Source organism: Ensifer sp. ENS07, assembly GCF_014852185.1.
GTDB lineage: Bacteria > Pseudomonadota > Alphaproteobacteria > Rhizobiales > Rhizobiaceae > Ensifer > Ensifer adhaerens.
In genome coordinates this window covers 287,185-338,000 of record NZ_JACVBE010000008.1, presented here as the reverse complement: position 1 = coordinate 338,000, position 50,816 = coordinate 287,185, and the positions used below count along the sequence as shown (strand labels likewise).

The following is a 50,816-nucleotide window of genomic DNA, read 5'->3' as shown; positions in this document are numbered from 1 at the left end:
TCGACATCCGCTCCGGCGAGCTGATCGCGCTGCTCGGCCCCTCCGGCTCCGGCAAGACCACACTTCTGCGTCTCGTTGCCGGGCTCGAAAGCCCGACCGAAGGCACGATCTTCTTCGGCGACGAGGACGCCTCGCAAAAGACCGTGCAGGAGCGCAACATCGGCTTCGTCTTCCAGCACTATGCCCTGTTCCGCCACATGACCGTGCTCGACAACGTCGCCTTCGGGCTGAAGGTGCGGCCCTCCAACCGCAGACCGCCGTCGGCCGAGATCCGCAAGCGCGCCCTCGATCTGCTCGACCTCGTGCAGCTCTCCGGCCTCGACAAGCGCTATCCGGCGCAGCTGTCGGGCGGCCAGCGCCAGCGTGTGGCGCTCGCCCGCGCCATGGCGGTGGAACCGAACGTGCTTCTGCTCGATGAGCCCTTCGGCGCGCTCGACGCGCAGGTCCGGAAAGAACTGCGCAAGTGGCTGCGCGACATTCACGACCGCACCGGCCACACGACGATCTTCGTCACCCATGACCAGGACGAGGCGCTGGAGCTCGCCGACCGCGTCGTCGTCATGAGCAAGGGTGTGATCGAACAGGTCGGCACCCCCGACGAGATCTACGACCATCCGGTCTCGCCCTTCGTCTACGGCTTCATCGGCCAGTCGAACTGCCTCAATGTTACGCTGCAGAACGGCGAGATCTGGTTCGAGGATCGGCCGATCGGGCTGCGCGCCCCGTCCGAGCCCGACGGCCCCGCGAAACTGCACTTCCGCCCGCACGACATCGAGCTGATCGACGGCTGCGGCGGTTGCCTTGCCGGCCTCGTTGCCGCCAGCCGCCGCGTTGCCGGCACCCGCCATCTCGAACTCGACCTTGGCCGCAACCATCCGCATGTCGAGATCGAACTCTCGCCCGAACGCGCCGCTGCCGGCGACCACAGCCGCATCGCCTTCCGACCGACAAAGTGGAAGATCTTCAGGGAGGAGCAGGCGAATGCGGCCCCAACGCCGGAGCCGCCGGCCGAAGTGGAGACCGCCGAACCGTTTGAACTGGCACGCACCGGCAGCTGACCGGTCGCGCTCCTAGCCCAGTTTCGCCCGTCTCGTCATGCTTAGCGTGCAAGCGCGCCGACAACGACGGGCTGAGAGTCGCCGTGCGGATATCGGTTTGCTTCGCGATGCGCTAAGCAGGGACGCCCGCTGCCGACAATGGCTGCGGAACCAGGAGAAGCGCATGACGATCGTCGACGACCTGAAACAAGCCCTCGGCGACATCGTGCTCACCGGCACGCAAATCGGCGAACGCCACCGGAGCGACGCCAGCCTGACCGGCCGGGAGCTGCCCAGAGCCGTGATCCGCCCGACAAGCAGTGGCGAGATCGCCACGGCCCTCCGGCTCTGCAACGAGAACGGCCAAACGGTCGTCGTCCAGGGCGGCCTCACCGGACTTGCCGGCGGCGCCAATGCCGGCAACGACGCGGTGGTGATCTCGCTCGAGCGTTACACCGGCATCGAAGAAATCGACCCACAGGCAGGCACCATGACCGTGCGGGCCGGAACGCCGCTCGAAGTGGCGCAACGCGCCGCCGAAGACGCCGGTTTCCTGCTGCCAATCGATCTCGGCGCCCGCGGTTCCTGCCAGATCGGCGGCAACCTCGCCACCAATGCCGGCGGCATCCGGGTGCTTCGCTACGGCGTGACGCGCGACAACGTGCTCGGTCTCGAAGCGGTGCTCGCCGACGGCACGATCATCTCGTCGCTCAACAAGATGATCAAGAACAACACCGGCTACGACCTCCGGCAATTCTTCATCGGCTCCGAAGGAACGCTCGGCGTGATCACCCGCGCGGTCCTGCGCCTGCGGCCCTTGCCCGCCGGCCGGCTGACGGCGCTCTGCGCTCTCGAAAGCTACGACGACGTGGTCGCCTTCCTCACGCGCTGCCAACGCCGCCTGCCCGGCCTCTCGGCCTTCGAGGCGATGTGGGAAAACTACTTCCGCTTCAACGCCGAGGCGGAGAAGCTGAAGTTCTTTGACGAAATCCCGCCCTTCGCGGTGATCGTCGAGCAGGATCTGCTCGGTGATGCCAGCGAGCGTGACGGCTTCGAGGCCTTTCTCGGTGAGGCGCTTGAAGATGGGATCATTGCCGATGCGCTGATCGCCCAGTCGGAGAAAGAAAGCCGTTCGTTCTGGAGCGTGCGCGAAGGCCACGCGATGGACAGCCAGCTGCCGGCGCTCGTCAACCTCGACGTCAGCCTGCCGATCGGCGATATCGGCCGCTTCGCCACGGAATGTGGAGCGGCTCTATTTCAACGGTTCCCGGCCGCCCATGTCTCCTTCTTCGGCCACGTCGCCGACAGCAACCTGCATATCGCCTTTTCGGAGCCTGACAGCGACGCGGACACGCCGCATATCGTCGACGGCATCGTCTACGAAATCGTGCGGCGCTACAAAGGCTCGATCTCGGCCGAACATGGCATCGGCACGCTGAAGCGGGATTTCCTCGACCATTCGCGCAGCCCGGCCGAACTCGAACTCATGCACCGGATCAAACGGGCGCTCGACCCGAACGGCATCCTCAATCCGGGCAAGGTGATCTGAGGCAGCCTCATCGCCACGCAAACGGCTCAAATTCAGAGCCAGGACGCCGGCGTTTTCGGCAGGCGCCCTTCGGGATCGATAACCTTCAGTTCGGCACCCTCGCCCGTGTTCCAGTGCCACAGCGCGACGCAGGTGCCGCCGGGCGACATGAAGGACGGATAGATCAGGCCATCGAAGCCTCGGTCGCTCAACGCCAGTTGCAGGCGGTGCGTCTCCGGCACCAGACCACGATCGAGCGCATCACGCCATTCGCATCGGTGGATTTCTTCGGTGAGACCAAGGTCGGAAAGGATCTCCGGCGCCGTCAGATCGGCAAGACGGGCAAAGCGGAGTTCAAGCTGGGCGATCAGCGCCGGGTGTTGGACGAAACCCTGATTGTATTCGGCCCAGGCGGTCGAGAGCTCGCGGGCGGCATAGATCGTCGGCGTTCCCACGGGATTCCACCTCCCACCGTACCGCCCTGCCCCTTCGCCCGGGAGCGGCGCATGCGCCCAGCGCGGCACATAGGCGCGCCAGAGGCGCACCGGCTCACCAACCGCCATCAGGCGTAGACACCGGAACGCACGGCTTCGAGATAGGCGAGCACCTTGTCGGCCTTGCCCTCGCCGACGAGGTCATAGGCGGTCTTGCCGGCCCAGCCGGGGATCGGCTGGTGCTTGAACCAGATGACGGCGCGGCTGTCGTCGCCCGCCATTTCGCCGGCCATGGCAAGGATACGGACGACGCTGCTCAACGCCGCATCGACCTTTCGGGCACTGGACTTCGCCGTCAGCGTGTTGCGCGCGACACCGATCAGCTTCGCGAGTTCGGCAAGCGTCACGCCAAGGCGATCGGCAACCAGCCGAGCGGACAGGAAAGACGACTGGCTCTCGCCGTAGTGGGCGGTGGAGATGTTGAGACCGACAGCAGCCATGACAGGATCCGCACTTGTTTTGATCATCGTGTTGTCAAAGTAAGATCAAAACATGCCCAAATCAAGGACACCTATCGCCGCCAGGCGGGCTCGCGCTTGTCGAAGAACGCGCCGACACCCTCACGCGCCTCATCGGATTCCCAGCAATCGGCAAGCTGTTCGATGGTCGCGGCAATGGTCTCTTCGGTGATTGGAGCCCCAAGCGAGCGAGCCAGTCGCTTGGCCCGGCCGGTGGCCTCCGGCGCGACCGCCAGATAGGGCTCGATCTCCGCTTCGATCGCCACATCCAGCGCGTCGGCGGCGACAACGGTGGTGGCGAGCCCCAAGGCGCGCGCCTCCTCCGCACCAAACAGGCGGGCGGACATGAACAGCGGCCGCGCCTTACCCTCGCCGATGCGGGCGACGACATAGGGGCTGATGGTCGCCGGGATCAGGCCGAGACGTGTTTCGGTCAGGCCGAACTTGGCGTCGGTCGAGGCAACCGCCGCGTCACAGATGCTCATGAGGCCAACCCCTCCGCCAAAGGCATTGCCATGCAGGCGGCCGATCACGGGCTTCGAGATCTCGTTCAGCGCCTTGAACATCATCGCCAATCGCGTCGCCTCAGCAATGCGAGTCGCCCTGTCTGCATCGAACTGCTCGCGCATCCAGCCGAGGTCGCCGCCGGCGCAGAAGCTGCGGCCCTCGCCCTCAAGGATAACGACGCGGACAGAACGATCAGCCGAAAGCTGCTCTGCCGCCTCGGTCAGTTCGCCGATCATCCGCGCCGAAAGCGCGTTGTGCTTCTGCGGCAGTGCCAAGGTCAGCCGCGTGACACCGCGCGCATCGGTTTCGATCCGGATCGTTTCGAAGGTCATGATCCCGTCCTTAAGGTCCGCGCAAATGCGGCGGCCTGTTCGAGCTTCGCTAGGTCGAGCCCCGTCGAAAAACTCTTGGCCGTTACGAAGGCGTTGACGGCGAGCGTGTCGACATTGCCGGCAGCACCCGGCGCATAGGGGCAGCCACCGAGACCGCCGGCCGAAGCGTCGAAGACCCTAAGGCCGCGGTCGAGCGAAACGGCAATGTTGTCGAGCGCGCGGCCGGAGGTGTCGTGGAAATGCCCGGCGAGCCTGTTGGCCGGAATGCGCTCCAGCACCGCGGCCAGCATCGCGTCCACCGCCTCCGGAGTGCCGCGGCCGATCGTGTCGCCGAGACTGATCTCGTAGCAACCGAGATCGTCGAGCAGGCCGGCGACGCTTGCGGGGCTCGCTGGGGCGATCGCACCCTCATAAGGGCATTCGACAACGCAACTCACATAGCCGCGCAGCAGAATTCCTTTTTCCCGGCACAGTTCGGCAACCGGTACGAACCGCTCGATGCTCTCGGCGATCGAACAATTGATGTTCTTTTGCGAGAAGGTTTCGGAAGCCGAGGCGAAGATCGCCACCTCGTCGGCGCCGGCTTCGAGCGCGGCTTCAAGACCGCGCATGTTGGGCGTCAGCACCGCGTAGCGCGTCCCGGGCCGCCTCCGGATGCCGACCATCACTTCGGCGGCGTCGGCCATCTGCGGCACCCATTTCGGGCTGACGAAGCTCGTCACCTCGATCCGCCCGTAGCCGCAATCAGAGAGCATATCGACGAGACGTATCTTCTCAGTCGTTGGGACGAGCGCGCTTTCATTCTGCAGCCCGTCGCGCGGCGCCATCTCGACGATCGTCACATGCCCAGGCGCCGCTCCGCTCATTCCGCGCTCTCCGGCTGGAGCATCACCAGCACGGCGCCGGCTGTCACCTGCTCGCCTTCGCTGACCTGCACGCTCTCGACCACACCGGCGCGCGAGGCCGACAAGGTGAGTTCCATCTTCATCGCTTCCATGACGGCAAGCGCCTGGCCCTTCTCGACGGCATCACCGGGGCGGACCCGGATGAGCTTGACGATACCGGGCATCGGCGCCGAGACCGCGTCGTCGGCGACCTCGCTTGAGTGACCGGCACCAAGCGCGTCCGGCAAGCGAAGTCCGTAGGTCTCACCGTTCAGGAACAGCGTGATCTGCTCGCCTTCGCGCAGGAAACGGAACTCCTGCTGCGCGCCGGCGATTTCCGCCCGGGCGCCATCGGCAGAGCGATTGAGGATAACGACCGGCAGCGCCGCCGTCCCGGTGTGGACGGCGAACTGATCCCGGCCACGGGCCGCCAGCGCCACGGTCGTCCGTCCACCCAGGTGCTCGATCGCGATGTTGCGGTTTGCGTCACCCCAAATCTGCCAATGGCCGAGCGAAGACCAGGGATCGGCCGATCCGTCCGGCTGCAAGGCTCCGGTCGAAATGATGGCCGCAAGCGCGAGGGCCGCATCGTTCGGCACCGGCGACGCCGATAGCCGATCGATCGAACGATCGATCAGGCCGGTATCGGGGTGCCCGGCGCGAAAATCCGGTTCGGCCGCAAGGCGGGCCAGAAAATCGAGATTGGTGACCGTGCCACCGATGCGGCAGGCCCTAAGCGCGATCTCGAGCCTGGCCAGCGCCGTCGACCGGTTGGACCCGTGCACGATCAGCTTGGCGATCAGCGGGTCATAGAACGGCGTGATCCTGTCTCCCTGCCGGACACCGGCATCGACACGGACGCCCTCCTCCGGAAAGCTCAAGGTCGTGAGTTGCCCGGTCGCCGGCAGGAAGCCGCGCGACGGGTCTTCCGCATAGATGCGGGCCTCGAAGGCCCAGCCGTCGATGGAGATCTCGCTCTGGCGTTTCGGCAGCGCTTCACCGGCTGCAGCCCGCAACTGCCACTCGACGAGATCGATGCCGGTGATCGCCTCGGTGACAGGATGCTCCACCTGCAGCCGGGTGTTCATTTCCATGAAGTAGAACTGATCCGGCCAGAGCCCGTCGGTCACGTCGGCGATGAACTCGACAGTGCCCGCGCCGACATAGCCGATCGCCTGCGCCGCACGAACGGCGGCTTCACCCATGGCGCGCCGCACTTCCGCGGTCATGCCCGGCGCCGGCGCTTCCTCGATCACCTTCTGGTGGCGTCGTTGCAGCGAGCAGTCGCGCTCGTAAAGATGCAGGATGTTGCCGTGCCGGTCGCCGAAGACCTGCACCTCGATATGCCGCGGCTTTGTCAGATATTTCTCGATCAGGACCGCGCCGTCGCCGAAGGCCGCTTCCGCCTCGCGGCGCGCCGCCTCCAGCGCAGCCGGAAAGTCGGCGGCGCTGTCGACCCGCCGCATGCCCTTGCCGCCGCCGCCGGCGCGCGCCTTGATCAGCACGGGATAGCCGATGTTCACCGCTTCCCCGGCAAGGAAGTCCGGCTCCTGTGTCTCGCCGTGATAGCCCGGAACCACCGGCACGCCGGATTGCTCCATCAGCGCCTTGGCGGCATCCTTCAGCCCCATGGCGCGAATGGCCGACGCCGACGGTCCGACGAAGGTGATGCCGGCCGCCTCGACGGCTTCGGCAAAGTCGGCATTCTCCGACAGGAAGCCGTAGCCGGGATGAATGGCGTCTGCGCCGACGGAGTGCGCCGCCGCGATGATGCGTTCGGCCACAAGGTAGCTGTCGAGCGCCGGCGCCGGGCCGATGCGGATCGCCTCGTCGGCCAGCGCCACATGCAGCGCGCCGACATCGGCATCGGAATAGACGGCGACCGTGCGGATGCCGAGGCGCTTGGCTGTGCGGATCACCCGGCAGGCGATCTCACCGCGATTGGCAATCAGGAGTTTGGAAAACATCGGCATCTCCTGGCCCTATTGCGCTGCGATCACATCGATTTCGAGCAACCATCCGGCATCGAAGATGCCGGCGATCGCGACCGTCATGGCGGGTGCTAGCGCACCGAGATATTCGGCGCGGGCCGCGCGGTTGGCCATGGCGTGTTGCCGATCGGCAAGCAGCACCGTCACCTTGACGATATCGGCCTTGGTCATGCCCGCCGCGGTCAATTGCGCGTCGATGTTGGCCCAGACCTGGCGCGCCTGCGCCTCGAAACCCTCCGGCAGCGCGTCTTCAGGCGTCAGCGGCCCCTGCCCGCTGACGAAGAGCAGACGCTCGAAGTTCTCCAGGCGAACGGCCTGCGAGTAGCCTCCACGCGGCTGCGGTGCGTTCGGGGCATTGATGTTTTCGCGTTTCATGGCGGTGTCCCTACATCCTGAAGAGGCCGAAGCGCGTGTCTTCGATCGGCGCATTGAGCGCCGCCGACAGCGACAGGCCGAGCACGTCGCGCGTCTTGCGCGGATCGACGACGCCGTCGTCCCAAAGTCTGGCCGAGGCATAGAGCGGATGGCTCTGGCGTTCGAAGAGATCAAGGATGGGCTGGCGGAAACGCGCCTCCTCCTCCTCGCTCCAGGGCGTTCCCGCCCGCTTCAGGGCCTCGCTGCGCACGGTCGTCAGGACGCCGGCCGCCTGCTCACCACCCATGACGGAGATGCGGCTGTTCGGCCAGGTCCACAGGAACCGCGGCGAAAACGCCCGACCGCACATGCCGTAGTTGCCAGCGCCGAAGGAACCGCCGACCAGCATCGTCACCTTCGGCACACGTGCCGTCGCCACCGCCGTCACCAGTTTGGCGCCGTGCTTGGCGATGCCTTCCGTCTCATATTTCCGCCCGACCATGAAGCCGGTGATGTTCTGCAGGAAGACGAGCGGGATCTTGCGCTGGGCGCAGAGCTCGACGAAATGCGCGCCCTTCAGGGCGGATTCCGAAAACAGCACGCCGTTGTTGGCGATGATGCCGACCGGGATGCCGTGCACATGGGCAAAGCCGCAGACGAGCGTGGTGCCGTAGCGCGCCTTGAATTCGTCGAAACGGGAACCGTCCACGGTGCGGGCGATGACCTCGCGGATGTCGTAGGGCGTGCGCAGATCCGAGGGCACGATGCCGGCGATCTCGTGCGGGTCGTAGAGCGGCGGCTCAGGCGTCACCAGCTCGACCGTCAACGGCTTCAGCCGATTGAGTGCCGAAACGGCCCGGCGGGCGAGCGCCAGTGCATGAGCGTCATCGCGCGCCAGATGGTCGGCCACGCCGGAGAGCCGCGTGTGCACATCGGCGCCGCCGAGATCCTCCGCCGAGACGACCTCGCCGGTCGCGGCGCGCACGAGCGGGGGGCCGGCGAGAAAGATCGTGCCCTGGCCTTCGACGATGATCGTCTCGTCGGACATGGCCGGCACATAGGCGCCACCCGCGGTGCAGGAACCCATCACCACGGCGATCTGCGGGATGCCGGCGGCCGACATATTGGCTTGGTTATAGAAGATCCGACCGAAGTGATCGCGGTCCGGAAAAACCTCGTCCTGGTTCGGCAGGTTGGCGCCGCCGGAATCGACCAGATAGATGCAGGGCAGATTGTTTTCCGCGGCGATCTCCTGCGCGCGCAGGTGCTTCTTGACTGTAAGCGGATAGTAGGTGCCGCCTTTGACCGTCGGGTCGTTGCAAACGATCATGCACTCACGGCCAGACACCCGGCCGATGCCGGTGATCAGCCCGGCCGCCGGCGCATCGCCGTTATACATGCCGTGCGCCGCCGTCATGCCGACTTCGAGGAAGGGTGTTGCCGGATCGATGAGGTTGGCCACCCGGTCGCGCGGCAAGAGTTTGCCGCGGCTGACATGGCGTTCGCGCGCGGTATCACCGCCGCCGGCGGCCGCCACCTTCACCGCGTCTTCGACAGTCGCGATCGCCTCCGCCATGGCCGCCTGGTTTGCCTTGAACGTATCGGAGGACGGAGAAATGTGAGATTTCAGAACGGTCATCAAGTCCTCTTTCGATCGAGTTCGGCCGCTTCAGTTGCCGGCGGCTACCGCGTCTCGGTAAACAGCTCCCGCCCGATCAGCATGCGGCGGATCTCGCTGGTGCCGGCGCCGATCTCGTAGAGCTTGGCGTCGCGCAGCAGGCGACCCGCCGGGTAGTCGTTGGTGTAGCCGTTGCCGCCGAGCGCCTGGATCGCCTCGAGCGCCAGCGCCGTCGCCTTCTCAGCCGCATAGAGAATGCAACCGGCCGCATCCTTGCGCGTGGTCTCGCCGCGATCGCAGGCCGCCGCCACGGCATAGACATAGGCGCGCGCCGCATTCGCCGTCACATACATGTCGGCGAGCTTGCCCTGCATCAGCTGGAACTCGCCGATCGCCTGGCCGAACTGCTTGCGCTCATGCAGATAGGGGACGACCACATCGAGGCAAGCGGCCATGATGCCGAGCGGCCCGGCCGAAAGCACGACACGCTCATAGTCGAGCCCCGACATCAGCACGCGCACGCCACCGCCGATGGTGCCGAGCACGTTTTCTTCCGGCACTTCGCAGTCCTTGAAGATCAGCTCGCAGGTGTTGGAGCCGCGCATGCCGAGCTTGTCGAGCTTCTCGCCGGTCGAAAAGCCGGCATAGCCCTTCTCGACGAGGAAGGCGGTGATGCCGCGCGGGCCGGCGGTCGGATCGGTCTTGGCATAGACGACGAGCACGTCGGCGTCCGGACCGTTGGTGATCCACATCTTGTTGCCGTTGAGCACATAACGGTCGCCGCGCTTGTCGGCTCTGAGCGTCATCGAAACGACGTCGGAACCGGCGCCGGGCTCCGACATCGCCAGCGCACCGACATTCTCGCCGGAAATCAGCTTCGGCAGGTAACGCGCCTTCTGGTCGTCGTTGCCGTTGCGGTTGATCTGGTTGACGCAGAGATTGGAATGGGCGCCGTAGCTAAGGCCGATCGAGGCCGATGCGCGGCTTATCTCCTCCATCGCCACGCAATGGGCGAGATAGCCCATAGCGGCCCCGCCATGCTCCTCGCCGGCGGTAATCCCGAGCAAACCAAGCTCGCCCATCTCGCGCCAGAGCGGCATCGGAAATGCGTTGCTGCGATCGGTCTCGTCCGCCAAAGGCGCGATACGGTCCGTTGCGAAGCGCCGCACGCTCTCGCGCAACGCGTCGATGTCCTCGCCAAGCGCGAAGCTCAATCCGCCCTGAAACATGTCTATCCTCCCATCGTGCCGGCCAGTGCGGTCTCCTCCCACAGCGGCCGGACGATAACGCTCCATCCTCTACGCGGATCGCAGCGAATGCAATGAGATCAACGCCGCGACATGGCCGGACGATAGCACCGCGTTTCGCTAATTTCCTTCCAAAGAGGGGCAAAGCCAAGCACGATATGCAAATCCGGAACCGCCTGCCGATTGCATCCTGTGCGCGAACGAGTTGGCGGGCCCTCGCGCCGAGTCCGGCGGCAAGCGTTCCACTCCTGGTACGGCAACAGGTGTCGCCGTGACATCGCGGGATCGACGATCAGTTCTTGTTCGGCCAGATTTCCTGGCTGGCCTCGACGGCCGCAAGGCCCTGCATCGCGTCTCTATTGCCGGTGGCGGCAAGCGCCTCGAAGATGCGTCGCGCTTCCGCGTGGTACTTGAGGTTCATGTAGGCGTAGCCGCGCAGCACCATCAGGTCCTGGCGGCGGGTCGAGATCTGCCCGAGCTGATCGAGAAAAAGGATGGCCTCGCGGTAGCGATTGGCATTGAAGGCGGCAATGGCACGGTCGGCGAGGATCGCCGTCTGCAGCTCGTCGACCCGCCCCCGGCTCTGCGTCGACTTGGTCGCTGACACCGCGGCCTTGTTGGTGAGACCAGCGCGCAGGTAGGCCAGGCTCTGGCCATAGGCAGCGTCTTCGCGCATCTGCGACGCAGGCGCCTGCAAGGCCACCTCGAATGCTTCGGCGGCCTCCAGCGGCCGGTTGAGGTCCATCAGGCACCAGCCGCGTGCGAGCGCCGCCTGCGGCGCCATGCCGGCGGGATTGATGGTGGTTCGGCAGCCGGCCCCGCTGCGCACCGATTTCTGCACGACGCCGCCCGTGCGCGGCCTCTGAGCGGCAGGTTGCTCGACCACCTCTGTGACGACGGTGGTACGGGCCGTCGGCTGCGGTTGCGTCCGTTGCACCTCGGCCGTCGGAAGCGGCGCGCGGCTGACTTCGTCGAGCTTCTCCTTGACTTCGCCAAGCCGGGCGATGCGTTCGGAACGGCCCGACCACAAACGCTGGACTTCGACGACGCCATCCTTGTCGTTCAGCTGGTCACGGCTGAGCGCGAGGCCATAGGCCGACGGCTCGTCGTCCGGCTTCCAGCGCAGCGCCGTTGCAAACCATTGTGCGGCGGTTGCCGGCTGGTTGAGGGCGCGCGCATACCAGCCGAACTGCTGGGCCGTGGCCGGTTCGCGGGCCTTGGTCGTTTCCTGAGCGATCCGCGCCAGCACGGCGGCATCGAGGGCGACCGGCGGATCGATCGCCAGCAGATTGGCAGTCGCCGCGAAATAGGTCGCAAGGGCATCGGGCGAGCTATCGCGCCACGGGTAGAGTACGGCCTCGGCCTCGAGCGGTGCCTTGCGCGCGATCAGCGTCAGCGCCAGCCCCTGCGCGGCGGAGGCGCTGTCTTCCTTGTCATGGGCACGGCGGAACCATTGCTCGGCGGCGCTCATGTTGTCGCGGCGCAGCTGATACCAGCCGAGCAGCAGGGCGTCGCTTGCCGTGCCACCGGTCTCGGCCAGTTTTTCGACGCGCTGGACGTACTTGGGATCAACCGCAAGCGCTTTGTCTCCGTCACCTTCGGCAACGAAGCGCCGGGCGAGATCGTCACGGATGCTTTCGAACTCCGGCACGCCCTCCGGCGTGGTGCGCTCGAGCGCGAGCAGATCCTGCAGCGTCGCGTAGGACAGCACAGCGGCAGCCTTCTGCACGGTGGCGAGCCGTTCCGGCGCGTTGTCGCAGCTCTTCAGCACATAGAGATAGGCATCGCGGGCCCGGTCCGGCCGCTTGGTCTCGGCAAAGGCCTGCGCCACATGCCAGAGCACATCCACTTCCGAGCAGGTCAGAAGGCTCGGCGTGCTCGCAGCAATCGAAATCACGGTTTCATACTGCTTGAGCTCGGAGGCGTTCACCAGCCGGGCGCGAGCCTCGGCGACGTTGAGGCGCTCGAGCAGGTCCGATGGCGGCTGCCAGGCGGCTTCCTTCGCCTGACGCTCGGCGATCGCCTTGCGCACTTCGGCGTAGCGGCCTTCAGAGTAGAGCCGCCACATGGTTTCGAGCGCGACGTCGTTGTTGCGTGGCACAGCCAGCGGATCGGCGGGCGGGACCCAGTCGGGATAAAGCGAGCGCAGGCGCGAGATTTCCGCCTGCAGCCGTGCGGTATCGCCCTTGGCGGCAAAGTAGCGAAGCGCCGATTCGTCGACGACCGACTGCGGCTTGCTTGTGCTTTGTGCTTCCTCCGACGGCCTGTCGGCCTGGGCCACCTCGGTGAATTGCGGCGGCGCGCCGCGCGCGCCCTGGCCGGCGCTGCCGCCGACGGCGGGCGCCTCCTGGCTCTCGCCAGTCAAGCTGCCGAGTTTCTTGTTGTCCTGGCGCAAGAAGCCGCCATCGGTCAGTCCGGCAACCCCGATCGCCGTAGTCATCACAGCGGCAATGGCAACGATTGAGGACTTCATAGACACTCCGGACGCTTCTCCCTCACGTAAGACAGCCCCAACAGGTGCAGCGTGGAAGGGTAATATTGCGTCGGGCTGAACACCTTGACGCTGTCGGGTATCGGAACCCTGTCCAAGACACAGGCCAGAATATGGTTAACAAATCGATAACCGGGGTCCGTGAGGCTGGTTTGAACGGCCCCCGTAGAGGCGTCGCTGAGGACCAATGCGTCTTTGTCGCCGGCCATTCCCGCCCGCAGCCGCGCCATCAGATCGCGGCCACCCATGTCCGCCCGGGCGAGGTAGAGCGGGATCCGCAAAGCGTTGTAGCCGAACTCGGCGGGAAAGCCCTGGGCTGGCTTCGGCATCGCACGCAGGCTGACCCAGTCGGCCGGCAGTTTTCTCGGGCCTGATTGCAGGGCATTGAGCAAGGCCAGGCCGTCATCCGAGAGCGCCTTCCAGCGCGGCGACGGCGCTACCCGATCAAGTGCGGGAAAAGCCTCGAAGATCCAGTAGGACGGATTGACCACCGGGCCATCCGGGCGATCGGTCGTGCCGAAGCCCGTAACGCCGGGCAACAGCAGCGTTCGCCCGCCATGATCGAGCAGGGTGTTGTCGAGGATGGCCTTGGCGATCCGCGAGGCGGCCTGCAGGTAATCCTGCCGCTTCCAGCGTTCACCGGCGAGCACCAGCGCATAGGCGATCAGGATGTCGCCGTCGGTGGCATTGTTGATGTCGATAATGTGCGGCGTTTCGGTGGCACTCCACTTCCACGCCGCCAGCCCATCGTCGCGCAGCAGCAGCTCACGGCGCGTGAACGACCAGATCAGCGCGAAGTCGGCCGGGTTGTCGGCCAGCACGGCGAGAAGCAGGCCATAACCCTGTCCCTCGCTATGGCTGACATTGCCATTGGCGTCGTCGATGATCCGGCCACCGGCATCGAGGAACCGCGCCTTGTACTGGTCCCATTCCCCAGCCTTCACCGAGCCCGCCTGTTCGTCGGCCCCGGCCGCCATCGGCAAAAGGAGCGCAAGCAATCCGGCGAGAAGCGCGGTTCGCCACCTCATTGGCGCCGCCCCAGGCGGGTCAGCATCGAGGATGTTGCCAGCCCCAGAAGCACCGACAGCACGATCAGCAGCAGGGCATAGACCATGATGTTGCTGGACAGCCAGTTGGCAAAGATCAGGCGATAGTTGGTGAGCGACGGCGGCTGCGTCTGGACGAAATCGAAACCGGCGACCGGCGTCGCCTCGATCTTGTCCGTCGCCGGCTCGTAGGCCGAAACCCGCCCGGCAAGCTGTTGCCAGCGCGTGACGTCGGCGATCGCCGCCGTGCCCTCACGCAGACGCTTGCCGGTTGGCGCCGTCAGCAGCGTCCAGGTCGCGTCGTCGCTCGGATTGGCGCCTTGCGCAATCACAAGCCCGGCACTTTCCGGCGGAATATAGGCGGCTTGCGCTTCGGGCAGGATACGCAGCGAGCTCAGCGAAATGTCGAACTCCTGCTTCACCCAGGTCTGAAACCCCGTGACCTGGTTGCGCCAGGCGCCGCCGCTCAGGCGCGTGCGCCACTCGTCGATGGCCTTCTGCGTGTCGTCAGGACGGCCGGTGTCCTCCGCATTGCCCCAGGACATCTGCCTGGCGGGGTCGATACCAACCTGTGTCAGCACCGTCTTCGGCAACTGCGGCATGGCGCCGATGAAGATCGCGTTGCGGCTGCCGGCTGCAAGCGGCGATGTGATCACCTCCACCAGCATCGGCCTGCCGCCGGCAACCGCCAGGCGGGCAAGGAAGGTCGCGGCCGCCGACAGCGTGTCCTCGTCGGCACGGTCGAGGAAAAGGGGAACGGCGGCGCTATCACTGCGATAGGGGGCGGCAGCACCGGAAATCGCAGCGATATTCGGCCGGCGACCGATGCGCGCGAAGTCCGGCATTCGCAGTTCGGACGTATCGAAGAGCGCGAAGCGGGGATCGTTAGAGGCCGGCGTTCCCGGCGCGCAGGCCTTGTCCGGCTCGGCGGAGAGCACCGCCTCGATCTCGATCAGGTTCGGACCGGGCTTGAAATGGCGCATCGTTACTTTGATCGGCAGGTGGCGCAGGATGTCGCCTGTGGCCGAGTTCAAAGGGATCGTCGATGCGATGTTGCCGTTGATATAGATGTCGATGTGGCTGCCTGGAAGCACGGCATCCGTATAGGCAGCGTCGAGCAAAAGCGTCGCGTCGCCATAGGCGTCGGCATAGAAATCCGACGGCACGGCTACGGAGAAACGCGTGCGAAAGCGCCGGCCGGTAAATTCGCTGGTTTCCACCCCGAGTTCGGAGAAGCGCAGGCGCGCATTCGTCACGACCAGCGGCGTCTCCGGCAACTGCCAACGCCCGGTGGCGATGACGTCGCGCGGCACGTTGCTCGGGCGGTCCATCGGCTGCGTGATCCCCTCGATCGCCTCCTGAACGGCGGACCAGTCTGGACCGCTGATCACCAGCACCGACGACTTCGTCTTGCCGTCGCGCACGAACATGGCGACAGGGCCGCTCGACGCACCTTCCGGCAGTCGCTCGAGGAACGGCGCCACTTCCTCCGCGGTGCCGACGAGCGCAGTCATTTGCCCGGGTTTCGCGAGTTCAGGCATGGTCTCGCTGAGGGCGAATTCCTGGGCGGGCATCTGGCCGCGCAACGCCATGCCTTGCGCAAGCCGCATCAGAGCTGCCGTTCGGCTCGGCTGCTGGAGGCCGGGTACGACCAGGTTGAACTGCGTCCGGCCGCGCGCATCGAGCCCGACTGCGCGTACGTCGTCGAGACTGGAAAGCGTCGCGCTGTCGCCGGAGGAAAACCGGATGAAGGCCGATTCCGGTGCGATCTCAGTCCACAGTTCATAGGTCGATTCGACCGTGCAGTCCGTGCGGTGGCGTTGGCGAACCTTGACGCGAATATCGTTGGATCCGGCGCGCAGCAACCCGGGCTTCAGGTCGTAGCTCAGCGGCGTGGCGGCCTCCGCCGAGCCGATCGGCTTCTCGCCGGCCAGTTCGCCATTGACGAAGATCGAAAGCGTCGACGCTTCCGGCGCAACGACGATCGCGTTCTGATAGGCGAAATCAAGCGACGCGGCAGATTGCGCCTGCGCCGGCGTCAGATAGACGGACCAGGTGCGTTCATCGACCTCGCCGGTCAGCGACAGTGCGCTGAACGGGATGATGAAGCGCTTGAAGTCGTCCGGCGGCTTGAGCGTGACGATGGGCTCTGCCGGCCCGGCGTTGCTTCCGGTGTCTGCCGGCGGCTGCAGGATCGGAACATCCGCCGGGCGCTCGCCGGACATGTCGAAAGGCGACGGCTGCGCCGACACGCCGGTTGCAAGGCTCGCAAGCAAGAGGGCTGGGAGAACGAGGCGCCTGAGCATCAAGCGCCCTCCTTCTGCGCCTCGGAGCCACGCAGGCTGCGAAGGAAGTAGATCATGCCGCGGCTCGTCTGATAGAGCGCCAGCCAGAGGAACCAGAACGTTCCGCGCACCAGTCCCGGATTACCGCGCCGGGCGCTTTGAAACTCGCTCCATTGCCGCGAATTGGCAAAGATCAGGTCGGCGACCAGGCTGTGATGGCGGGCGACCTGCGGCAGGTAGCGGCAGCCCATGATGGTGATATCGCCGGCAACCTCCTTGTTGCGGATCGCGACAGGCAGCGTCTCGGCCACGCCGCTGCCGCTGTAGGGCTCGAAGCGGATCCCGCCCTCGGTGTCGGTCGGCAGCGTCGATGCGTCGATGCCGTAGACCTGGACGCGCGCGCCGTGCGCCGAGACATCCTCGATCGTTGCCGGATACCATTTGTCGGCGACCCCGAATTCGCAGCGGCGGCTGACCTTGACGCGCCGGGAGGCTGCCCGCTCGCCGCGCTCCGACACGACGCCGAGCACGCAGCCGGCCATGATCAGGTTCAAGAGGTTCCAGCCGCCGACGACGAGCGTCACGTCTGCCTTGTACGGCTCGGTGTAGACCCGGTAGACCGTCATGAGCAGGGCGACGAAAAGCACCGCGAAGATGACGAAGAACGGCCGGGCAATCTCGGAGAGCCGGCTTTCCAGGATCGATTCATCCTTTGCCGTCACCTTGAAGGTCGGCCGGCTCGGCCGCAGCAGCACCGAGATGACCGCCGGCAGCAGATGCACCGTCTGGGCGAACTCGTAGAGTTCAGAGATCCAGGGCCAGCGGAACGAGCCGTAGAGATAGTTCTGCATCATCAGGTTCACGACCATGTAGGCCAGCGTATAGGCGAGGAACTCGCCGCCAGACGCCGTGAAGATCTCAAGGTCGAAGAACAGATAGAAGAGCGGCGCAAAAAGGAAAATCGTCCGCGGGATCGGAAACAGCCAGAACAGCGTCGACGACATGTAGCAAAGCCGTTGCGGGATCGACAGTCCGCCCTTGAACAGCGGAAAGCGGAATATGAGGATCTGCATCATCCCTTGCGCCCAGCGGCTGCGCTGGCCGATGAAGCTGGCGAAGGTCGCCGGTTGCAGGCCGGCGATCAGCGGGCGGTCGACATAGATGCTGTTCCAGCCGCGTCCGTGCAGCGCCAATGCCGTTTCGCAATCCTCGGTGATGCTCATGCCGCTGAAGCCCTCGGTATCCTCCAGCGCCTTGCGGCGGAGAACGGCGGCCGAGCCGCAGAAGAAGGCGGCATTCCACTTGTCGAGACCGCGCTGGATGATGCCGTAGAACATCTCGTTCTCGCTCGGCATTTTCTCGAAAGTGCGCAGGTTGCGCTCAAGCGGATCCGGATTGAGGAAGAAGTGCGGCGTCTGCACCAGGAACAGCTTCGGGTCCTGCTCGAAATAGCCGACGGTCTCTAAAAGGAAGTCGCGCGCCGGCGCGTGGTCGGCATCGAAGACCGCAATCAACTCGCCGTCGGAGTGCAGCATGCCGTTGTTGAGGTTGCCGGCCTTGGCGTGCTCGTTGCGCTCGCGCGTGAGGTAGCGCACGCCGAGATCGTCGCAAAGCGCCTGCAGTTCGGCATTGCGGGCGGATGCGCGCTGCGCTTCGACAAGGTTTGCCGAGTTGCGCTTCTGCAGGGTGCCGCCGTCGTCGAGCAGCCACACCGTCAGCTTGTCGGCCGGATAATCCATCGCCTTGGCGGCGGCAAGCGTATTGGCGAGCAGGCCTGCGTCCTCGTTGTAGGACGGCACGAAGACATCGACCTTCGGAAACTTGCCGGGAGAGATCGAACTCGCCTTTCGCGGCGGCAACGGCATCGCCACTACGAACAGGCTGAGCGACAACATCATCACGCTGTACATTTCAGCGAGGTAGAGCAGGAAGCCCGGGATGAAGTTTTCAAGCTGGTTGAGCGGCGGCAGCGTGCTTGTCGTGCGCCAATAGACATAACGCAGCACGATCGCCGTACCGAAGGCGAGCGCGATCAGCCGCCAGCGGCCACCGGCATTGGCAAGCTTGAGCACGGCCATGAAGGTAACGATGAGAACGCTGACGATGAGCTGCGTCTGGAGGTTCACCGGCAGCGTGATGACCGCCATCACACAAAGCGAGAAAAACGCCCAAGCGGCAACCGATCCGATCCTGCTCATACATTTGCCTTCCAGCGTTCGGCATCATGCCACTGGTATTGCCCGACCCATATTCGACCGAGTCTCCCCTACCGACACCAGCCCATAACAAAGGATGGTTAGCGGTCGATTAAGGGCAGGCTCCTCCGGTCTGCTGCCCTGCGCACGCGGGAGCCGGCACGATCACGTTCGGCAAGGTTTTCGCCGTGGTTTCCGCCTGCGCCTGCGGCATTGAGACGGTCCCGTCCGGCTGCGGAACCGGGATCGACGTCACCGCGGCGGGCGCAACGACCTGCTGTTCGACGCGTGCCGGAACGCTGCTGACTTCACGCCGTGCCACGGGCTGCACCTGGCGCCGCGGAACCGCCACCGGAGCGCTCGTGGTCACCGCCTCTTCCTGGCGGTAGATCGGGCTGCCGGTTCGGCCGAGACCCGCCTCCAGCGGCGGCGGCGCGCCATAGGGGTTCCAGGCAGGATCGCCGAAGGTGCCGGTGATCGTGTAGCCGTAGACCGGGGCCAAAAGCTCGGTCTCGCTGGCGCCTGCCGCGCAATAGCGCAGCCGCACCTGGATCGTGCCGTAGCCCTTGAGCGGCGAGCGATGGTTCTCCGCCTGGCGGATCTGCTGCCAGGCAAAGATGCAGGCGTCGTTCGCCCGGCCCTGACCGAAGGCATAGCCGAACGGCCCGTAATTGTTCTGCAGGAAGTAAGGGTTGAGCGACAGCGAAACGCCGGGCAGCGCCCGGCGCGCCTCAGCCATCATTTTGTTGTCGCGCACAGCGGCATAGTTCGAGCGGGACTGTTGGTCGAACTTGGCGTTCATCGGGCCGAAGAACTTGGCCCGCAGCAGGTTCTGACCTGGGGTCGCCGCCGAGGTGTAAAGATAGATATCCTGCTCGATCGCGTTGGTGCTGCGCCGTTCGACGACGTTCAGAACCGCAGGCCCGCCGGGCGGCGGCAGGATCAACGCGTTTTCCGAGGGAACCATGATGCTGCCGGTCGGCGTGCCGACGTCCTGGCGCGTGTTGCAGCCCGACAGCACGGTCGCGGCCACCAGCGACACCGCAGCCACGCGCCAGCCGTTCGCAGGGCGCAGCCGTCTCTCCGACGTGCCGAATCTCCGACTCAGATATCGTTGCATCATGGCTGAGCATTAGTTGATTCACCCCATTTCGCAAACCCGCGAAGAATGGGGGCAGAGATGCGACCGGGCGACGACGCACGGCTTTGTCCCCTCAAAATCGATTGTTTCAGGGCGGGCCGGCGCGCTTCGGCGGCGCCGCGACCAGTCGCCTCAAACCGCTTCTCTGGGACGGGCAAGATCGTTGACACCCTCATCATCCGGGGCCTGCCCGTAGCTCATGCGGCGCATCTGCGCGATGACGCGCTCCATCTCGTCGTCGGGCAGAACCGGCGGCTCGCCAAGCGTCAGCGCCTGAACATACATGCGCGACAGGGTCTCGATCTCGATCGCCAGCCACAGGGCGGACTCGAGCGTCCTGCCGAGCGAGATCTGGCCGTGCTGGCCAAGCAGGCAGGCCGTACGGTCCTTGAGCGCCACAAGCGCATTGTCGGACAATGCCTGCGTGCCGAAGGTCGCATATTCTGCACAGCGGATCGTCGTGCCGCCGGCAATGCCGGTCATGTAGTGAAAACTCGGGATGGTCTTGTGGTGGCAGGCAAGCGTGGTCGCATAGACCGAATGGCAGTGCAGTACGACGTTGATATCCGTGCGTTCCCTCAGGATATCGCGGTGGAAACGCCATTCCGACGACGGACGAAGACCGACATAGGTACCGTCGAAATCCATCTCGACCAGATCCTCAGGCTGCATCGTCTCATAGGGCAGCGACGACGGCGTGATCAGGAAACCGGTCTCGGTACGAACAGAAATGTTGCCCGCAGTCCCCTGGTTGATACCGTTCGAATTCATGCGGCGGCAGATGTCCACCATCTCGCGGCGGAGCGACAGAATGTCGGCCTTGCTCATCGATATGTCCTTTCGAAGTCGCGACTGAAACCATTGTTGCGCCCAGCCCGGGCGCGGGCTCGCCATTGCGACGCATAGACGGCGACAGCAGGCGAGAGGTGAGACACGTCGCCGGGATCGGCGAGCGAAAGCGGCGCCGGGCGCCGGCGCCGGCCCTCGCTTGCAAGCAGTGCGGCGCCGGAGGCCACGCCATAGGCATCGAGATTGAAACGCACACGCCGGTTCGGCATCAGTGCGGCGACGAGGCGGGCATAGAGCGGGTCGCGCAGGAAGCTTCCGTCGAGTACGACCAGCGGCCCCGGCCCCAGCGCCTCCACGCACTCCGCCGTTAGAAGCGCGCAATAGAGCAACGCCAGCGCCTTGCGTTCGATCGGCGTTTCCGGCGGTGGCCCGCTGATGCGACCGCGACCGGCACTTTCCGGAAAGAGGCCGTCATCGTCGCCGAACGACGGCAGAGCCATGCTGCGTCTGGCGATCAAGCAGAGAACGACGTCGTCAGGCACCGCGGCGTTCGGCGGTTCGCAGCCCGCCACATGGGAGAACTCGCGGCCACCCATCGTGAGCACGCCGCCGAGCGGGCGCCCGAAGACGTCGCTGTTCAGCGTCATGCCGCGGTGTTCGTCGAGCCGGTCGAGGGCCGTGCGGCCGGAAAAGCCGACGATCCAGGTTCCGGTCGAAACGACGATGAAATCGTTGAGCCCGCCGGCGTGATAACGATAGTGGTTGAGGCTGCTGTCGTGGCCGCCCGTAAGCACGCGCAAGCCTTCCGGCAACCCGTGGCGCCGGACAAGCTCGAGACGAGCGGAGCCGAGGACCTGCCAGGCATCGGCGAAATCCGGCATCAGGCTCCGCCAGCCGCGTGTCCCGACAATGGGCGCGAAGCGGCGTTCGGCGACATTCCAGAGATGCGATTGCGCGCCGAGCAAGCTCGCCTCGGATGCAGCAACGCCCGACAGTCGCCACGCCCAATATTGCGGCAGGCCAAGATACCAGCGCGCGGCGGCGACGGCATCGGGCGCATGCTCCTGCATCCAGTAGAGTTGGCGCGCCTGATGGGTGGCGCTGTGCATCGTCGCGCTGCCGCGGTCGAAAAACGAGCCGGAAAGCGGCGCGTAGCCGAGCTGGATTTTATCCGGCACCGGCTGCTCGTAATCGATCATCGGCAGAACAGCGCCAGCGGCCATATCCGGGTCATCGCCGGCGAGTACGCCGCCAGACCCGTGACCGGCGGCGACGAAGGTTTGCAGCGGATGGCGGCGACCAAGACCTGCGAGACTGGCGAAGATCCATTCGCCGAGGCTTTCGAGATCGTGATGCCGCCAGGGCGGGCCCGGCAGCACTGGGTTGGCGACGCTCAGCGTTTCCACGACGAAACCGTCTGATGTGACCGCGTTCAGCTTCACATTGGTCTTGCCGACGTCAAGGACGGCGACCGTCCCCGTGTCCGCATCCGCTGAAACTGCCATACCGAGACCCTCCGTCCTGATAGAGGGGGCGCTTAAAGCGCGCGCGCCTAGATCAATCCGTATTGCCGGGCCTTGTTCCTAAGGAACGGCAGGCCGTTGCCCATCACTTCCTCTTCGTCCCTGGCGACCGGCCGCCAGACCGCAAGGCCATAGGCCACTTCCGGCGGCATGTTGATGAAGCTTTCCATCGCCAGCCCACCCTTGAAACCGATCGCGGCCAGCGTCGCGAAGATCTCGTCCCAGGCGCAATTGCCATAGCCGGGCGTGCCGCGGTCGCTTTCGGACAGGTGGATGTATTTGATGAAGTCGCGTGCATCGAGGATGCCGGTGCCGATGCCCTTTTCCTCGATGTTCATGTGGTAGGTATCGAGATGCACGAAGACATTGTCGGCGCCCACCCGCTTGATCATGTCGACCGCTTGCCAACCGGTGTTGATCAGGTGGTTCTCGTAGCGGTTGACCGCCTCGACACCCAGTTCGATGCCGCGGGTTTTGGCGTGCTTGGCGGCGGCCTGCAGCACACGGGCAATGTTGTCGTATTCGGCTTCAGTCGGCGGCACGCCGGTGCGCTCGCCGATGCCGCCGTAGATGACGCCGGACAGCGCCTCGCCGCCGAGATCGGCCGTCTTGTCGATCGCCACCTTCAGATGCTCGATCGCGGCATCGGGTCGGACGGATGCCCAGGCGCGCTCCGGCAGGCCGAGCGAGCAGACCGCGCGCAGCTTGTTTTTCTCCAGCAGCGCCCTGGTATGGGCAGTATCAACCGCCGGCGGATTGAGCATCGGGATCTCGATGAAGTCGACGGCGTATTTTACCGCCGCCGCAACGGCGCGCTCCGCACCGGGGCGATCCCAATTCATGGTCCACATGCTCGTATGGACGCCAAAACCCTGCATGGTCATGTTTCCTTTCTGACAAATGAAATCTTGAATTTCGTCGCGACGAAGCGCAGCACCATGACGCCGGCGAGCAGCAAACCCCATACGGCGGTCGCCAGATGCTGGTTGGCACCGACGAGGTTGAGACCCGAAGAGAGAAGCTGCAGCACCACCAGCGCGACAAAGACGGGGATGACCCGACCGAAGCCGCCGAACGGATTGACGCCACCCAAGAAGCAGGCGAGCACCGTGATCAGCAGGTAGCTTTCACCGTGGCCGATGCGCACGGAATTGAAGCGCGCCAGCATGATGATGCCGGCAATCGCGCACATGGCGCCGGAGAGCGCATAGACGAGCACGATCACCTTGCGGGTGTTGATGCCGGAATAGCGGGTCGCCTCGAGGTTGGAGCCGATCATGTACGTGTTGAAGCCGAGCTTCGTGCGGGTCAGCAGCACGTTCCAGGCGAGCACGCAGACGATAAAGACGATCAGCGGGATCGGCACGCCGAGAAAAGAGCCGTGACCGAGCGGACCGAGGAAGGCCGGAAAGCCGGATACGTCGCCGCCGCGCGTCAGGAACTCGCCGAGGCCGCGCAGGAAGATCATCATCGACAACGAAACGAGGATCGGATGCGCGCGGGTAAAGGCGATCACCAGTCCCATGATCACGCCGCTCGCCGCCCCAACGAGAATGGCGAGCACCGAACCGAGCAGGAAAGCGCCGGGGCCGGCCTCCACCCCGCCATTGGCCTGCAACACCCAGGCGAGCGTCAGCCCGGCGATGTTGGCCGTGAAGGTGATCGCGAGATTGAGCCCGCCCGTCAGGATCGGCAGCAACATCGCGAGCGTCAGAAGGCCGAGCTCCGGCAGCTGGAAGGCGACCGAACCGAAGGTGGCCGCGCTGAGGAACTGCGGCGAGGCGATGCCGAACACCAACACCACGGCGAGAAACGCCAGCCCCGGCCCGGCCATTTCCGGACCGATGAGGGTCTTCACGCGTTCGACGATCGCACTCATCGTCCGGCTCCTTTCTGGCTGACGAAGGGCAGAAGTCTTTCGATGCGGGTGTTGGAGAGCGTGATCGCCACGAGGATGATGGCGCCGATGATCATCTTGAAAGCGAACGGCGAGACACCCATCAGGTTGAGGCCGTTCTGGGTGATCGAGATCAGGAGCACGCCGAGCACGCAGCCGAGCACCGAGCCCTTGCCGCCGCCAAGCCGCGCGCCGCCAAGGACGACCGCCGCAAGCACGTCGAGTTCGCGACCATAGAGCGCGTTCGGCACCACCTCCTGCGCATAGTGCGCCTGGATGAGCCCACCGATGCCGGCCATCAGACCGAGCCAGCCGAAGGCGATGAACTGCATGGCGCCGATGTTGATGCCGAAGCGGCGCGCGCCTTCCGGATTGTCGCCGAACGCATAGAGCTGGCGGCCGGTCGTGGTGCGGGTGATCAGCACCCAGGTGGCGATGACGCAGAGCACCATCACCAGCACGGGAAGCGTGATCTCGATCCAGGTTCCGTCCGGCATCTCGTGTTCGAACAGGATGACGCGGTCCGTCAGCCAATCCGGCAGGTCGTAGATCGACACGCCCTTGGTGAAGAACATCAGGAGGCCGAAGTAGATGTTGAAGGTCGAGATCGTCGCGACGATCGAGATGACGCGGAAGCGGTGGATCAGGAAGGCGTTGATGGCGCCGAGCAGGATGCCGAGCGAGCCGGCAATCAAAAGGCCTGAGATCCAACCTCCGCCGCCAATCCAACCAAGAGCAATGGCCGTACCGTATTGCACGACCGAGGCGGCAACAGCGAAGGAGATATCGATGCCACCGGCGATCAGCACGACGAGCAGCCCGACGGCGAAGATGATGTTGACCGAGCTGATGTTCAGCAGGTCAAAGGCGTTGCCGAGCGAGAAGAAGTTGGCGGTCGAGACCGACAGCACGGCGCTGATCGCGATGATGACGGCAAGCAGCGACACTTCCGTCGCGTGGGTGCGGACGAAGCTACGCATAGACCGCTCCTTCGATCTCGGCGAGCGAAGCGCTGCGCGGATCATAGCTGCCGACGATGCGGCCTTGTGCCATGTGCAGCACACGGTCGGCGTTGAAATAGACCTCCGGTACCTCATCGGAGATCAGAATGATCGCAAGGCCGGTCTCGGCAAGCCGCGCGACGATGTCGAAGATGCCAGCACGCGCACCAACGTCGACGCCGACAGTCGGGGCGTCGAGGATCAGCAGCTTCGGATCGGTCGCCAGCCACTTGGCGATCGCCACACGCTGCTGGTTGCCGCCGGAAAGCGTGGAGATCGCATCCTGCTGCAGCCCGATCTTGACGCCGAGATCGGCGATCCAGCGCGCGACAAGACTGCGCTTGCGATCCTCGGAGAGCAGTCCGCCTGAAAGGATCTTGTCGAGCGAACTAATCACGAGATTGTCGGCGATCGACTGCGGTTGGATGAGGCCAAGCGACAGCCGGTCCTCGGAGAGATAGGCGACGCCCGCCGCAATCGCATCGCGGTTGGACGAAAAGCGGACCGGCTTGCCTTCAAGCGCAATGGTACCGGATGCCGGCTTCAGCATGCCGAAAAGCGTCAGCGCCAGTTCGGTGCGCCCGGCGCCGAGCAGGCCGGTAATCCCAAGTGTTTCGCCGCGCCTGACCGAGAGCGAGATATCCTCGAATTGGCCCGGGCGGGACAGGCCCTTCACATCGAGCACGACGGGCTGACCGTCGCGGAATTTCGCGCGCACCTGCTGGTCGAAGGTCTTGCCGGTCATCAGTTCGGTGATGCGCGACTGGGTCATGCCGGCGGCGGGGTAGACGCCCACCAGCGCACCATCGCGCAAGACCGTGATGCGGCTCGAAATCTCCAACACCTCGGCGAGCCTATGGCTGACGAAGACGACGGCGACGCCGGAGGCGGAGAGCCCGCGAACGATATCGAGCAGATGGTCGGTTTCCGATTGCGTCAGCGACGCGGTCGGCTCGTCCATGAAGACGAGCCTCGCTTCACCCACAAGCGCCCGGGCGATCGCCACGATCTGGCGCTGGGCAATCGCATATTCCTTGAGCGGCAGGTCGACGTCGAGCGTCACGCCAAGACGGGCGAGCACATCGGTCGCGATCTGGCGCATTCGGCCATAATCGACCAGTTTCGGCCAGCGGCCGAGCACCATCTGGAAGGCGATGTTTTCGGCGACGCTCATTTCGGGAAACAGCGCCAGGTCCTGCCAGATCACCTGGATGCCGCGATCCTGCGCGGTCACCGGTGACATGTGGGAATAGGTTTCGCCATCGAACTCGATCGAGGCGCCATCGGCGGGGCGGTAAACGCCGGTGATGATCTTGATCAGCGTGCTCTTGCCGCAGCCGTTTTCGCCGGCAAGGCAATGAACCTCGCCCGGGCGGACGTCGAAGCTCACATTCTTGAGCGCACGAACGCCACCAAACGTCATGTTGATATCGCGCAAGGCCAGAAGCGGCTTCTCGCCTCCTCCCGCGGTCGCAAGCTGGTGCATGGACTGCCCCTAAATCACGTTAAGTCCGAGCAAGATGCGGGCAGAAACCGCAAACACCTTTCCTCATCCGGCTCCGGTACGGTTGAGGGACTTGCCAGGCCGGCCGAAGCCGGCCCAGCAGCCGGGAGAACCCTTGAGGATCAGAGACCCATGGCCGCGAGATCCGCGACCGTGTCCTTGTTGATCGGCACGAGCTGATCGACGATGATGTTGCGGTTTTCGAAGTCCGGCTTGACCTTGCCGAGACCTTCGATCTCGTCACCGTCCTTGACCTCCTCGCCCTTCATCAGCTTGTCGGCAAGCGTGACGAAGACTTCGCCGGCCTGCTTCGGATTCCACATGAAGCCGCCGGAGATCGCGTCGGACTTCACCAGCTTCTGGCCTTGGCCGGGAGAGAAGGGACCGAGCACGAAGATCTCGCCGACCTTGCGGCGCTCTTCGACGGCGCGGCCGGCGCCGATCGGGCCCTGGCTGCCGAAGGCAAGGAAGCCTTTCAGGTTCGGATGGGCAGAGATCAGGTCGAGTGCAGTCGACCGGCTCTTGTCGACGTCTTCGGCAACACCGTAGCGATCGCCGACCAGCGTCATGTCCGGATGGTTCTTCTTGATGTAGGCGATTGCAGCATCGGCCCAGGCATTGTGCAGCGGCACGGTCAGCGAGCCGACGAAGACGGCATATTCGCCCTTGCCGCCCATCTTCTCGGCCAGCAGCTTGCCATGCGCCTCACCGAAACCAGTCGAGGATGCGAGCTCGAAGTCCCAGTCGGCACCCTTCTGGCCCGGGGATTCGTGGGTGATGACGATGATGCCCTTTTCCTTGGCCTTGGTCAGCACCGGCTCAAGCACCTTGGCGTCGTTCGGCACCACGCCGATGACCTTCACGCCTTGGGCGATGAGATCCTCGATGGCGCGCACCTGCAGCGCCGGGTCGGCGCTGGTCGGGCCGACCATGAAGGCGTCGATACCGAGCTTCTGGCCGCGTTCCTTGATGCCGGCTTCCATGGCGTTGAACCACGGAATGCCGCCGATCTTGACGACGACGCCGACCTTACCGGCATCCTGCGCAAAGGCGGCCGCGGAACTCGCAAGCGCCAGCGATGTCGCCAGGGCGGCGACGAGAATTTTCCTGATCATGTTCTCTCCTCCACTCGTTCCCATAGGGGGAACGCGCCCGGTCGCCTCAGCGCCGGCCTCCAGTTTCAAATCATCACTGGCGAAGTGTTCCTCGCCTCCCTGAAACGCCGCCTCCTCAGACGACACCATCAAATGTGCACAATCGATATTTCTTGTTTGCACAATCGATGGTGCAAGAACTATTGTGCAGACTTAATCTTTCGTCAAGGGGAAATCGGCACTAAAACCACCAGGGGAGAAACCGATGGCCAGCAGCAGCAAGAAGAAAGCGACGATCTACGACCTGTCGGTGTTGTCAGGAAGCTCGCCTTCAACCGTAAGTGCGGTCCTGAACGGCACCTGGCAGAAGCGCCGGATCAAGGAGAGCACGGCGGAACTGATCCGCAACCTCGCCGAGACGCACCAATATACGGCCAACCGCCAGGCGCGCGGACTGCGCAGTTCGCGCTCCGGCCTGATCGGGCTGCTCCTGCCAATCCATGACAACCGCTACTTCTCGTCGATGGCGCAGACCTTCGAGGCGCATGTCCGAAGCAAGGGGCAATGCCCGATCGTCGTCAGTGCCAGCCGCGATCCGGAGGAAGAGCGCAAGACCGCCGAAACGCTGATCTCCTATTCGATCGACGAGCTGTTCATCTGCGGCGCGACCGACCCCGACGGCGTGCACGAGGTCTGCGAGGCGGCCGGCCTCAAACACATCAACATCGACCTGCCCGGCACCAAGGTGCCCTCCGTCATCAGCGACAACTACGAGGGCGGGCGAATGCTGACCGAGGCGATCATCCGCCACTTCCAGGCATCAGGCCCGCTTGCGCCGCACGATCTCTACCTTTTCGGCGGCCGCAACGACCATGCCAGCCGCGAGCGCATCCGCGGCTTCCGTGCCGTCAAAAGCGAACTGCTCGGCGCCGATCCGGACGAATGCATCCAGCCGACGGGCTATGCGCCGAACAATGCCCGCCTCGCCTTCGAGGCCTTCTACGAAAAGCACGGCAAGCTGCCGCGCGGCCTCTTCGTCAACTCGTCGATCAACTTCGAGGGGCTGCTGCGTTTCATGGCAGGGCATCCGCACGAAAACTTCGCCGACCTCGTGGTCGGCTGCTACGATTACGATCCCTTCGCGTCCTTCCTGCCCTTCCCCGTCATCATGATCCGCCAGGACGTCGAGGGCATGATCACCAAGGCCTTCGACGTCATCGAGGAAGCCCGGCCGCAGCCGCGCATTCACCTGATCCAGCCCGAACTGGTGCAGCCGCGCACGGCACTGACCGGCCCGCTCGACGCCTTGAAAGACATCGAATAGCCCCGGAGACCAACGTTTCCGCGGAAACTGCGGCTTCATACAGAAAAATCCTCTGTACATTCTATTATAAACAGCGTATTCATTGGACATGGATGACGTTGACAGAAAAATCGTCGAAATTCTCGCTGACGATGCGAGGCGATCGCTGACCGATATCGGTGCTGCGGTGGAGTTGTCGCCGTCGGCCGTCAACGAACGCATTCGCCGGCTCGTCGCCAATGGCGTGATCCGAAATTTCACCGTCGAGGTCGATCATCGCGCGCTCGGCCTCGACGTACTCGCCTTCGTCTGGGTCGGCCTTGCGCCGGACGCGGACGAGGAAGCGTTCCGCAGCTTCATGGCCGGTCACCCTGCCGTAGCGGAATGCCACCATGTCACCGGCGCCTGGTCCTATTGCGTCAAGGTCCGGATGCCATCGCTCGGCGACCTCGAGCCGTTCCTTGCCGAAATGAAGCAACGGCGGTTCCTGGCGCGAAGCGAAACGGTGATCGCGCTGTCGACCGTGCGGGAAAGCCTGGTAACGACCGTGCTGCGCGCCTGACCGGACGCGAAAACTGCTGCAACATTTTTTGTTTGCCGGGCATGCACCGTCCTCGAAGCGAACGGCGCAACCATGCCCCGGCCGGAGCCCTATGCCATGTCCACATTGTTGTTTGGAAAAAGCCTCCTCGTCGGCCTCGCGGTCGCAGCCCCTCTAGGCCCGATCGGGGCGCTCTGCATCAACCGCACGCTGGAGCGCGGCTTCTGGGCGGGCGTGGCCGGCGGCCTCGGAACAGCCGCCGCCGATGCCACCTATGCGGCACTGGCTGCGATCGGCTTCGCGGCCTTCGCAGCAGTCCTTGCCATCATCGCCACGCCGCTTAGCTTGGCCGGCGGACTGTTCATGATCTGGCTCGGCTGGAGCGGATTACGGCCAAGGTCGGTGACGGCAGCCGCCGATGTCGGCGGACGCGATCTCATTCGCACAACCATCGCCACCTTTTTCCTGACGATGACGAGCCCGGCGACGATCCTCTCCTTTGCCGCGATCTTCGCCGGCCTCGGCCTTGCCGAAGCGGGCGACGCGCTCAGCGCTGCCGTCGTGGTCATGGGCGTCTTCCTGGGATCGCTCGGCTGGTGGTTTTTCCTAAGCGGCGGTGTTGCGATCGCCCGGACGCGACTGCCCGACAGCTTCGTCGTCTGGGTATCGCGCATTTCGGGGCTGGTTCTGATCGCTTTCGGCATCATTGCCATCGGAGCCGCCGTGAAGGGGCTGCTCTAGCCCCTGTCGACGCAGCCTCTACCGGCTGCGTCAATCACTTTCGACCCCTGCTCGTCAGGTCGTGGGCTTCACCGCCTCCACGTGCCACCACTTGGGTCGGGCAGTGCGATAGCTGTGGCTCTTCGGGATCAGATCGATGGCACTCGTCTTGTCGAAGACGCCGAGCAGAAGGGCAACCACCGGCGCATCGTCGATCGCACCGAGACTGCTGCCGCAGGCCGGGCAGAAGGCGCGGCTGGAATAGTCCGAGGAGCGATAGACCGATGGCGCGCCGCCCGGTCCGGTCCAGGTTACGGCTTCGCTCGGGAATTCGACCCACGCCAGGGTCAAGGCGCCCGAATGGCGCTGGCACATCTTGCACGAACACGTATGCGGCTTTCCGGCCGTCCCCTGCGCCTCAAACCGGATTGCTCCGCAGAGGCATCCGCCCGTGTGCGGCTTAAGCCTCTTGGCAACGGCCCGCGTCATACTTACCTTCAGTTGTGGTTTCGAATCGGCGCCAGTATAAAGAACCGCGACAAAATTGGAGGCATCCATGCGTGCAATTCGTGTGATATCTGCCCTTGTGGTTGTCGACGGCATCGCAGGCGAGGCGATGGCTGAGGATGGTGTGCGCCCGTCTGCAGCCGGGCCAACGCCGAAGGGCCGGATCGTCTCCGGCGCCTTCGAGATGGACTTCACGAAGATCCCGTAATCGCGGCAGCTTACATGCCGGTACCGGCTCAGTAGAACCACGCGCCGATGTCGCGAAACGCGCGTTTGCTCTGATCGCGCCTGTTGCCGTCCCGCGCCGCCGGGTCGTCGCCGATCGGCAGACTGAAGCCGAAAGGCTCGGCCGGCACGCCGCCGCGATCGCACCAATAGGCATCGAGGTCGGCCCTCATCATGCGGCGCCGCTTCAAGCGGCGGCGGTTGATGACGTGCTTGTCGTTCGAGACCGCAAAGACGTGGCCCGCGTGGCCTTCCGTCACCAGGCCATTGAGGACGAGCAGCGCCGCATCCTTCGGCCGGAGCCCGCCGAGATCGCGAGTTGCCGTGATCAGGGATCGCTTGGCCTCTTCGCCCTTCGGCCCCTGCATCCCGCCGATGGCGAGACTATAGGTGTCGCCTGCGCAACGCACGAAGATGAAGCCGACAGTGCAGAGCGCATAGCCATCGCTCTGCCGGCGCAGCCGGATCGCGAATGCCCCCTCATGGCGGGCGCCGCCATGGTCGGCCAGTTGCAGCTGGATGCGATAGTTCTCGCTGCGGCCGGAAACCGTGCCCATTTCCAGCGTGCTGCCGCGCCAAAGGGCCATCAGTGAACGGCGCGACAGGACCTCGCTTGCGACATCGAAGTGATTGAGCAGCAGGTCGAGTCTTGCTGTCGACGACGCGCCGTGCAGGAAGAATGTCGGGATCGACTTGCGCACGAGATCATCGTGCGGCAGACCCAGCCGGTAGCGTTCGGCAAATTCGCCGAGAAAGCCGATCCAGCGCGATGTCAGGAACGGATGGCGCGCAAACCGCATGGAAAATACGACGGCGCGCTTCAAGCTCACCCTCAGGCCGAGCTTGAGCACATGGCTGGTGATCGACGTCTCTCCCGAGCCTTCACCGACGACAGGCGCAGAAACCGGCCGGCCCGAAGGCCTCAGCTGTTCGCCCACGAATGCCTTGCCATCGACCGGCAACCGCAGATCCGCGCTGTATTCCTGACTGAATTCCAGGGACATGGTGCTATCCTTGAGAGCAAACGCTGTTGGCCGAAGGACTCGGCCGAGCTCAGGTTTGCCCGGGCACTGTCAAGGATTTGCGGAGAACCGGTGGGCAATTGCACGCCGATTCTAAGCGGGCGCGAGGGCGGCGAAGCCGCCGATGTTCCGATCGGGAAAAGCGGAAAATTGATTGGCGCAACGGCTGTTGCGCCAATCGTTCACAGGACGATTTCCCGCGGCAGGACGAGCGTGATCACGGCGCCGCCGCCGGCACGCGCGGAAAATTCCAGCCGTCCGCCATGCGCCTTGGCGATCGCCTGGACGACGGAAAGCCCAAGGCCCGTGCCGCCCGTCGCGCGCGACCGCGAGGCGTCGCCGCGCCAGAACAGGTCGATCGAATGGATCGAAACGTCGTCCGGAAGACCGGGACCACGGTCCAGCATCCGGATAAAAGCCTCGTCGGCACCCCGCCGCCCGGTCTCGCAGCGCAGGACACGGCCGTCTGCGGCGTAGCGTGTAGCGTTTTCGATCAGCGCCAGCAGCGCCTGGCGCAGACGCTGCGAATCGCCGGAGACCCGCACCGGCTCAAGCGCGACCTCCACCGACATGCCAACAGAGCCAAGCAGGGTGTTTGACGCACCAAGCACCTGGGTCGCCTCCACGGCGAGGTCCACCGTCTGACGCTGGGTGACCAGCTTCTGGCCGGCGGCGAGCGAAAGCGTACGCAGATCTTCAACCAGGGCGGAAAGCCCCTCCACCTGCAGCAGCAACTGCCGCACCCTTTCCGGCTCGAGAGGAAAAACACCGTCGGCCATTCCCTGAAGGTTGCCCTGCAGGATCGTCAGCGGCGTACGCAGTTCGTGCGCCACCGCCATCGTATTGAAGCGCAGCCGGTTCTCCATGTTTTCCAGTTCGGCTGCCAACTCATCGAAGGTCTTCACGAGCGTCGCCACCTCCTTGGCACCCTTGCGAAACGATCCGACGCGCACCGCGAAGTCACCCGTCCTGAGGTCCTGCGTCGCCTGCGCCAGCACTTCCAGTGGCCGGCTGATCTTGCGCGCCAGCCAGTAGCCCACGAGCCCGCAGAAAGTGACTGCCGTCGCTCCGAAACCGAGGATGATCTTGTCCACCTCCCAGTTCGCCCAGTCTTCGAGTTCCGGCATCGTCGAAAGTAGCTTTTGCAGCGACTCCTGGCGCGGCAGCTTGCCGGCATTGATGTCCTTGTAAGCCTGAGCCGCCTCCGCAGGCATCCGCTCCAGCAGTCTCGCCTCCAGCCGCGGCTCCATAAATTCGACGCCGGCATAGATGATGAACACGCTGATGATGAGCAGCGCGATCGTCACGAGCGCGGTGAGAATGCCGAGCGGCAGGCGCGAGAGACCGATCTTCATCTGGGCTCCACGAAACGGTAGCCGACGCCGCGCACGGCACTGAAGAAGCCGCAGGCACCGAGATCTTCCAGCTTGCGCCTGAGATTGGCGATATGGGTATCGACAGTGCGGGCGAGCGCATCGCTGTCCGGCAGGCAGGCGTCGAGGATATCGGCGCGATCAAAGGCATGCGTCGGGCGGCGGATCATGTGGGCAAGGATGCGGAATTCGCTGAGCGTCAGCGGCACCGACTGGCGATTGCCGGCCTTTTCGACGAAGGCGACATGGGCATCGAGATCGACCTCGACACTCTCGAAGCGAAGCACGGTGGCGCCGGCGCCGTTGCGGGTACGGCGCAGCACCGCGTTGACGCGCGCCACCACCTCCTGCGGGTTGAACGGCTTGATGACGTAGTCATCCGCGCCGAGCCTCAGCCCGGTCAGCCGGTCGAGATCTTCTGCCAGTGCCGTGACCATGATAACCGGCGTATTCCCCTCGCGGCGAAGGCGGGCGAGAACCTCGAACCCATCGAGCTTCGGCATGCGAACGTCCAGCAGCACCAGGTCCGGCGACAGCACCGCATGGTGGGTCAGCGCCGTCTCGCCGTCGGCGGCACGCACCGTCCGGAAACCGTCGCGAACGAGATAGGCATCTAGGATCTGCGCAATCTCCGGCTCGTCCTCCGCCAGAAGGATGAGACCCTTATCGACCATGAACTAACTCCCTGGGTCTGATGTTGTGATCAGCAGCTTATGTGACGAATAGGCCCGCGTTGCAATTCGTCCGCGCGGCCCAATGGTCGCTTGATCGGCCCTCCGGATAGAGCTCCGTACAAATCTTCGCCGTTTCTTGACAATTGGCGACGGACGCGCCGCACAACCGACAAACCGGGCCTCTCCCCGCGGCGGAAATGCGGGGCAGAGTGCCGGAGACCTCCTTCCCGCATGTCGGTCGCGCTCGACCAGAAGCTGTATCAGCCAACCGTTCGGTCTTGCGCATCAAGCGCTCCCAGTTCCTCGACGCAGCCTTGACAGAGCGGCGCAAGTGTCCGGCCCACACACAGACAACTTGCGAGCGACCGCATGCCCAGCCATTATTCATCCACGGCGACCTCTTCAGACAGCGGCCGATGGCCGCGCGCCAATCCTCGTCTCTGGCCGGGGCAGGCGCGCGCGCGCCTGGAACACCAGCCAATCGCGGCCGCCGGCGCACTGACCATTTGCGCGGCCTTCGTCTTCATGGCCTTTCCCGGCATCGATCTTGCCGTCTCGCGCTGGGCCGCCTTCGCCACCGGCGACTTTCCGCTCTCGCGGGAGCCGGAGCTGCGGGCCCTTCGCGACTTCAACCGTATCTTGCCGGTTTTCATTCTGCCTTGCGTTCTGGCGCTTCTGGTTGCGCAGGCCATCGCACCCCGCCCATGGCTGCCCCGCCCGCACAAGGCACTGTTCTTCCTGACCTTCTTTGCGCTCGGGCCGGGGCTCCTTATTCAGGCGCTGAAGCGGCTGATCGGACGGGCGCGCCCCCATGAGATCACCGATTTCGGCGGCAGCCTGCCGTTTACGCCGGCCTGGCAAGTGTCCGGCGCCTGCTCGCGCAGTTGCTCTTTTGCGTCGGGCGAATCCGCCACCGCGATCGCGCTCGTGGCGCTCGCACTGCTGTTACCGGTTCAATGGCGACGGGCGACAATCATCGCCCTCGTCCCCCTTGTCCTCGCCTTCTCGCTGAACCGGATCGTGTTCGGCGCGCATTACTTGTCCGATGTCGTTCTGGCGTGGTGCCTGATGCTGTGGCTGATGGCGTGGCTGTGGTCCGTCTTTGCCGACAACGGCGAACGGATCGATGCCGCCGTGATGCGCCTTTCGCGCCGAAGCGCGCCATAGAGCGCCCGAGAAACCGGTATCGCTTCAGCGCGGAAAGACGAGTTCCACCGTCGTTCCGCGCCCAGGCTGCGAGAGAATGCGGGCATCGCCGCCGCTTTGCCGAACGAAGCCGTAGACAACGGCGAGGCCAAGGCCGGCACCGCCCTCCTGGTCACGGGTGGTGAAGTAGGGCTCGAACGCCTTGTCCACCGCCTCCGGCGACATGCCGATCCCCGCATCGGTCACCGAGACGACGACATCACTCTCGACGCAGCCCGCGCGGACGAGGATCGTGCCGCCGAGCGGCATCGCCGCGGCGGCATTGAGGCAAAGGTTGAGGATCGCCTGCTCGAAGAGCGCTGCATCGAGATGCACGTTGGGCAAGCCGTCCGCAATCTCGAAGGCGAGCCGGCATTTTTCGCCGACGGCGATTTCAAGCACGTCGGCCATGCCGCGCAGCACCGCGCCGATTTCGAGCGCGCCCGGCTGGAGTGGATGCTGGCTGCCGACAGACAGCATGCTCGAGGCCAGCGAACGCCCCCGGTCGGCCGCCTTGCGAATGCGGGCGATATGACGTTTCTGCCGGTCGCTGAAGCCTGTCTCGCGCTCCAGCAGCCCCAGGCTGCCGGTGATGATACCGATCATGTTGCCGACCTCATGGCTCACCTGGTGGGTCATCCTCATGATCCCGTCCAGCCGCTGCGCCTTCGCCGCCTCGGCCTCCTGCCGGTCGATCTCCGTCACGTCCCGCGCCAGCAGCACGATGCCCCGGTCCGGCTGCCGCGACAGGGAGACTTCGGTCACCCGGCCCATGTCGGAGCGATGGCGCAGCACCAACCGGTCGTCGAGCGATCCCGCGTCGCGATCGGCGGGCAAGAGGGTTGGATCGATCTCCGGCATTGGGCTCACGAACCGTCGCAGCGGAAGCTTCCGCGCCGAGCCTGGCCAGCCGACGAGCTCCATGACGCGACGATTCATCGTGATCGGTTTGCCGCCGGGATCGAAAAGCGCGATCCCTTCGTTCATGTTGCGGAAGGTCGAGCGAATGGTGCGCGCCGCCGCCTCGGCCGTCCGACGAAGCCGCGACACGCGCTCGACGCTTTCGCGGAAGGCGCTGAAGGCTTCAAGCAGCCGCAGGAACTCGGTCTCAGTCCCCTTGTAGCTCGGTGTATCGACGTCACGGCGCCCCTGGGCAAGCGCGTTCATGCCCTTGGAGAGCGACACGATCCCGCGCGACACCCGCATGACGGAGCGGATCGAGAAGATCGCCATGACGAGCACCAGCAGGGCGGAGACCGCGACGATGACGAGCAGTCGGCTCAGCGCATCAGAGGTCGAGGCGAGATCCTCGTTGAGCCCCCGGGCAACGGCCTCGCTTTGTGTTTCCGTGGCGTGCGAAAGATCGCGCGAGACCGTGTGCAGCCGCGCCACCGCGGCGCGGATGGCGAACATTTCCAGAAGATAGTGGGTCTGCGCCTCGAACACCCGTTCATAGGGCGTCAGCTTGGCTGCCGAAATCCGGCTATCCGGCCCGGCGGGCGCCAGCCGGGGCGTCGTTACGGCAACGTAGCGGCGGCGCAGTTCGCCAAGCTGGAACAGGCTGTCGGAATTGGATGCCGATTGCACGATCGCGTTGAGGCTCTGGCGAACCTCTGCGTCGGCTATGCCGTTGCCGGTGGCGATCTCTCCGAGCGCTGCTGCCGCATCGGCCTTGTACTGCTGGGCCGAATCCGCGTCGGCGGCGAGTGTCACCGTCTGTGTGCGGATCGCATCCAGCAACTCGACGATGTGGGCGCTGGCAAAGCCCTCGACCGCTGTCTTGCCGGTCTCCGGCGCCATGGTCTGAAGCAGGACGTCGACCTGCGCGACGACCGACCGGCTTTCGCTCGACACCCGATAGGGCGAGGTTGCGTTCATCAGGAACGGCGCGCTGGACACGAGATCGGAAACCTGGCGCGAAACCAGCGAGGCCTTGGCAAGGCTGGAAAAGGCCTGCAGCCCGTAGGCCGCCATCTCGTCACGCGCCCGTTGCAGGCCGAACACGGCGACCGTTGCCAGGCTGAAAACGAGCACGCAGATGAAGACGATCGCAAACGGCAGGCGGAAGGCGATCGACGAAAGGAACGGGCGGCTGATCACGGCCGGGCCTCGTCGTCGTCGGTGTCCAGCACATAACCCTTGCCGCGCCGCGTCTTGATGTGGCGCGGAAGGTCCGGATTGCGCTCGATCTTGCGCCGGAGCCGAAGCACGAGCACATCGACGTTGCGGTCGATGTAGCGATCGCTTTCGGCGCCCAGCCGATCGAGGATATGGGCGCGGGTGACCGGCGTGTTCGGCGTTTCCGCGAGAATTTCCAGCAGAGCGAACTCGGCGCTGGTGAGCGAGCGGGTCGCATCGGAAAGGCAGACCGCGCGCCGGCTCTTGAGGTCGATCGACCAGTCGCCGAGTTTCAGCGCCGCGGGCTCGTGCTCGCGCTCGGTCTCCCGCTCCGGCTTCAGCGACGGGTAAGTCCGTCGAAGCACGGCCTTGATCCGGGCCGTCAGTTCGATCGGCTCGAACGGCTTGACGACATAATCGTCGGCGGCCGTCTCCAGTCCAAGCACCCGATCCGCGGCGCTGCCTGCCGCCGTTACCATGACGATGCCGATATTGGTGCGCGCCCGCAGCCGCTGGGCAAAGGTTCGGCCCGAGGCTCCAGGCAGGTTGTGGTCGACGAGCACCAGGTGCACCGTTTCCCGCTCGAGGACGACAGCGGCGGCCTCCGCCGATGGCGCCGTCAGCGGCATCCAGCCTTCGGCCTCCACCAGATCGGAAACAAGCTCCGCCATGTCCGGATCGTCTTCGACGATCAGAATCCGTATTCTCTCACTCAGCATGCACGTCCTCCCGCCGCCATCATAGGCGGGGCTGCCCCAATGATCAAAGCGGCTCGCGTTATCCGCATTGTCACATTTGTAATCTTTGTAATCTTGAAACGGCAAAGCCGCATCCGTGTTGTAAGAACGGTAACCATTCTGCGGGTTGCGACCCGCAGGGAATACCGACATCCTGATTGCGGAGGGCGGCAACGCTCCAAATGGGAGGACATCGTGAAAGGCATTACCGCTATCGGCGCGGGCGTGGCCCTATGGCTGTGCGCCGCCACGTCAGGCATGACGGCACCGGCGCTCACCGTGCTTTGCGGTGTCGACGAAGCGTGGTGCGCGACGATGAAGGCCGCTTTCGAGGCGAAGTCGGGCATCGAGGTCGCTATGACCCGAAAGAGCAACGGCGACATCCTCACCCAGATCCGGGCCGAAAAGGACACCCCTACCGTCGATGTGTGGTGGGGCGGGACAGGCGACACCCATCTGCAGGCGGGATCGGAGAACTTGCTCGAACCCTATCAGCCGGCGCATGAGCGCGACATGCTGCCCTGGGCGCAGAATTTCTTCGCCATCTCCGGCGGACGTTCGGCGGGCATTTATGCCGGAGCGCTTGGCTTTGCCTACAATGCCGACCTGCTGCATACGCTGAAATTGCCGGCCCCGACCTGCTGGAAGGATCTCGCCGACAACGCCTATCGCGGCCGTATCCGCAGCGGCAACCCGAACTCGTCGGGCACCGCCTTCACCACGCTTGCAACGCTGGTGCAGCTCTTCGGCGAGGATGAGGCCTTCCGGTTCATGGGCGCACTCAACCGCAACATAGACCAGTACACCACGGCCGGCTCGGCACCGGTCAAGGCGGCAGCACGCGGGGAAACCCTGATCGGCATCTCCTTCATGCATGACGCGGTCACGCAGAAGCAGGCGGGCTTCCCACTCGTCATCGTCGCGCCGTGCGAAGGGACCGGCTACGAAATCGGCGCCGTCAGCATCGTCAAGGGCGCGCGCCATCTCGAAAACGCGAAAAGCTTCGTCGATTTCGCGCTCACCCCGGAAGGCCAGGGTACGGGTGCAGCTGCCGGCCAGAACCAGGTCCCATCCAACGCCCGCGCGGAGTTGCCGCCTGGCGCACCGGACATATCGCTGATCAAGATGGTCGATTTCGACTTCGCCACCTTCGGCTCGCCGGAGGAACGAAGTCGATTGCTCAAACGGTTTGACGCGGAGATCGCCGCGACGAACTGAGCGCTTCGCAGAAGCGTAGCAAAATCCACAGCAGCGAAATCGTGAACGTGCCGCCCGGCGGGCAGGCCGATGGCCGCGCCATGCCCGTTCGCGCCCAAGTTTCAAACAGGCAACAGGAGGATGCCCCAATGAAAACAACGACGCTTTCCCTCATGCTCTTTGCAGGCACGGCGCTTGCCGCCCTGCCCGCCCAGGCTGCCGGCAGCCTCAACCTCATCTGCTCCGCAGACGTGGTCATCTGCGAACAGATGACCGGCGATTTCCAGAAGGAAACCGGCATCAAGGTCAACATGGTTCGCCTGTCTTCGGGCGAAACCTACGCCAAGATCCGCGCCGAGGCGCGCAATCCGAAGACCGACATCTGGTGGGCAGGCACCGGCGACCCGCACCTGCAGGCAGCCTCCGACGGCCTGACGCTCGAATACAAGTCGCCGATGCTGGACCAGCTCCAAGATTGGGCGAAGAAGCAGGCTGAAGGCTCCGGCTATCGCACCGTCGGCGTTTATGCCGGCGCGCTCGGCTGGGGCTACAACACCGAGATCTTCCAGAAGAAGGGCCTGAAAGAGCCGAAGTGCTGGGCCGACCTGCTCGACGCCTCGCTGAAGGGCGAGATCCAGATGGCCAACCCGAACTCTTCCGGTACGGCCTATACCGCGCTTGCCTCACTGGTGCAGATCATGGGCGAGGACCAGGCATTCGACTATTTGAAGAAGCTCAACGGCAACATCGCGCAGTACACCAAGTCCGGCTCGGCACCGGTGAAAGCAGCCGCACGCGGCGAAGCCGGCCTCGGCATCGTTTTCATGCACGACGCGGTGGCACAGACTGCCGAAGGCTTCCCGATCAAGTCGATCGCGCCTTGCGAGGGCACCGGCTACGAGATCGGCTCGATGTCGATCATCCGCGGCGCCAAGAACCTGGACAATGCCAAGGCCTGGTACGACTGGGCGTTGAAGCCCGAGGTCCAGTCGCGCATGAAGGACGCCAAGTCCTTCCAGCTGCCGTCCAACAAGTCGGCCGAAGTGCCGAAGGAAGCACCGAAGTTCGAGGACATCAAGCTGATCGACTACGATTTCGCCACCTTCGGCGATGCCGAGAAACGCAAAGCCCTGCTCGAGCGCTGGGACCGCGAGGTCGGCGCGAGCGCCAACTGATCGCGGCCTGAACGGTTCGGCCGGGTGATTGATCCGGCCGGCACCGCCCAACGGTCCCAACCGTCGTTCATCGCTTCCGGCATGCGTCGCGGCGATGCGATGTCACATCATCTTTCATTCCAAATTGCGCGAGGACCGTCATGGAACATCGCAACCGCAGGCTCGACCTCACGCTCGGGCTCGGACTGGCCGCATTCTTGGCTGTCCCCTGGTATCGCATCGAAGGCGGCTTCTTCGGGCTCGGCTGGCTTGCCGATTTCCCCGGGGATCCAGCCGTTGCCCCCGGCCTGATGCAGATTTTCGCCCATGGTAAGCCGTGGCTGATCGTGGCGCTGGCGCTGCTCGGCATCTGCGTGGCAGCGCGTTTCGTCCGCGATCCCGCGCGTCGAGGGCTTCTGCTTGCCGTCGCCGGCGCAGCGGGGGTTCTCTATCTCGCTCTCCAGGGGCTGGCGATCGGCTTTTCCGGCTGGACCTGGACGATCAGCGAGACCCTGTTCGGCACGCTTTCCGACGGTCAGCCGTCAATGGGCGCCGGCGCCGTGCTTATGGCACTCACCTTCGTTCTTCTGTTCGCCTTCGGGCTGGCCGAGCGCGGCGTGCTCAAGGGCGACGCCTTCATCGTCGCGGCGATTTCCCTGCTCGTCACCCTCGTCATCGTCTTCGTCTTCTATCCGGTCGGCAGCATGTTCGCGGCGTCGGTTCAGGATTTCGACGGCTCGTTCAAACCGGATGGTTTCATCCGCAATATCCAGGACGCCTCGATCTGGAGCCTGAGCTGTGTCGTCGGCGAAGGCCGCTGCGGCGTCGCCTGGCGCACCCTATGGCTGGCGCTGATGACGGCGTCCGGTTCGACGCTGCTTGGCCTTGCCTTCGCGCTTGTCGCCACCCGCACCCGCTTCCCCTTCAAGAAGGGCATGCGGCTCTTGACGGTGTTGCCGATCATCACGCCGCCCTTCGTCATCGGCCTGGCGCTGACGCTGCTCTTCGGCCGCGCCGGGGTCGTTACCGAATTTCTCTCGGATGCCTTCGGCGTCGAACCGGGGCGCTGGCTCTATGGCCTTACCGGCATCTGGATCGCGCAGGTCCTCTCCTTCACCCCGATCTCGTTCCTCGTGCTGATCGGCGTCGTCGAAGGGGTCAGCCCTTCGATGGAAGAGGCGTCGCAGACGCTGCGCGCCGACCGCTGGCGCACCTTCTGGACCGTCTCTCTGCCGCTGATGAAGCCGGGCCTGGCGAACGCCTTCCTCATCGGCTTCATCGAAAGCATGGCCGACTTCGGCAATCCGCTGGTGCTCGGCGGCAGCCATGGCGTGCTCTCGACCGAAATCTTCTTCGCCGTCGTCGGCGCGCAAAACGATCCGTCCCGTGCGGCCGTGCTCGCCATCATCCTTCTCTGCTTCACGCTCACGGCCTTCGTGGCGCAACGCTACTGGCTCGCCGGCAAGAACTATTCGACCGTGACCGGCAAGGGCGATTCCGGTGCCCACAGTGCACTGCCACGCTCGATCTCGATCGGCGTTCACGCCATCGTCATTCCCTGGATGATCTTCACCGTCGTCGTTTACAGCATGATCCTCTTCGGCGGCTTCGTGAAGACCTGGGGTCTCGACAACTCGCTGACGCTCGACCACTACGCCAAGGCCTTCTCAATCTCGTTTGCCGACGGCGCAATCGCCTGGACGGGTGTTGCCTGGAACTCCTTCTGGACGACCATGGAGATCTCGCTGATCGCAGCACCACTGACGGCTATGGTCGGGTTGCTGACGGCCTATCTGATCGTGCGCCAGCGTTTCGCCGGCCGTGATGTCTTCGAGTTCGCGCTGATGCTGAGCTTTGCTATCCCCGGCACCGTCATCGGCATCAGCTACATCATCGCCTTCAACCTGCCGCCGCTCGAAATGACCGGCACGGCGCTGATCCTCGTCGCCTGCTTCGTCTTCCGCAACATGCCGGTCGGCGTGCGCGGCGGCATTGCAGCGATGAGCCAGCTCGACAAGAGCCTCGACGAGGCGTCGCTGACGCTTCGGGCAACGAGCTTCCGCACGTTGCGCAAGGTCATCCTGCCCTTGCTGCGTCCGGCGATCGTCGCGGCACTCGTCTATTCCTTCGTCCGGGCGATCACCTCGATCAGCGCCGTCGTCTTCCTCGTCAGCGCCGAGTACAACATGGCCACCGCCTACATCGTCGGCCTTGTCGAAAACGGCGAGTTCGGCGTGGCGATCGCCTACTCCTCGGCCCTAATCCTGGTGATGATCACCGTCATCACCGGCCTGCAACTCCTCGTCGGCGAACGCAAGCTGAGGCGCGAGAACCGCCTCCTCGGCGCCGCTCCGGTCCGTTCGTCCAACACCATCTCCCAGGAGAAAACCGCATGAGCACCTCCATGAGCACCCCGCGCACCGGCTCGGTCGTCTTCCAGAACGTGCGCAAGCAGTTCGGCAGCTTCACCGCCATCCACGACCTGTCGCTCACCATCGAGCCGGGCACGCTGGTGACCCTGCTTGGCCCCTCCGGCTGCGGCAAGACGACGACGCTGCGTATGCTGGCCGGCCTCGAACACCCTTCCGCCGGCCGGATCCTGATCGGCGGCAAGGACGTGACCATGCTGCCGGCCAACGAGCGCGACGTGTCGATGGTCTTCCAGTCCTATGCGCTCTTCCCGCACATGTCGGCGCTCGACAATGTCGCCTACGGCCTCGAATCCTCGGGAATCAAGAAGAAGGAAGCGCGTGAGCGCGCCGAAGAAGGCCTGCAGCTCGTTGGCCTCGGCGGCCTCGGCCAGCGGCTTCCGGCCGAACTTTCGGGCGGCCAGCAGCAACGCGTCGCCGTTGCCCGCGCGCTCGTGCTCGAACCGCAGGTGTTGCTGCTCGACGAACCGCTGTCCAACCTCGACGCGCGACTGCGCCGCAGGGTGCGCACAGAGATCCGCGAGTTGCAGCAGCGCCTCGGGTTCACCGCCGTCTACGTCACCCACGACCAGGACGAGGCGCTTGCCGTTTCCGACCGCATCATCGTCATGAAAGATGGCGCGATCGCGCAGCAAGGTGCGCCGCGCGACCTCTATGAAGCGCCGGCCTCCACCTTCATCGCCGACTTCATGGGCGAGGCCAATGTGCTGCCCTGCGAGGTGACCGCGACCGACGCCGGCCTGGCGACGATCCGCATCGGCGGATTTGAGCACCGCCTGCCCTCCAAGGGCGCCCGGACGGGTCCGTCAAAACTCGCCGTAAGGCCCAACGCGGTGACGCTGACGCCGGCCAAGGGTGCCGCCCTTTCAGGCACGATCAGCAGCGCCGCCTATCTCGGCGGCCACGTCGAATACGAGGTTGAAACGCCGGCGGGTCTCCTCTTTGTTGTCGATCAGGCGGTGGAGGAAATGCTATCTCCGGCAACGGAGGTCGCGATCGGTTTCCGCAGCCGCGGCCTCGCTTTGATTGACGCATGACTTTTCACAACTGGATACGAGAAGGACACTTGCATGACTGCTGAAATTGCCGGCCTCGATGCCCGGTTCGCGCTTGCCAAATCCATGGCCGAGGAGGCCGGCCGGCTCGCCTACGATTACTTCCTGAAGCGGGAAACACTCGTCATCGAAACCAAGCGTGACGCCCACGACGTCGTCTCGATCGCCGACCGCAACGTCGAGACGTTGATCCGCGACAAGATCGCCGCCGCGTTTCCGGACGATGGCGTGCTCGGAGAGGAGCATGGACTTCTCGACGGCACATCCGGCTTCACCTGGGTGCTCGATCCGATCGACGGCACCACGCCCTTCGTCAACGGCATGCCAAACTGGTGCGTCTCGATTGCGGTGGTCTATGCGGAGAAACCCGTTATCGGCGTGATCCACTCGCCCTGCCACCAGGAAATCTATGCCGCTGCAACCGGCCGGGGCGCGACGCTGAACGGCAAGCCGCTTCGTCTCGACGGCACGCGCACGATCCGCAACGCCGTCACCGGGCTTGGCGCCAACGATCAGGTGAAACCTGGCGAGATGGGTGCCATCGTCGAGCGCCTGCTCTCGAATGGCGGCAACTTCATGCGCAACGGTTCCGGCGCACTGATGATCGCCTATGTGGCGGCAGGTCGCCTCGTCGGTTATTACGAACCCTACATGCATGCCTGGGACTGCCTTGGCGGCTATTGCCTGGTGACCGAAGCCGGCGGCTGGACGCTGCCTTTCCCCGCGCGGGGCGAGGCGCTGACGCATTGTGCGCCGGTGTTGGCCGCAGCCCCCAGCGCCGTCGATGACCTGCTGAAGGTCGCCCAGCTTGACCGGGCAGCAGCTTGATCACTCTTGCGCCGAGCCGGTGGGCTTGTCGGGCTTGAATCCCAGCAGACCACCGAGTTCCATCGGGAACGGGAAGATCACGGTCGAGTTCTTCTCGCCGGCAATGACGTTCAAGGTGCTCAGATAGCGCAACTGCATGGCCTGAGGCTGCCGGGCGAGGATCTCGGCGGCCTCGAGCAACTTGGCCGCGGCCTGCTGCTCACCCTCGGCATTGATCACCTTGGCGCGCCGCTCGCGTTCGGCCTCCGCCTGACGGGCAATCGCCCGAACCATGCTCTCGTTGATGTCGACATGCTTGATCTCGACGGTCGCCACCTTGATGCCCCAGGCATCCGTCTGGCTGTCGAGGATCTTCTGGATATCGTCGTTCAGCCGATCACGCTCGGCCAGCATCTCGTCGAGATCATGTTTGCCGAGCACGGACCGCAGGGTAGTCTGCGCCAGCTGGCTCGTCGCCATCATGAAGTCCTCGACCTGGATCGTCGATTTCTCGGCGTCGATCACCCGGAAATAGATCACGGCGCTGACCCGAACGGACACGTTGTCATGAGAGATGACGTCCTGGCTCGGCACGTCCAGCACCCGGGTTCTGAGATCGACCCGCACCATCTGCTGCACATAGGGCACAAGCAGGAACAGCCCCGGCCCCTTGACGCCGGTGAACCGGCCGAGGGTGAAGATCACGCCCCGTTCATATTCACGCAGGATCCGGATCGAATAGGCGATGACGAGAATGACGAGCACCAGCAACGCAGCAAAAGGAGCAAGGCTCCCGAACATGTCCATGACCATTCCTCCATTCCGGGCGCCTTCACCGCGCCCTCACCAGATCCGCGGGCGCTATGTCTTTGGTCCGTCGCGGATCACTTCGAGCGTCAGTCCGTTCCGCCCGATGACCTTCACGTTCTCGCCCCTCGACAGCGTCTCCGTGCTGACGGCCTGCCAGCGCTCGCCATGGGCGATGACGTAACCGGCCGCGCCGGTCCAATTTTCGACCGTGCCGGCAAGGCCGATCATCTGTTCGCTGCCGGTCACCACCGCGTGGCGGCTCGAACTGAAGGCGAGCCGAGCGACCAGAAGGCTAAAACCGAGGCTTGCAACCGCAAGCGCCGCCAGCACGGACCAGGAAACCCCAAAACCCGGCGTATCCGTATCGAAGAGAATGGCCGCGCCCAGAACCAGTGCAAAACTGCCGCCGGCGCCGAGCACGCCGAAGGATGGCGAATGCGCCTCGGCGACCATCAATCCGATCCCGAGCATGATCAGCCCTATGCCGGCATAACTGACGGGCAGCACCGAAAGCGCATAGAGCCCGAGCAACAGGCAGATGCCGCCGATCGTTCCCGGCGCCACCGACCCCGGCGACAGGAACTCGAAGATCAAGCCGTAGATGCCGATCATCATCAGGATGACCGCGATATTGGGATCAGTGACCACTGAAAGCAGCCGGGTGCGCCAGTCGGGCACGAAGTCCTCGGTCGTAAGACCTGCGGTATCGAGCACGATCTCTCGCTGCCCCACGCGCACCGTCCGCCCGTTCGCCTGCTTCAGGAGATCGGTAACGTCGGTCGCGGTGAAATCGACGGCCTTTTCCCGGACGGCCGCCTCGGCCGAGAGGCTTGCAGCCTCTCGCACCGCCTTTTCGCCCCAGTCGGCATTGCGCCCGCGCAACTCCGCCAGCCCGCGGATATAGGCCACGGCATCGTTGACCATTTTTGCCTCGCCCGGGCTCTGCGCCGCCGGCTGTTTGTCGCCGTCCTTACCCTCACCGAACATGTCGCCACCGATCGCAATCGGCGTCGCGGCGCCGAGGTTCGTTCCCGGCGCCATCGCCGCAATGTGGCTGGCATAAAGGATGTAAGTGCCGGCGCTCGCCGCCCGCGCGCCGCTCGGCGCAACGTAGGTTGCGACGGGTACGGGCGAGCCAAGGATCGCGCGGATAATCTCGCGCATCGAGGTGTCGAGGCCGCCGGGCGTATCCACCTGCAGGACCACCAGCGGCAGGCGGCGCTCTTGCGCCTTCGTCAGGCCACGCCTGACATATTCGGCGGTCGCCGGACCGATGGCGCCGTTGACATGCAGCACCAAGGCGACCCGATCGTTTTCGGCCCGCGACGAAGCTGGAAACGCGAAGGACAAGATCAACAAAAACAACAGCGTGAGGGTTCGCAACATCCGTCGTCAGAACCTCGCATGCTCGACACCTGCGAAGAGGGCCACTCGCCGCATGATAGCACAACACAAGGTTAGCACGAAGCGAAGGCCTCTACTGCGCCCGCGGGCTCGCACGTCAGAGCACGGGACGCCGGCGGCCTCTCGGCTGCGACGGGATGACAACGGCGGCGATCGGCGGTATCTGCTAGATGTTCATTTGAGCGGCAACGCTTCGCCGCCAATTCGAGGCCGCCTTTGGCGCCTTCCAGTTTCAGCAGAACAGGATTTTGGGTTTGGAGACGACCCTCTACCAACCGATCAAGAGCTTCCTCGAAACCCGCGGCTACAGCGTCAAGGGCGAGATCGGCGGCTGCGATATCGTCGCGCTCAGCGACGACGAACCGCCGCTGGTGGTCGTGTGCGAACTGAAGCTGAGCTTCAACCTCGAACTGATCCTGCAGGCGGTCGATCGCGCCACCGCCGGCGACGAGGTGTGGGTCGCCGCCCGTGTTTCGGCCAAGGGCAAGGGGCGGGAGAGTGACCGGCGTTTCCGCGATCTCTGCCGCCGGCTCGGCTTCGGGATGCTGGCGGTCGCCGACAATGGCATGGTCGATGTTATTCTCGCGGCTTCCGCGGTGATGCCGCGCAAGAACAACAGGAAAAGAGCGCGCCTGATCAGCGAGCATCGCCGCCGCAAGGGCGATCCGACCGCGGGTGGCGCCACGCGCACACCGATCATGACCGCGTATCGGCAGCAGGCGCTCGCCTGCGCTGCCGCCCTGCAAGTCGGCCAGCAGCGCCCGCGCGATCTGCGCCCGGTAGCACCCGATGCCGCCAAAATCCTGCTCAGCAACGTCTATGGCTGGTTCGAGCGGGTCGACCGCGGCATCTACGCGCTGTCGGAACAGGGCGCCGAAGCACTTCGCCGCTGGCCTCCGCTCGAGACCGCGACGGTCGTGATCGCCGAGGCATCCGAAGCATGACACAGCCTGGAGCCCTCCGGTGAACCCCGCGCTTCGCCTTCTCTATCTTTGCCTCGCATGGCTGATGGTCGGCCTCGGCGTCATCGGCGCCTTTCTTCCGATCCTGCCGACGACGCCGTTCCTGTTGCTGGCAGCCGGGCTCTTTGCCCGCGCCTCGCCCCGGCTGGAGCAATGGCTGCTCAACCACCGGGTCTTCGGGGCCCCACTTCGGCTGTGGCGCGAAAAGGGGGCGATATCCCGGCGGGCCAAGACCGGTGCGGTCAGCCTGATGGCCGCCAGCTTCGGCCTCTTCCTTTTCTTCGGCAATCCGAGCCTCTCGCTCGCCGCTATCGTCGCAGCCGCAATGGCGCTTCCCGCGCTTTTCATCCTGACGCGTCCAGCGGAGTAGCCGGTCGGCACGGCCAACGAACCAGGCCGGTGCAAACGGGAAACGATACTTTTCCTCTCAAGAAATACTTGATTGCGCGCGAAATGGTCGAAATATTCTCCGGGCGCACACGCTATAAGCGTATACATCCATACTTAGTGTTTTTGTAAATCAAAATATACTTCGAACAACTCAAGAACAAAGTTGTACAAATGTGCAATTTCCGCGGCCGCGCACCGGCTCGCTCTCTTGCTCGACCGTTGTTCCGCATCCACGCAATGCACGATCGCGTGAATTTATGCATCGCGAACGGCCGTGGAAACGTTTCATCAGCTCACATAGGCACCTGCTGAACGCAGATAGACCCCCAAAACTGACGATTGGCGATTGACAAGCCGGTCCGGTTGGCTCCATCTATTGCATTACAAAGGCAGCAATTCCTTAATAAAGGAATATGTGGAGGAGCATATGCCTGACATGCTGGTGAGCTTGTATTCGCCGATCCTCGGTGAACTCAAGCGCAGAACAAAAACCGACAAGGTGACGATCCGTCCCGCCTTGCCGCCGGAAATGGGCCTGGTCGTCGGCTGGGTTCGGGAGAATTTCAGCGAGAACTGGGCGAGCGAGGTGACTGTCGCCTTCACGCGCAGGCCCGTCGCCTGTCTTATCGCGGTTGACGACGGCAAGCTCGTCGGCTTCGCCTGCTACGACACGACCGCTCCCGGCTTCTTCGGCCCGACTGGCGTCGATCCCGTCGCCCGCGGCAAGGGCATCGGCGTCGCCCTGCTTTCCGACTGCCTCGACACCATGAAGACGCTTGGCCACGCCTATGCCTTCATCGGCGACGCCGGCCCGGTCGATTTCTACGCAAAGACCGTGGGCGCCGTGCCGATCCCCGCCCCCGACAAGGGGATCTACCAGGGCATGCTGCGCCGCCCCTCCAAATAATTCCAATCTCGGAGCCTCTGAATGTCCTCGACACCCCTCGCCCTTTTTGTCGGTCTTCCGAACCCTACGCTTTCGGACGACGAGTTCGCCCTGTTTCGCGAAACCAACCCGCTCGGTCTCTTCGTTGGCCGCCGTAACCTGCGTGATCCGCAGCAGGCAAAGGCTCTGATCGAACGCTTCCGCGAAGCCGTCGGCCGCGAAGACGCTCCCGTCTTCACCGACCAGGAAGGCGGACGCGTTCAGCATCTCGACGCCGGCCCCTGGCCGCTGTTCCGCTCCTTCGGCGAATTCGCCGAACTCGCCCGCCGTGACTTTGCCCTCGGCAAGAAGGCCCTGCGCCTGTCAAGCCAGGCCATGGGCACGATGATGACCGATCTTGGCCTGACGAGCGGCTGCTCGCCGGTGCTCGACCTCGTCTTCTCGACGACGAGCTCCGTCATTGGCGCCCGCGCCTTCGGCGCCGACCCGGACTTCATCGCCGGACTCGGCCGCGAAGTGGTCGACGGCCTGCTCGAGACCGGCAACATGCCGATCATGAAGCACATTCCCGGCCATGGCCGCGCGACGCTCGATTCGCACAAGGAGCGCCCGGTCGTCGACGCCTCGCGTGAATTGCTGACGTCCACCGATTTCAAGCCCTTCGTCGCCCTGCGCGACACGCCCTGGGCCATGGTCGCCCACGTCGTTTACTCGGCCTTCGACAAGGAACTGCCGGCGTCCATCTCGCCGATCATGCACGACGTCATCCGCAAAAACATGGGCTATGACGGCGTCCTCATCTCCGACTGCATCTTCATGGAATCGCTGCGCGGCACCCTGCCGGAGCGTGTTCGCCAGGTGCTCGATGCCGGCTTCGACATCGCGCTCCACAGCCATGGTGATCTCGCCGAAAGCGAAGCGGCAGCCAAGGCGGCAAGCCCGCTGACCGCCGCCGCGCAGAAACGCATCGACGCCGCCAACGCCCGGCTCGGCACGCTCAAGGTCGATGTGCGCGCCGTGCATGCGGAAGTCGAGGACATGTTCAACAGCGCCCTCGTGGCCTGACCGAAACAAGAAATCCTAGCGATCTAAAAGGGGAACTACCGTGAAAAAATCGCTTCTCGGCGCAGCGACCGCGCTCGCCCTCATCGCCGGCCCGGCGGCGGCACAGACCGTGCTGACGGCCAATATCGAGCCGGCGACCACCTGGGTTCGCAACTTCAACCCGTTCAACCAGACCTCGGCGCGCCAGAGCACGCTCGACTTCATCTACGAGCCGCTGGTCGTCTTCAACCGCTTCGACGGCAACAAGCCGGTCTTCCGGCTGGCCGAAAGCTTCAAGCTCTCGGACGACCTGAAGTCGATCGAGTTCAAGCTTCGTCCAAACCTCAAGTGGTCCGACGGCAAGCCGCTGACGGCGACCGACGTCAAGTTCACCTACGACTACCTGAAGAAGTTCCCGGCGCTCGACTTCGTCAGCATCTGGACCTTCATCACCGGTGTCGAGGCCGTGGACGCTGAGACCGTGCGCTTCACGCTCGCCAATCCGAGCTCGCTTGCAGCCGAACAGCTGGCGCAGCTGCCGATCGTGCCCGAGCACGTCTGGAAGGACATTGCCGAGCCGGTCACCTTCGCCAACGAAACGCCCGTCGGCAGCGGTCCGCTGACCGAAATCCCGCGCTTCACCGGCCAGACCTACGACCAGTGCCGCAACCCGCACTACTGGGACGCAGCAACGCTCAAGGTCGACTGCGTGCGCTTCCCGCAGCTTGCCGACAATAACCAGATCCTGACGGCGACCGCGTCGGGCACGCTCGACTGGGGCGTCTCCTTCATCCCGGATATCGAGAACGTCTATGTCGCCAAGGATCCGGAACACTTCCACTTCTGGTATTCGCCAA

Annotated in this window: 45 protein-coding genes (1 of these 45 running past the window's edge); 17 read left to right on the top strand and 28 right to left on the bottom strand. The window is 64.5% G+C overall.

All coding sequences use genetic code 11. The features are described 5' to 3' along the window. A partial coding sequence (locus tag IB277_RS23965; RefSeq protein WP_246812807.1) for a sulfate/molybdate ABC transporter ATP-binding protein occupies nucleotides 1-1,058 on the top strand: 1,058 nt, incomplete at its 5' end. 163 nt (nucleotides 1,059-1,221) lie between these two features. Next, nucleotides 1,222-2,586, top strand: a complete 1,365-nt coding sequence (locus IB277_RS23960; RefSeq protein ID WP_060529102.1) for an FAD-binding oxidoreductase — start codon at nucleotides 1,222-1,224, stop codon at nucleotides 2,584-2,586. Between the two features lie 32 nt (nucleotides 2,587-2,618). Here IB277_RS23960 and IB277_RS23955 read toward each other — a convergent pair whose 3' ends face one another. The 20 genes from IB277_RS23955 to IB277_RS23860 all read right to left on the bottom strand — a co-directional run bounded on the left by IB277_RS23955 (nucleotide 2,619) and on the right by IB277_RS23860 (nucleotide 27,437). Then, on the bottom strand, nucleotides 2,619-3,128 hold the full coding sequence (locus IB277_RS23955) for an RES family NAD+ phosphorylase (RefSeq protein WP_192371961.1): 510 nt from the start codon (nucleotides 3,126-3,128) through the stop codon (nucleotides 2,619-2,621). Then, complete coding sequence (locus IB277_RS23950; protein WP_060585838.1) at nucleotides 3,128-3,499, bottom strand: antitoxin Xre/MbcA/ParS toxin-binding domain-containing protein; 372 nt, start codon at nucleotides 3,497-3,499, stop codon at nucleotides 3,128-3,130. Before IB277_RS23950 ends, IB277_RS23955 begins: the two co-directional genes overlap by 1 nt. Before the next feature lie 71 nt (nucleotides 3,500-3,570). After that, entirely contained in the window at nucleotides 3,571-4,356 is a 786-nt protein-coding gene (locus tag IB277_RS23945) for a crotonase/enoyl-CoA hydratase family protein (RefSeq protein WP_112975373.1), read from the bottom strand. Beyond that, on the bottom strand, nucleotides 4,353-5,222 hold the full coding sequence (locus tag IB277_RS23940) for a hydroxymethylglutaryl-CoA lyase (RefSeq protein ID WP_112975372.1): 870 nt from the start codon (nucleotides 5,220-5,222) through the stop codon (nucleotides 4,353-4,355). The genes IB277_RS23945 and IB277_RS23940 overlap by 4 nt, the downstream gene beginning before the upstream one ends. Beyond that, nucleotides 5,219-7,207 carry an acetyl/propionyl/methylcrotonyl-CoA carboxylase subunit alpha gene (locus IB277_RS23935; protein ID WP_060529106.1) on the bottom strand — a complete coding sequence of 663 codons (1,989 nt, stop codon included), beginning with the start codon at nucleotides 7,205-7,207 and terminating at the stop codon, nucleotides 5,219-5,221. The genes IB277_RS23940 and IB277_RS23935 overlap by 4 nt, the downstream gene beginning before the upstream one ends. Before the next feature lie 15 nt (nucleotides 7,208-7,222). Next, nucleotides 7,223-7,606, bottom strand: a complete 384-nt coding sequence (locus IB277_RS23930; protein ID WP_192371960.1) for a RidA family protein — start codon at nucleotides 7,604-7,606, stop codon at nucleotides 7,223-7,225. Between the two features lie 10 nt (nucleotides 7,607-7,616). Beyond that, nucleotides 7,617-9,224 (bottom strand): carboxyl transferase domain-containing protein, encoded by a 1,608-nt coding sequence (locus tag IB277_RS23925; RefSeq protein WP_060529108.1) that lies wholly within the window; start codon nucleotides 9,222-9,224, stop codon nucleotides 7,617-7,619. Nucleotides 9,225-9,268: 44 nt separating this feature from the next. Continuing rightward, the gene (locus IB277_RS23920; RefSeq protein WP_112975371.1) at nucleotides 9,269-10,432 is read right to left on the bottom strand and encodes an isovaleryl-CoA dehydrogenase; all 1,164 of its coding nucleotides are present in this window, start codon (nucleotides 10,430-10,432) and stop codon (nucleotides 9,269-9,271) included. Between the two features lie 310 nt (nucleotides 10,433-10,742). Then, nucleotides 10,743-12,923, bottom strand: coding sequence for a cellulose synthase (locus IB277_RS23915; RefSeq protein ID WP_060529110.1), 2,181 nt, complete (start codon nucleotides 12,921-12,923; stop codon nucleotides 10,743-10,745). Continuing rightward, the gene (locus tag IB277_RS23910) at nucleotides 12,920-13,969 is read right to left on the bottom strand and encodes a glycosyl hydrolase family 8 (protein WP_060585793.1); all 1,050 of its coding nucleotides are present in this window, start codon (nucleotides 13,967-13,969) and stop codon (nucleotides 12,920-12,922) included. The genes IB277_RS23915 and IB277_RS23910 overlap by 4 nt, the downstream gene beginning before the upstream one ends. After that, the gene (locus IB277_RS23905) at nucleotides 13,966-16,293 is read right to left on the bottom strand and encodes a cellulose biosynthesis cyclic di-GMP-binding regulatory protein BcsB (RefSeq protein WP_060585792.1); all 2,328 of its coding nucleotides are present in this window, start codon (nucleotides 16,291-16,293) and stop codon (nucleotides 13,966-13,968) included. The genes IB277_RS23910 and IB277_RS23905 overlap by 4 nt, the downstream gene beginning before the upstream one ends. Further along, nucleotides 16,293-18,470, bottom strand: coding sequence for a UDP-forming cellulose synthase catalytic subunit (gene bcsA / locus IB277_RS23900; RefSeq protein WP_034789955.1), 2,178 nt, complete (start codon nucleotides 18,468-18,470; stop codon nucleotides 16,293-16,295). Before bcsA ends, IB277_RS23905 begins: the two co-directional genes overlap by 1 nt. Before the next feature lie 109 nt (nucleotides 18,471-18,579). Then, nucleotides 18,580-19,518 (bottom strand): cellulose biosynthesis protein BcsN, encoded by a 939-nt coding sequence (gene bcsN / locus IB277_RS23895; protein ID WP_063894939.1) that lies wholly within the window; start codon nucleotides 19,516-19,518, stop codon nucleotides 18,580-18,582. Nucleotides 19,519-19,740: 222 nt separating this feature from the next. Beyond that, on the bottom strand, nucleotides 19,741-20,436 hold the full coding sequence (locus IB277_RS23890; RefSeq protein WP_060529113.1) for a class II aldolase/adducin family protein: 696 nt from the start codon (nucleotides 20,434-20,436) through the stop codon (nucleotides 19,741-19,743). Beyond that, nucleotides 20,433-21,902, bottom strand: a complete 1,470-nt coding sequence (locus IB277_RS23885; RefSeq protein ID WP_192371959.1) for an FGGY family carbohydrate kinase — start codon at nucleotides 21,900-21,902, stop codon at nucleotides 20,433-20,435. The genes IB277_RS23890 and IB277_RS23885 overlap by 4 nt, the downstream gene beginning before the upstream one ends. 47 nt (nucleotides 21,903-21,949) lie before the next feature. Continuing rightward, complete coding sequence (locus IB277_RS23880; protein ID WP_060519900.1) at nucleotides 21,950-22,798, bottom strand: sugar phosphate isomerase/epimerase; 849 nt, start codon at nucleotides 22,796-22,798, stop codon at nucleotides 21,950-21,952. A 2-nt stretch (nucleotides 22,799-22,800) separates the two neighbouring features. Further along, the gene (locus tag IB277_RS23875) at nucleotides 22,801-23,799 is read right to left on the bottom strand and encodes an ABC transporter permease (RefSeq protein WP_112975369.1); all 999 of its coding nucleotides are present in this window, start codon (nucleotides 23,797-23,799) and stop codon (nucleotides 22,801-22,803) included. Continuing rightward, complete coding sequence (locus IB277_RS23870) at nucleotides 23,796-24,797, bottom strand: ABC transporter permease (RefSeq protein WP_060529116.1); 1,002 nt, start codon at nucleotides 24,795-24,797, stop codon at nucleotides 23,796-23,798. Before IB277_RS23870 ends, IB277_RS23875 begins: the two co-directional genes overlap by 4 nt. Then, a complete protein-coding gene (locus IB277_RS23865; RefSeq protein ID WP_192371958.1) occupies nucleotides 24,790-26,304 on the bottom strand; it encodes a sugar ABC transporter ATP-binding protein in 1,515 nt (504 codons plus the stop codon). The genes IB277_RS23870 and IB277_RS23865 overlap by 8 nt, the downstream gene beginning before the upstream one ends. Before the next feature lie 140 nt (nucleotides 26,305-26,444). Continuing rightward, nucleotides 26,445-27,437, bottom strand: coding sequence for an autoinducer 2 ABC transporter substrate-binding protein (locus IB277_RS23860; protein WP_089043683.1), 993 nt, complete (start codon nucleotides 27,435-27,437; stop codon nucleotides 26,445-26,447). Nucleotides 27,438-27,681: 244 nt separating this feature from the next. Here IB277_RS23860 and IB277_RS23855 point away from each other — a divergent pair, with 244 nt between their 5' ends. The 3 genes from IB277_RS23855 to IB277_RS23845 all read left to right on the top strand — a co-directional run bounded on the left by IB277_RS23855 (nucleotide 27,682) and on the right by IB277_RS23845 (nucleotide 30,001). Beyond that, complete coding sequence (locus tag IB277_RS23855) at nucleotides 27,682-28,740, top strand: LacI family DNA-binding transcriptional regulator (protein WP_034789995.1); 1,059 nt, start codon at nucleotides 27,682-27,684, stop codon at nucleotides 28,738-28,740. An 88-nt stretch (nucleotides 28,741-28,828) separates the two neighbouring features. Continuing rightward, complete coding sequence (locus IB277_RS23850; protein WP_034790005.1) at nucleotides 28,829-29,281, top strand: Lrp/AsnC family transcriptional regulator; 453 nt, start codon at nucleotides 28,829-28,831, stop codon at nucleotides 29,279-29,281. 96 nt (nucleotides 29,282-29,377) lie between these two features. Beyond that, nucleotides 29,378-30,001, top strand: coding sequence for a LysE family translocator (locus tag IB277_RS23845; RefSeq protein ID WP_060529120.1), 624 nt, complete (start codon nucleotides 29,378-29,380; stop codon nucleotides 29,999-30,001). Between the two features lie 54 nt (nucleotides 30,002-30,055). Here the strand turns inward: IB277_RS23845 and IB277_RS23840 are convergent, their stop codons facing one another. Beyond that, a complete protein-coding gene (locus tag IB277_RS23840; protein ID WP_034790293.1) occupies nucleotides 30,056-30,469 on the bottom strand; it encodes a GFA family protein in 414 nt (137 codons plus the stop codon). A 67-nt stretch (nucleotides 30,470-30,536) separates the two neighbouring features. Between IB277_RS23840 and IB277_RS23835 the strand changes: the two genes are divergently transcribed. After that, nucleotides 30,537-30,695 (top strand): hypothetical protein, encoded by a 159-nt coding sequence (locus IB277_RS23835; protein ID WP_156400770.1) that lies wholly within the window; start codon nucleotides 30,537-30,539, stop codon nucleotides 30,693-30,695. A 28-nt stretch (nucleotides 30,696-30,723) separates the two neighbouring features. Here the strand turns inward: IB277_RS23835 and IB277_RS23830 are convergent, their stop codons facing one another. The 3 genes from IB277_RS23830 to IB277_RS23820 all read right to left on the bottom strand — a co-directional run bounded on the left by IB277_RS23830 (nucleotide 30,724) and on the right by IB277_RS23820 (nucleotide 33,781). After that, entirely contained in the window at nucleotides 30,724-31,716 is a 993-nt protein-coding gene (locus tag IB277_RS23830; RefSeq protein ID WP_192371957.1) for a DUF535 family protein, read from the bottom strand. 200 nt (nucleotides 31,717-31,916) lie between these two features. Beyond that, nucleotides 31,917-33,089 (bottom strand): ATP-binding protein, encoded by a 1,173-nt coding sequence (locus tag IB277_RS23825; RefSeq protein WP_060585783.1) that lies wholly within the window; start codon nucleotides 33,087-33,089, stop codon nucleotides 31,917-31,919. After that, nucleotides 33,086-33,781 (bottom strand): response regulator, encoded by a 696-nt coding sequence (locus tag IB277_RS23820; protein ID WP_034790028.1) that lies wholly within the window; start codon nucleotides 33,779-33,781, stop codon nucleotides 33,086-33,088. The genes IB277_RS23825 and IB277_RS23820 overlap by 4 nt, the downstream gene beginning before the upstream one ends. Nucleotides 33,782-34,150: 369 nt before the next feature. Between IB277_RS23820 and IB277_RS23815 the strand changes: the two genes are divergently transcribed. Continuing rightward, nucleotides 34,151-34,948 carry a phosphatase PAP2 family protein gene (locus tag IB277_RS23815; protein ID WP_060585781.1) on the top strand — a complete coding sequence of 266 codons (798 nt, stop codon included), beginning with the start codon at nucleotides 34,151-34,153 and terminating at the stop codon, nucleotides 34,946-34,948. A gap of 24 nt (nucleotides 34,949-34,972) precedes the next feature. Here IB277_RS23815 and IB277_RS23810 read toward each other — a convergent pair whose 3' ends face one another. Continuing rightward, nucleotides 34,973-37,066: a nitrogen regulation protein NR(II) gene (locus IB277_RS23810; protein WP_060585777.1), complete on the bottom strand. Its 2,094-nt coding sequence runs from the start codon at nucleotides 37,064-37,066 to the stop codon at nucleotides 34,973-34,975. After that, complete coding sequence (locus tag IB277_RS23805; RefSeq protein WP_034790032.1) at nucleotides 37,063-37,803, bottom strand: response regulator; 741 nt, start codon at nucleotides 37,801-37,803, stop codon at nucleotides 37,063-37,065. Before IB277_RS23805 ends, IB277_RS23810 begins: the two co-directional genes overlap by 4 nt. 213 nt (nucleotides 37,804-38,016) lie before the next feature. On the opposite strand from IB277_RS23805, the gene IB277_RS23800 reads away from it, so the two are divergent. The 5 genes from IB277_RS23800 to IB277_RS23780 all read left to right on the top strand — a co-directional run bounded on the left by IB277_RS23800 (nucleotide 38,017) and on the right by IB277_RS23780 (nucleotide 44,484). Continuing rightward, on the top strand, nucleotides 38,017-39,039 hold the full coding sequence (locus IB277_RS23800) for an ABC transporter substrate-binding protein (RefSeq protein WP_192357853.1): 1,023 nt from the start codon (nucleotides 38,017-38,019) through the stop codon (nucleotides 39,037-39,039). 128 nt (nucleotides 39,040-39,167) lie between these two features. After that, nucleotides 39,168-40,193: an ABC transporter substrate-binding protein gene (locus IB277_RS23795; RefSeq protein ID WP_034790034.1), complete on the top strand. Its 1,026-nt coding sequence runs from the start codon at nucleotides 39,168-39,170 to the stop codon at nucleotides 40,191-40,193. Nucleotides 40,194-40,333: 140 nt separating this feature from the next. After that, nucleotides 40,334-42,568, top strand: coding sequence for an iron ABC transporter permease (locus IB277_RS23790; protein WP_060585773.1), 2,235 nt, complete (start codon nucleotides 40,334-40,336; stop codon nucleotides 42,566-42,568). An 8-nt stretch (nucleotides 42,569-42,576) separates the two neighbouring features. Continuing rightward, nucleotides 42,577-43,638: an ABC transporter ATP-binding protein gene (locus IB277_RS23785; protein ID WP_060585829.1), complete on the top strand. Its 1,062-nt coding sequence runs from the start codon at nucleotides 42,577-42,579 to the stop codon at nucleotides 43,636-43,638. 33 nt (nucleotides 43,639-43,671) lie between these two features. Continuing rightward, nucleotides 43,672-44,484 (top strand): inositol monophosphatase family protein, encoded by an 813-nt coding sequence (locus tag IB277_RS23780; RefSeq protein WP_192371956.1) that lies wholly within the window; start codon nucleotides 43,672-43,674, stop codon nucleotides 44,482-44,484. On the opposite strand, the gene IB277_RS23775 is transcribed toward IB277_RS23780, so the two are convergent. Continuing rightward, nucleotides 44,485-45,270 carry a slipin family protein gene (locus IB277_RS23775; protein WP_192357850.1) on the bottom strand — a complete coding sequence of 262 codons (786 nt, stop codon included), beginning with the start codon at nucleotides 45,268-45,270 and terminating at the stop codon, nucleotides 44,485-44,487. Between the two features lie 54 nt (nucleotides 45,271-45,324). After that, nucleotides 45,325-46,659: a nodulation protein NfeD gene (locus IB277_RS23770; RefSeq protein ID WP_192357848.1), complete on the bottom strand. Its 1,335-nt coding sequence runs from the start codon at nucleotides 46,657-46,659 to the stop codon at nucleotides 45,325-45,327. 272 nt (nucleotides 46,660-46,931) lie between these two features. Between IB277_RS23770 and IB277_RS23765 the strand changes: the two genes are divergently transcribed. From IB277_RS23765 to IB277_RS23745, 5 genes are all read left to right on the top strand, one after another. Next, complete coding sequence (locus IB277_RS23765) at nucleotides 46,932-47,621, top strand: DUF2161 domain-containing phosphodiesterase (RefSeq protein ID WP_060519920.1); 690 nt, start codon at nucleotides 46,932-46,934, stop codon at nucleotides 47,619-47,621. Nucleotides 47,622-47,640: 19 nt separating this feature from the next. Beyond that, the gene (locus tag IB277_RS23760; RefSeq protein WP_082572828.1) at nucleotides 47,641-48,009 is read left to right on the top strand and encodes a YbaN family protein; all 369 of its coding nucleotides are present in this window, start codon (nucleotides 47,641-47,643) and stop codon (nucleotides 48,007-48,009) included. Nucleotides 48,010-48,456: 447 nt separating this feature from the next. Next, complete coding sequence (locus IB277_RS23755) at nucleotides 48,457-48,936, top strand: GNAT family N-acetyltransferase (protein WP_034790046.1); 480 nt, start codon at nucleotides 48,457-48,459, stop codon at nucleotides 48,934-48,936. Nucleotides 48,937-48,957: 21 nt separating this feature from the next. After that, nucleotides 48,958-49,980 carry a glycoside hydrolase family 3 protein gene (locus tag IB277_RS23750; protein WP_192371955.1) on the top strand — a complete coding sequence of 341 codons (1,023 nt, stop codon included), beginning with the start codon at nucleotides 48,958-48,960 and terminating at the stop codon, nucleotides 49,978-49,980. 40 nt (nucleotides 49,981-50,020) lie between these two features. After that, nucleotides 50,021-50,816, top strand: the 5' end (the start) of a protein-coding gene (locus IB277_RS23745) for an ABC transporter substrate-binding protein (RefSeq protein ID WP_192371954.1). It continues 854 nt past the right edge of the window; the window shows 796 of its 1,650 coding nt (coding positions 1-796); the start codon lies at nucleotides 50,021-50,023; the stop codon falls past the right edge of the window.

Bases quoted from the DNA above. Each gene is read 5' to 3' on its own strand.
- IB277_RS23960 (WP_060529102.1), top strand. From the start codon at position 1,222: ATGACGATCGTCGACGACCTGAAACAAGCCCTCGGCGACATCGTGCTC.
- IB277_RS23955 (WP_192371961.1), bottom strand. From the start codon at position 3,128: ATGGCGGTTGGTGAGCCGGTGCGCCTCTGGCGCGCCTATGTGCCGCGC.
- IB277_RS23950 (WP_060585838.1), bottom strand. From the start codon at position 3,499: ATGGCTGCTGTCGGTCTCAACATCTCCACCGCCCACTACGGCGAGAGC.
- IB277_RS23945 (WP_112975373.1), bottom strand. From the start codon at position 4,356: ATGACCTTCGAAACGATCCGGATCGAAACCGATGCGCGCGGTGTCACG.
- IB277_RS23940 (WP_112975372.1), bottom strand. From the start codon at position 5,222: ATGAGCGGAGCGGCGCCTGGGCATGTGACGATCGTCGAGATGGCGCCG.
- IB277_RS23935 (WP_060529106.1), bottom strand. From the start codon at position 7,207: ATGTTTTCCAAACTCCTGATTGCCAATCGCGGTGAGATCGCCTGCCGG.
- IB277_RS23930 (WP_192371960.1), bottom strand. From the start codon at position 7,606: ATGAAACGCGAAAACATCAATGCCCCGAACGCACCGCAGCCGCGTGGA.
- IB277_RS23925 (WP_060529108.1), bottom strand. From the start codon at position 9,224: ATGACCGTTCTGAAATCTCACATTTCTCCGTCCTCCGATACGTTCAAG.
- IB277_RS23920 (WP_112975371.1), bottom strand. From the start codon at position 10,432: ATGTTTCAGGGCGGATTGAGCTTCGCGCTTGGCGAGGACATCGACGCG.
- IB277_RS23915 (WP_060529110.1), bottom strand. From the start codon at position 12,923: ATGAAGTCCTCAATCGTTGCCATTGCCGCTGTGATGACTACGGCGATC.
- IB277_RS23910 (WP_060585793.1), bottom strand. From the start codon at position 13,969: ATGAGGTGGCGAACCGCGCTTCTCGCCGGATTGCTTGCGCTCCTTTTG.
- IB277_RS23905 (WP_060585792.1), bottom strand. From the start codon at position 16,293: ATGCTCAGGCGCCTCGTTCTCCCAGCCCTCTTGCTTGCGAGCCTTGCA.
- bcsA (WP_034789955.1), bottom strand. From the start codon at position 18,470: ATGAGCAGGATCGGATCGGTTGCCGCTTGGGCGTTTTTCTCGCTTTGT.
- IB277_RS23890 (WP_060529113.1), bottom strand. From the start codon at position 20,436: ATGAGCAAGGCCGACATTCTGTCGCTCCGCCGCGAGATGGTGGACATC.
- IB277_RS23885 (WP_192371959.1), bottom strand. From the start codon at position 21,902: ATGGCAGTTTCAGCGGATGCGGACACGGGGACGGTCGCCGTCCTTGAC.
- IB277_RS23880 (WP_060519900.1), bottom strand. From the start codon at position 22,798: ATGCAGGGTTTTGGCGTCCATACGAGCATGTGGACCATGAATTGGGAT.
- IB277_RS23875 (WP_112975369.1), bottom strand. From the start codon at position 23,799: ATGAGTGCGATCGTCGAACGCGTGAAGACCCTCATCGGTCCGGAAATG.
- IB277_RS23870 (WP_060529116.1), bottom strand. From the start codon at position 24,797: ATGCGTAGCTTCGTCCGCACCCACGCGACGGAAGTGTCGCTGCTTGCC.
- IB277_RS23865 (WP_192371958.1), bottom strand. From the start codon at position 26,304: ATGCACCAGCTTGCGACCGCGGGAGGAGGCGAGAAGCCGCTTCTGGCC.
- IB277_RS23860 (WP_089043683.1), bottom strand. From the start codon at position 27,437: ATGATCAGGAAAATTCTCGTCGCCGCCCTGGCGACATCGCTGGCGCTT.
- IB277_RS23855 (WP_034789995.1), top strand. From the start codon at position 27,682: ATGGCCAGCAGCAGCAAGAAGAAAGCGACGATCTACGACCTGTCGGTG.
- IB277_RS23850 (WP_034790005.1), top strand. From the start codon at position 28,829: ATGGATGACGTTGACAGAAAAATCGTCGAAATTCTCGCTGACGATGCG.
- IB277_RS23845 (WP_060529120.1), top strand. From the start codon at position 29,378: ATGTCCACATTGTTGTTTGGAAAAAGCCTCCTCGTCGGCCTCGCGGTC.
- IB277_RS23840 (WP_034790293.1), bottom strand. From the start codon at position 30,469: ATGACGCGGGCCGTTGCCAAGAGGCTTAAGCCGCACACGGGCGGATGC.
- IB277_RS23835 (WP_156400770.1), top strand. From the start codon at position 30,537: ATGCGTGCAATTCGTGTGATATCTGCCCTTGTGGTTGTCGACGGCATC.
- IB277_RS23830 (WP_192371957.1), bottom strand. From the start codon at position 31,716: ATGTCCCTGGAATTCAGTCAGGAATACAGCGCGGATCTGCGGTTGCCG.
- IB277_RS23825 (WP_060585783.1), bottom strand. From the start codon at position 33,089: ATGAAGATCGGTCTCTCGCGCCTGCCGCTCGGCATTCTCACCGCGCTC.
- IB277_RS23820 (WP_034790028.1), bottom strand. From the start codon at position 33,781: ATGGTCGATAAGGGTCTCATCCTTCTGGCGGAGGACGAGCCGGAGATT.
- IB277_RS23815 (WP_060585781.1), top strand. From the start codon at position 34,151: ATGCCCAGCCATTATTCATCCACGGCGACCTCTTCAGACAGCGGCCGA.
- IB277_RS23805 (WP_034790032.1), bottom strand. From the start codon at position 37,803: ATGCTGAGTGAGAGAATACGGATTCTGATCGTCGAAGACGATCCGGAC.
- IB277_RS23795 (WP_034790034.1), top strand. From the start codon at position 39,168: ATGAAAACAACGACGCTTTCCCTCATGCTCTTTGCAGGCACGGCGCTT.
- IB277_RS23790 (WP_060585773.1), top strand. From the start codon at position 40,334: ATGGAACATCGCAACCGCAGGCTCGACCTCACGCTCGGGCTCGGACTG.
- IB277_RS23785 (WP_060585829.1), top strand. From the start codon at position 42,577: ATGAGCACCCCGCGCACCGGCTCGGTCGTCTTCCAGAACGTGCGCAAG.
- IB277_RS23780 (WP_192371956.1), top strand. From the start codon at position 43,672: ATGACTGCTGAAATTGCCGGCCTCGATGCCCGGTTCGCGCTTGCCAAA.
- IB277_RS23775 (WP_192357850.1), bottom strand. From the start codon at position 45,270: ATGGACATGTTCGGGAGCCTTGCTCCTTTTGCTGCGTTGCTGGTGCTC.
- IB277_RS23770 (WP_192357848.1), bottom strand. From the start codon at position 46,659: ATGTTGCGAACCCTCACGCTGTTGTTTTTGTTGATCTTGTCCTTCGCG.
- IB277_RS23755 (WP_034790046.1), top strand. From the start codon at position 48,457: ATGCCTGACATGCTGGTGAGCTTGTATTCGCCGATCCTCGGTGAACTC.
- IB277_RS23750 (WP_192371955.1), top strand. From the start codon at position 48,958: ATGTCCTCGACACCCCTCGCCCTTTTTGTCGGTCTTCCGAACCCTACG.